This window comes from Nonomuraea sp. NPDC050733 (assembly GCF_040654215.1).
Taxonomy (GTDB): Bacteria; Actinomycetota; Actinomycetes; order Streptosporangiales; family Streptosporangiaceae; genus Nonomuraea.
Genome location: NZ_JBFAHO010000023.1, coordinates 1 through 55,973 on the forward strand (window position 1 = coordinate 1; position 55,973 = coordinate 55,973).

56 protein-coding genes (1 of these 56 running past the window's edge) are annotated in these 55,973 nt (G+C 72.5%); 30 read left to right on the top strand and 26 right to left on the bottom strand.

Translation table 11 applies throughout. The features are described 5' to 3' along the window. Positions 1-533 (top strand): hypothetical protein (locus tag AB0H64_RS28915; RefSeq protein WP_357630681.1); only part of this gene is annotated, 533 nt, incomplete at its 5' end. 171 nt (positions 534-704) lie between these two features. Here the strand turns inward: AB0H64_RS28915 and AB0H64_RS28920 are convergent. The 4 genes from AB0H64_RS28920 to AB0H64_RS28935 form a co-directional block, all read right to left on the bottom strand. Beyond that, positions 705-1,106, bottom strand: coding sequence for a spore-associated protein A (locus tag AB0H64_RS28920; RefSeq protein WP_357630684.1), 402 nt, complete (start codon positions 1,104-1,106; stop codon positions 705-707). A 141-nt stretch (positions 1,107-1,247) separates the two neighbouring features. Further along, on the bottom strand, positions 1,248-1,910 hold the full coding sequence (locus tag AB0H64_RS28925) for a rhomboid family intramembrane serine protease (RefSeq protein ID WP_357630687.1): 663 nt from the start codon (positions 1,908-1,910) through the stop codon (positions 1,248-1,250). Between the two features lie 71 nt (positions 1,911-1,981). Further along, complete coding sequence (locus AB0H64_RS28930; RefSeq protein ID WP_357630690.1) at positions 1,982-2,125, bottom strand: hypothetical protein; 144 nt, start codon at positions 2,123-2,125, stop codon at positions 1,982-1,984. Positions 2,126-2,348: 223 nt separating this feature from the next. Then, the gene (locus tag AB0H64_RS28935) at positions 2,349-3,437 is read right to left on the bottom strand and encodes a saccharopine dehydrogenase NADP-binding domain-containing protein (protein WP_357630692.1); all 1,089 of its coding nucleotides are present in this window, start codon (positions 3,435-3,437) and stop codon (positions 2,349-2,351) included. Between the two features lie 101 nt (positions 3,438-3,538). Here AB0H64_RS28935 and AB0H64_RS28940 point away from each other — a divergent pair, with 101 nt between their 5' ends. Together AB0H64_RS28940 and AB0H64_RS28945 are read left to right on the top strand one after the other, a co-directional pair. Then, positions 3,539-4,486, top strand: a complete 948-nt coding sequence (locus tag AB0H64_RS28940) for a helix-turn-helix domain-containing protein (RefSeq protein ID WP_357630694.1) — start codon at positions 3,539-3,541, stop codon at positions 4,484-4,486. A gap of 54 nt (positions 4,487-4,540) precedes the next feature. Further along, the gene (locus AB0H64_RS28945) at positions 4,541-4,750 is read left to right on the top strand and encodes a hypothetical protein (RefSeq protein WP_357630697.1); all 210 of its coding nucleotides are present in this window, start codon (positions 4,541-4,543) and stop codon (positions 4,748-4,750) included. On the opposite strand, the gene AB0H64_RS28950 is transcribed toward AB0H64_RS28945, so the two are convergent. From AB0H64_RS28950 to AB0H64_RS28970, 5 genes are all read right to left on the bottom strand, one after another. Next, positions 4,725-6,335, bottom strand: coding sequence for a hypothetical protein (locus AB0H64_RS28950; protein ID WP_357630699.1), 1,611 nt, complete (start codon positions 6,333-6,335; stop codon positions 4,725-4,727). The genes AB0H64_RS28945 and AB0H64_RS28950 overlap by 26 nt on opposite strands. Positions 6,336-6,492: 157 nt before the next feature. Further along, on the bottom strand, positions 6,493-6,777 hold the full coding sequence (locus AB0H64_RS28955) for an FCD domain-containing protein (RefSeq protein ID WP_357630701.1): 285 nt from the start codon (positions 6,775-6,777) through the stop codon (positions 6,493-6,495). 26 nt (positions 6,778-6,803) lie between these two features. Next, positions 6,804-7,442, bottom strand: a complete 639-nt coding sequence (locus tag AB0H64_RS28960) for an NAD(P)-binding oxidoreductase (protein ID WP_357630704.1) — start codon at positions 7,440-7,442, stop codon at positions 6,804-6,806. After that, positions 7,439-7,801, bottom strand: coding sequence for a nuclear transport factor 2 family protein (locus tag AB0H64_RS28965; RefSeq protein WP_357630706.1), 363 nt, complete (start codon positions 7,799-7,801; stop codon positions 7,439-7,441). The genes AB0H64_RS28960 and AB0H64_RS28965 overlap by 4 nt, the downstream gene beginning before the upstream one ends. Next, entirely contained in the window at positions 7,801-9,261 is a 1,461-nt protein-coding gene (locus AB0H64_RS28970; protein ID WP_357630708.1) for a multicopper oxidase family protein, read from the bottom strand. Before AB0H64_RS28970 ends, AB0H64_RS28965 begins: the two co-directional genes overlap by 1 nt. A gap of 363 nt (positions 9,262-9,624) precedes the next feature. Between AB0H64_RS28970 and AB0H64_RS28975 the strand changes: the two genes are divergently transcribed. Continuing rightward, positions 9,625-9,882: a DUF4235 domain-containing protein gene (locus AB0H64_RS28975; RefSeq protein ID WP_357630711.1), complete on the top strand. Its 258-nt coding sequence runs from the start codon at positions 9,625-9,627 to the stop codon at positions 9,880-9,882. A gap of 80 nt (positions 9,883-9,962) precedes the next feature. On the opposite strand, the gene AB0H64_RS28980 is transcribed toward AB0H64_RS28975, so the two are convergent. The 4 genes from AB0H64_RS28980 to AB0H64_RS28995 form a co-directional block, all read right to left on the bottom strand. Next, a complete protein-coding gene (locus tag AB0H64_RS28980) occupies positions 9,963-10,802 on the bottom strand; it encodes a hypothetical protein (RefSeq protein WP_357630713.1) in 840 nt (279 codons plus the stop codon). A gap of 312 nt (positions 10,803-11,114) precedes the next feature. Next, the gene (locus tag AB0H64_RS28985) at positions 11,115-12,311 is read right to left on the bottom strand and encodes a tetratricopeptide repeat protein (protein WP_357630716.1); all 1,197 of its coding nucleotides are present in this window, start codon (positions 12,309-12,311) and stop codon (positions 11,115-11,117) included. Next, positions 12,308-13,684 carry an ATP-binding protein gene (locus AB0H64_RS28990; protein ID WP_357630719.1) on the bottom strand — a complete coding sequence of 459 codons (1,377 nt, stop codon included), beginning with the start codon at positions 13,682-13,684 and terminating at the stop codon, positions 12,308-12,310. Before AB0H64_RS28990 ends, AB0H64_RS28985 begins: the two co-directional genes overlap by 4 nt. Positions 13,685-13,792: 108 nt before the next feature. Next, the gene (locus AB0H64_RS28995) at positions 13,793-14,683 is read right to left on the bottom strand and encodes a serine hydrolase (protein ID WP_357630722.1); all 891 of its coding nucleotides are present in this window, start codon (positions 14,681-14,683) and stop codon (positions 13,793-13,795) included. A 116-nt stretch (positions 14,684-14,799) separates the two neighbouring features. Here AB0H64_RS28995 and AB0H64_RS29000 point away from each other — a divergent pair, with 116 nt between their 5' ends. Continuing rightward, positions 14,800-14,991, top strand: a complete 192-nt coding sequence (locus AB0H64_RS29000) for a DUF1508 domain-containing protein (RefSeq protein WP_310717062.1) — start codon at positions 14,800-14,802, stop codon at positions 14,989-14,991. 101 nt (positions 14,992-15,092) lie between these two features. Here the strand turns inward: AB0H64_RS29000 and AB0H64_RS29005 are convergent, their stop codons facing one another. Continuing rightward, entirely contained in the window at positions 15,093-15,611 is a 519-nt protein-coding gene (locus AB0H64_RS29005; protein WP_357630725.1) for a VTT domain-containing protein, read from the bottom strand. A gap of 228 nt (positions 15,612-15,839) precedes the next feature. Between AB0H64_RS29005 and AB0H64_RS29010 the strand changes: the two genes are divergently transcribed. Next, complete coding sequence (locus AB0H64_RS29010) at positions 15,840-16,073, top strand: hypothetical protein (RefSeq protein WP_357630728.1); 234 nt, start codon at positions 15,840-15,842, stop codon at positions 16,071-16,073. A gap of 8 nt (positions 16,074-16,081) precedes the next feature. Here AB0H64_RS29010 and AB0H64_RS29015 read toward each other — a convergent pair whose 3' ends face one another. Genes AB0H64_RS29015 through AB0H64_RS29025 form a run of 3 tightly spaced genes read right to left on the bottom strand, consistent with a single transcriptional unit; the run spans position 16,082 to position 21,425 of the window. Continuing rightward, positions 16,082-19,444 (bottom strand): BTAD domain-containing putative transcriptional regulator, encoded by a 3,363-nt coding sequence (locus AB0H64_RS29015; protein ID WP_357630730.1) that lies wholly within the window; start codon positions 19,442-19,444, stop codon positions 16,082-16,084. 51 nt (positions 19,445-19,495) lie between these two features. Then, positions 19,496-20,557 carry a lysylphosphatidylglycerol synthase domain-containing protein gene (locus AB0H64_RS29020; protein WP_357630733.1) on the bottom strand — a complete coding sequence of 354 codons (1,062 nt, stop codon included), beginning with the start codon at positions 20,555-20,557 and terminating at the stop codon, positions 19,496-19,498. A 49-nt stretch (positions 20,558-20,606) separates the two neighbouring features. Beyond that, entirely contained in the window at positions 20,607-21,425 is an 819-nt protein-coding gene (locus AB0H64_RS29025; protein WP_357630736.1) for a PIG-L family deacetylase, read from the bottom strand. 38 nt (positions 21,426-21,463) lie between these two features. On the opposite strand from AB0H64_RS29025, the gene AB0H64_RS29030 reads away from it, so the two are divergent. Next, positions 21,464-22,612, top strand: a complete 1,149-nt coding sequence (locus AB0H64_RS29030) for a glycosyltransferase family 4 protein (RefSeq protein WP_357630739.1) — start codon at positions 21,464-21,466, stop codon at positions 22,610-22,612. On the opposite strand, the gene AB0H64_RS29035 is transcribed toward AB0H64_RS29030, so the two are convergent. Together AB0H64_RS29035 and AB0H64_RS29040 are read right to left on the bottom strand one after the other, a co-directional pair. Next, a complete protein-coding gene (locus tag AB0H64_RS29035) occupies positions 22,588-24,066 on the bottom strand; it encodes a DUF2079 domain-containing protein (RefSeq protein WP_357630742.1) in 1,479 nt (492 codons plus the stop codon). The genes AB0H64_RS29030 and AB0H64_RS29035 overlap by 25 nt on opposite strands. A gap of 116 nt (positions 24,067-24,182) precedes the next feature. Beyond that, positions 24,183-24,713: a hypothetical protein gene (locus tag AB0H64_RS29040; protein ID WP_357630745.1), complete on the bottom strand. Its 531-nt coding sequence runs from the start codon at positions 24,711-24,713 to the stop codon at positions 24,183-24,185. A 257-nt stretch (positions 24,714-24,970) separates the two neighbouring features. Here AB0H64_RS29040 and AB0H64_RS29045 point away from each other — a divergent pair, with 257 nt between their 5' ends. Then, positions 24,971-25,897 (top strand): anti-sigma factor RsbA family regulatory protein, encoded by a 927-nt coding sequence (locus AB0H64_RS29045; RefSeq protein WP_357630747.1) that lies wholly within the window; start codon positions 24,971-24,973, stop codon positions 25,895-25,897. Between the two features lie 190 nt (positions 25,898-26,087). Beyond that, positions 26,088-26,741: a DUF998 domain-containing protein gene (locus AB0H64_RS29050; RefSeq protein ID WP_357630750.1), complete on the top strand. Its 654-nt coding sequence runs from the start codon at positions 26,088-26,090 to the stop codon at positions 26,739-26,741. Here AB0H64_RS29050 and AB0H64_RS29055 read toward each other — a convergent pair. Continuing rightward, the gene (locus AB0H64_RS29055) at positions 26,702-27,067 is read right to left on the bottom strand and encodes a hypothetical protein (RefSeq protein ID WP_357630752.1); all 366 of its coding nucleotides are present in this window, start codon (positions 27,065-27,067) and stop codon (positions 26,702-26,704) included. The genes AB0H64_RS29050 and AB0H64_RS29055 overlap by 40 nt on opposite strands. 91 nt (positions 27,068-27,158) lie before the next feature. Here AB0H64_RS29055 and AB0H64_RS29060 point away from each other — a divergent pair, with 91 nt between their 5' ends. The 7 genes from AB0H64_RS29060 (at position 27,159) to AB0H64_RS29090 (ending at position 33,542) form a co-directional block, all read left to right on the top strand. Then, positions 27,159-27,617, top strand: coding sequence for a universal stress protein (locus AB0H64_RS29060; RefSeq protein WP_357630755.1), 459 nt, complete (start codon positions 27,159-27,161; stop codon positions 27,615-27,617). An 84-nt stretch (positions 27,618-27,701) separates the two neighbouring features. After that, positions 27,702-28,934 carry an APC family permease gene (locus tag AB0H64_RS29065; protein ID WP_357630757.1) on the top strand — a complete coding sequence of 411 codons (1,233 nt, stop codon included), beginning with the start codon at positions 27,702-27,704 and terminating at the stop codon, positions 28,932-28,934. Positions 28,935-29,120: 186 nt separating this feature from the next. After that, a complete protein-coding gene (gene metG, locus AB0H64_RS29070; protein WP_357630760.1) occupies positions 29,121-30,593 on the top strand; it encodes a methionine--tRNA ligase in 1,473 nt (490 codons plus the stop codon). Positions 30,594-30,670: 77 nt separating this feature from the next. Beyond that, on the top strand, positions 30,671-31,645 hold the full coding sequence (locus AB0H64_RS29075) for a phosphotriesterase-related protein (protein WP_357630763.1): 975 nt from the start codon (positions 30,671-30,673) through the stop codon (positions 31,643-31,645). A gap of 41 nt (positions 31,646-31,686) precedes the next feature. Further along, positions 31,687-32,073 carry an STAS domain-containing protein gene (locus AB0H64_RS29080; protein WP_310717030.1) on the top strand — a complete coding sequence of 129 codons (387 nt, stop codon included), beginning with the start codon at positions 31,687-31,689 and terminating at the stop codon, positions 32,071-32,073. A 10-nt stretch (positions 32,074-32,083) separates the two neighbouring features. Continuing rightward, entirely contained in the window at positions 32,084-32,992 is a 909-nt protein-coding gene (locus tag AB0H64_RS29085) for a sigma-70 family RNA polymerase sigma factor (protein ID WP_357630767.1), read from the top strand. 136 nt (positions 32,993-33,128) lie between these two features. After that, positions 33,129-33,542: a hypothetical protein gene (locus tag AB0H64_RS29090; protein WP_357630770.1), complete on the top strand. Its 414-nt coding sequence runs from the start codon at positions 33,129-33,131 to the stop codon at positions 33,540-33,542. 333 nt (positions 33,543-33,875) lie between these two features. Here the strand turns inward: AB0H64_RS29090 and AB0H64_RS29095 are convergent, their stop codons facing one another. Continuing rightward, positions 33,876-34,901, bottom strand: a complete 1,026-nt coding sequence (locus AB0H64_RS29095; protein ID WP_357630773.1) for a hypothetical protein — start codon at positions 34,899-34,901, stop codon at positions 33,876-33,878. Positions 34,902-35,191: 290 nt separating this feature from the next. Further along, complete coding sequence (locus AB0H64_RS29100) at positions 35,192-37,723, bottom strand: Tex family protein (RefSeq protein ID WP_357630776.1); 2,532 nt, start codon at positions 37,721-37,723, stop codon at positions 35,192-35,194. 178 nt (positions 37,724-37,901) lie between these two features. Between AB0H64_RS29100 and AB0H64_RS29105 the strand changes: the two genes are divergently transcribed. The 8 genes from AB0H64_RS29105 (at position 37,902) to AB0H64_RS29140 (ending at position 46,363) form a co-directional block, all read left to right on the top strand. Next, positions 37,902-38,336 (top strand): RpiB/LacA/LacB family sugar-phosphate isomerase, encoded by a 435-nt coding sequence (locus AB0H64_RS29105; protein ID WP_357630779.1) that lies wholly within the window; start codon positions 37,902-37,904, stop codon positions 38,334-38,336. 69 nt (positions 38,337-38,405) lie between these two features. Then, entirely contained in the window at positions 38,406-39,593 is a 1,188-nt protein-coding gene (locus AB0H64_RS29110; protein ID WP_357630782.1) for a DUF917 domain-containing protein, read from the top strand. Beyond that, positions 39,586-41,154, top strand: coding sequence for a hydantoinase/oxoprolinase family protein (locus AB0H64_RS29115; RefSeq protein ID WP_357630785.1), 1,569 nt, complete (start codon positions 39,586-39,588; stop codon positions 41,152-41,154). The genes AB0H64_RS29110 and AB0H64_RS29115 overlap by 8 nt, the downstream gene beginning before the upstream one ends. Before the next feature lie 24 nt (positions 41,155-41,178). After that, the gene (locus AB0H64_RS29120) at positions 41,179-42,813 is read left to right on the top strand and encodes an ABC transporter substrate-binding protein (protein WP_357630787.1); all 1,635 of its coding nucleotides are present in this window, start codon (positions 41,179-41,181) and stop codon (positions 42,811-42,813) included. A 4-nt stretch (positions 42,814-42,817) separates the two neighbouring features. Then, entirely contained in the window at positions 42,818-43,834 is a 1,017-nt protein-coding gene (locus AB0H64_RS29125) for an ABC transporter permease (RefSeq protein ID WP_357630790.1), read from the top strand. Further along, positions 43,831-44,760: an ABC transporter permease gene (locus AB0H64_RS29130; RefSeq protein WP_357630792.1), complete on the top strand. Its 930-nt coding sequence runs from the start codon at positions 43,831-43,833 to the stop codon at positions 44,758-44,760. Before AB0H64_RS29125 ends, AB0H64_RS29130 begins: the two co-directional genes overlap by 4 nt. Next, positions 44,757-45,494: an ABC transporter ATP-binding protein gene (locus tag AB0H64_RS29135; RefSeq protein ID WP_357630795.1), complete on the top strand. Its 738-nt coding sequence runs from the start codon at positions 44,757-44,759 to the stop codon at positions 45,492-45,494. The genes AB0H64_RS29130 and AB0H64_RS29135 overlap by 4 nt, the downstream gene beginning before the upstream one ends. Then, a complete protein-coding gene (locus AB0H64_RS29140) occupies positions 45,491-46,363 on the top strand; it encodes an ABC transporter ATP-binding protein (protein WP_357630798.1) in 873 nt (290 codons plus the stop codon). The genes AB0H64_RS29135 and AB0H64_RS29140 overlap by 4 nt, the downstream gene beginning before the upstream one ends. Before the next feature lie 13 nt (positions 46,364-46,376). Here the strand turns inward: AB0H64_RS29140 and AB0H64_RS29145 are convergent, their stop codons facing one another. After that, positions 46,377-46,850 carry a MarR family transcriptional regulator gene (locus AB0H64_RS29145; protein WP_357630801.1) on the bottom strand — a complete coding sequence of 158 codons (474 nt, stop codon included), beginning with the start codon at positions 46,848-46,850 and terminating at the stop codon, positions 46,377-46,379. Positions 46,851-46,920: 70 nt separating this feature from the next. Between AB0H64_RS29145 and AB0H64_RS29150 the strand changes: the two genes are divergently transcribed. Beyond that, positions 46,921-48,324: an MFS transporter gene (locus AB0H64_RS29150; RefSeq protein ID WP_357630803.1), complete on the top strand. Its 1,404-nt coding sequence runs from the start codon at positions 46,921-46,923 to the stop codon at positions 48,322-48,324. Here AB0H64_RS29150 and AB0H64_RS29155 read toward each other — a convergent pair. Next, positions 48,302-48,658 (bottom strand): DUF742 domain-containing protein, encoded by a 357-nt coding sequence (locus AB0H64_RS29155; RefSeq protein ID WP_357630806.1) that lies wholly within the window; start codon positions 48,656-48,658, stop codon positions 48,302-48,304. The two genes, AB0H64_RS29150 and AB0H64_RS29155, sit on opposite strands and share 23 nt — an antisense overlap. Continuing rightward, entirely contained in the window at positions 48,651-50,579 is a 1,929-nt protein-coding gene (locus tag AB0H64_RS29160) for a nitrate- and nitrite sensing domain-containing protein (protein WP_357630809.1), read from the bottom strand. The genes AB0H64_RS29155 and AB0H64_RS29160 overlap by 8 nt, the downstream gene beginning before the upstream one ends. Positions 50,580-50,741: 162 nt before the next feature. Between AB0H64_RS29160 and AB0H64_RS29165 the strand changes: the two genes are divergently transcribed. Beyond that, the gene (locus AB0H64_RS29165; protein WP_357630811.1) at positions 50,742-52,310 is read left to right on the top strand and encodes an ABC transporter substrate-binding protein; all 1,569 of its coding nucleotides are present in this window, start codon (positions 50,742-50,744) and stop codon (positions 52,308-52,310) included. 4 nt (positions 52,311-52,314) lie between these two features. Here AB0H64_RS29165 and AB0H64_RS29170 read toward each other — a convergent pair whose 3' ends face one another. Then, positions 52,315-52,485, bottom strand: coding sequence for a hypothetical protein (locus AB0H64_RS29170; RefSeq protein WP_357631126.1), 171 nt, complete (start codon positions 52,483-52,485; stop codon positions 52,315-52,317). 20 nt (positions 52,486-52,505) lie between these two features. Here AB0H64_RS29170 and AB0H64_RS29175 point away from each other — a divergent pair, with 20 nt between their 5' ends. From AB0H64_RS29175 to AB0H64_RS29190, 4 genes are all read left to right on the top strand, one after another. Next, entirely contained in the window at positions 52,506-53,147 is a 642-nt protein-coding gene (locus tag AB0H64_RS29175; RefSeq protein WP_357631121.1) for a hypothetical protein, read from the top strand. 108 nt (positions 53,148-53,255) lie between these two features. Further along, the gene (locus AB0H64_RS29180) at positions 53,256-54,578 is read left to right on the top strand and encodes an AlkA N-terminal domain-containing protein (protein ID WP_357630814.1); all 1,323 of its coding nucleotides are present in this window, start codon (positions 53,256-53,258) and stop codon (positions 54,576-54,578) included. After that, a complete protein-coding gene (locus AB0H64_RS29185; RefSeq protein ID WP_357631123.1) occupies positions 54,578-55,741 on the top strand; it encodes an MFS transporter in 1,164 nt (387 codons plus the stop codon). Before AB0H64_RS29180 ends, AB0H64_RS29185 begins: the two co-directional genes overlap by 1 nt. A 108-nt stretch (positions 55,742-55,849) precedes the next feature. After that, a protein-coding gene (locus AB0H64_RS29190) for a hypothetical protein (protein WP_357630817.1) crosses the window boundary here: on the top strand, positions 55,850-55,973 show its 5' portion. Its footprint extends 113 nt past the window's final position; the window shows 124 of its 237 coding nt (coding positions 1-124); it begins with the start codon at positions 55,850-55,852; its stop codon lies off the right edge, out of view.

A 55,973-nucleotide genomic window follows, 5' to 3' on the forward strand; every position in this document is an offset into this window, starting at 1 on the left:
TCGACCTGGTCATCCCCGACTCCCAAGGGCGCGTGACCGTCACCAACCGCGGTCCGGGCACCACCCACGTCCAGGTGTCGATGCGCGGCTACTTCATCGACCCCCCCATGCCCGCCGAATACGAAGACGCCACGGAACTGTCCACCACGGAGACCAGTCCCGAAGAAGACGAGGCAGCCACCACAGGGGCACCAGGCCGCAGATTCAACGCAAAGGCGCGATTGGGATTCGACCGACTCACACTGCCTGGCTCCTTCGCGGGCAAGGTGTGGTGGCATGGAAGAGCGCCTTACGAGCTCTACATCGACGCCGAGGTCTACGACAACCGGGCCGACGGGCGCTGCATCGGCGCGCTCGTCCGGATGGACGGCAAGGTCTACAGCAGCTGGAAGGATTGGGTGGCCTGCGGCAACCAGAAGAAAAGAAGAATCAAGGGCTGGTTCCAGAGGACGGCCACCCGGATCGACTTCAAGGCCTGTCAGGTCCATCCGAAGACGCGGCGCTACACCTGGTGCACCACCGAATGGAAATAAGGACATCGCCGGTGGCGCGTTCGGTGCCGATGTCATGCCGTTGATCTGCGGTATCGCTTCCTGACACAGCAACAAGAGATAAGAGCCCCCGGCCGGCGGCCAGGGGCTCTTCCATTCCCGTTCCCGGCGCGGGTCGCCGCGTCGAGAAGATCAGCCGGGGTGGCGTGCGGCTCAGCCGCAGTTCGTGCGGTACTTGGCGTTGTACGCGGTGCCGACCTTGCCCGCCCAGTCCACGCACGTGTCGATCGCCAGCAGGTAGATCGGGCCCGCGAAGTGCGTGTAGCTGCCCTCGTCCTTCTTGGTCCAACTCTCGACCGAGGACTTCTTGAGGTAGGCACCCATGGTCATGGCGCTACCCTTCCTGTTCCGGATCACCACCAGGCAGTTGTAGCCGTTGTTGTGGGTGAGGAACATGGTGGCGTTGCTGCCGACCGGCGCGCTGTTGACCACCGAGTAACCGGAGCCGCACTGGCCACCGTACGAGGCGGCGGACGCTGGCATGGCCGTGATCAGCGAACCGGCCACCGTCGCGGTGGCGATCGTTCCTACCATGGCCAGCCTGGAGAGCTTCATAAGTGAATTCCTTGTTTTTGGACTGTTCACAATGCGCCTTGCGCCGAGCAAGCTATCCGAAATCGACTACTTGATCAAGGTGGGGGCTGCGCATGTCCGTCCGTGACGGGCGACCGACGCCGCGTCCGGTTGTAGCTCTCGTCAGAGGCCGAGGTCGTCCAGTTCCTTCAGCAGCGCCGCCCTGGGGTTCTGTTGCGGGGAGGCCGCAGCCGGCCGGGGACGGCTGCCCCGGTCGCGGAACAACCAACCGCCCAGCACACCGGCGAGGAAGCCGAAAAGGTGAGCCTGCCAGCCGATGCCCTCCTGGGGAAGCAGCCCGGTGAATTGATAGGCGAAGCACAGGGCCATGACGACGCCTGTCACGATGTCGATCAGATGCCGGTCGAATGCGCCGCGCACCAGTACGTAGCCGAAGTAGCCGAAGAGAACGCCGCTCGCGCCCACCCCGATCCCGGCCGGGTCGGAGGTGAACCAGGCGCCGAGGCCGCTGACCAGGATGATGAGCCCCGTCACGCCGAAGAACTTGGCGACGCCCCGATAGGCGGACAGGAAGCCGAAGATGAACAGCGGGCCCGAGTTGGCCTCGATGTGCTCCCAGCTCCAGTGCAGGAACGGTGACGACACTATGTCCGGCAGGCTCCCGGGGTTCCATGCCTGCACGCCGTGGTCGCGGCTCAGCGCGTAGCCCGATGCCCAGTTGGCGATCTGCAGGATCCAGATGACAGCCAGGAACCCGACCATCACCCAGAACGCCTTGCGGGCCTCAGCGATCATGATCTCGGCCGTACGATCCTTGGCCTCCACCCGGTTCCTCCCTGGCTGTCTGCGCCGTGCGAGCCGGACCAGTATGGGTGCGAAAGATCACGAATCCAGCATCAGTGGTCGCGGCTCAGCGCGTAGCCCGATGCCCAGTTGGCGATCTGCAGGATCCAGATGACAGCCAGGAACCCGACCATCACCCAGAACGCCTTGCGGGCCTCAGCGATCATGATCTCGGCCGTACGATCCTTGGCCTCCACCCGGTTCCTCCCTGGCTGTCTGCGCCGTGCGAGCCGGACCAGTATGGGTGCGAAAGATCACGAATCCAGCATCAGAGGTGTCCGCCGCGGCGATTTCAGGTCTTCTCCCGGACCGGTGCGAGGCTCACGACCAGGCACGTCACCGCAGGTGGCCGAAGGCGTCCCGGATGGCCGCGCGCATCTCGGCGTGGCCGGACGTGGAACGGGTGCATCTGACGACCTGTCAGCCGTCCGAGGCGCGGATGGTGTTGTGGGTCTGGAAGGCGGGCGTGCGCACGAGCGCGGGCTCGGCATGAAGCGAGAGGTGCGAGGACAGGGCGCGGAGGAAGTCCGGGGCGTCGAAGGCCGCGCCGGCGGAGGCGACGCCGGTGGTCCTGGTCCGGCCGGTGAGGACGCGGTCGACGGCCTCCACCGCGAGCGGCGCGCTGATGGCGTAGATGTCCTGACCGGCGGCGGACACGCGGCGTTCCTGGCCGCCGGAGCGGACGAGGACGTCGACGACGAAGGTCTGCGAGGAGCGGCCGCGCTCGTCGACGGCGGTGGGTGCCGAGGCGTCGGGAGCGGACAGGTCCGCGGCCGCCTTGGCGGTCATGTACGTGCGCACCTCCGGGACGGCCAGGTGGCTCGGAACGGTGACGACGTCGACCATGGTGAACTCTCCTATGACGCTCTGGGGGCCGAGCGGAGCCGGGAAGGGCCACTCCAGGGTCGGCAGGGCGTCGTCGTGGTACTCCAGCCGTCCTCCGGTGTAGCGGACACGGCGCCCGCCCCGTCGCCGCCCCGAGACCGTGCCCGAAGCGAGCGTTCCGGCCGTGGGGTGCCAACTGCTCAGGCCGTAGGCGATGTGCGCCTCCTCCGCCGCCGTCCAGTCGCCCATCGCGGTGGTGACCAGCAGGTCGCCGAGGCCGCCGTAGAAGGCCATCGCCGGGACCACCAGCGTGCCCGCGGCGCGGGCGCGCTCGGCGAAGTGCGCGAACGTGTCAAGGTTCGCCTCGATCTCGGCCGCCACGTCGACATACGGAATGCCGGCGCGCAGCGCCGCCTCGACCAGCGGCGCGGCGGTCGTGGCGAAGGGCCCGGCGCAGTTGATCACGGCCGCCGCGCCGTTCAGCGCGCGGTCGAGCGAGGCCGGGTCGTCGGCCGACGCCCGCCGCGCCTCGATCCCCGGCCAGGCCTGCGCCAGCGCCAGCAGCTTGTCCTCGTCCCGGCCGAGGAGCAGCGGGACGTATCCGCGCTCCCGCAACTCCGCGACCACGAATTGCCCGGTGTGCCCGTAGGCGCCGAACACCGCCACGTTCCGATCCGATCCCATGCCTGCTCCTCGCGTGCTCGAAGTCTCACTGGGGAAATCCTGTCCCCGTCGACCCCTCGCGGCCCAGCGTCTGAAACGACACGACCCGTACAATTTCCGACATGAGCTCTTTCCCGCGCTCCGTCGCGGTCGCCGCCACCGACGGGATGCTGCACTTCGAGCTGGCCCTGGCCTACGAGGTCTTCGGCTCCGCCCCGGACGCCCTGCCAGGGCCCTGGTACGACGTCAAGGTGTGCGGCACGCACGCCGTCCGGGTCGGCCGGTTCCTGCTGGAGCCGGACTGCGGGCTCGACCGGCTGACGCGCGCGGGCACCGTGATCGTCCCCGCTCTGGCGGACGTCGACGAGGAGCCGCCGGCCGACCTGGTCGAGGCGGTGCGGGCGGCCCACGAGTCAGGCGCTCGGGTCGTGTCCCTGTGCACAGGCGCGTTCGTGCTGGCCGCCGCCGGCCTGCTGGACGGGCTGCGCGCGACCACGCACTGGGCCCACACCGAGGAGCTGGCCGCGCGCCATCCCCGGGTGCAGGTCGACCCGGACGTGCTCTACGTCGACAACGGCAGCGTGCTCACCTCCGCGGGCAAGGCCGCGGCGATGGACCTGTGCCTGCATCTGGTCCGCCGCGACCACGGCTCGGCGATCGCCAACGTGGTCGCCCGCCGCCTGGTCGTGCCGCCCCACCGGGCCGGCGGCCAGGCCCAGTTCGTCACCACACCGGTGCCCGCCCAGGACGGCCATCCCCTGGCCGAGCTGCTTCCCTGGGTGATGCGGCGGCTGGACCAGCCGTTCACCGTGGAGGACCTGGCCCGCCAGGCGAACATGAGCTCGCGCCACCTGGCCCGCCACTTCCGCTCGGTAACCGGCACCACCCCGCTGCAGTGGCTGCTGACGCAGCGGATCCGCCGCGCGCAGGAGCTGCTGGAGACCACCGACGACAGCGTCGACACCATCGCCTCGGCCGCGGGCATGGGCACGGCGACGACACTGCGCCGCCACTTCCACCGCACGATCGGCGTACCACCGGACACCTACCGCCGGACGTTCCGGGCGTGAGGCCGCCGTCCTTGCCCTGACACCGCTGGCGGGGAGCGGACGCGCCGCGCACGGGTGCTCTTCGACGGCGGCTGGGAGGCGGTGTTCTCCACGCGCGAGGCCGGGCTGGTGACCAGCCACCGCCTCGGTCAAGCGGTCATCCACACCGTCACCGACCTCGGCGGCGCCCTCCTCAACGACCACTCCCACGGCCCGGCCGCCTGGGAGGACCCGCTGCCGGCTGTGGGGAGAGGCGGCGTCAGTCCCGGACCAGGACCCTGGTGATGCCCGCGACGACCGACACGGTGAGCAGCCAGCCGACCAGGGTGAGCGCGTAGGAGACGAGCTGGTCGGGGCCGTGAGGGTTCCATGCCTTGGCCTGGCCGAGGTCGATCACCGGGATGATCAGGTCGAGGCAGTAGGCCAGGGCGTTGAAGTCGGGGTGCTCGCCGGCCTTGAGCGGCGGCGGAGGAGATCCGAGGAAGTAGGCCGTGCCCGCCGCCAGGAACGCGACCAGCCAGAGGGCCGCCAGCCAGGAGCGGTAGCCGTACCCGGCGGTGATGTCGTGGACGAACCCGGCCGCGCGCTCGAACCAGGGCAATGTCCTGCGGCGGTCGCGCTGCTTGGCCAGGAGGACCGCACGGGCGTCCCTCTCGTGCCCGATCCGCCGGTACATGGCGGCGAGCTGTTCGTACGACTGCGGCTGGTAGCCCGAAGGATTCCGGCGTAACCAGTCGATCTGCTTCGAGGCCGGGTGCACCGGGTCGATGGAGTCATAGGTGAGACCGCCGATGGACACCCAGGCCGGCCACGGGGGGCGCACGCCCTTCAGGACGCCGACCCGGGCATTCGTCAGGTCGAGCGGCCCGGTCATGCGGCGCGGCAGCTCCAGTACCCCCGCCTGGACCTCCTGGCACAGCAGGGCCGCCCCGTCGGTGAGCTCCAGGAGTTCGAGGTCGATCCGGCCGACCGCGCTCGCCCCCGTCAGCGTGAGCGCGCCGTCACATCGTGCGTGGGCGGCCACGAACAGGTCGGTCCCGAACCGCGCGCGAGAGGCCGCGAGCCCGCCCAGCGTGGCTTCCTCGATGTGGACCCGCCCGTCGACGGCCGCGTAGTTCAGCGCGACCTCACCCGCGACGGTGAGCGTGGGTCCCAGCCAGAGATGGCCCTTGATCTGTGCGGTGCCGGCGTTCAGAGAGGTGTCCGGCCCGGTCAGCTCCGCATCCGACAGGGCGAGGTCTCCGCCGATGACGGCGCCCGGCATGCACACCCGTCCGGCGGCTCGGAACCCCTCGCGCAGGAAGACGTCGTTGGAGACGGCCAGCCCGTCCGCCTGTACGGCGACCCCGTCGACGCCCTCGATCCTCGACCCGCTGAGCGCGAGAATTCCATCCACCCGCGCGCCGAGCAGAGCGAGCTTGGAGACCACGCATCTGGCGAGCACCAGGTTCCCGTCGATCCTCGCCATCTCGGCGTTCAACGCCGGCAGCCGGCACCCGTCCAGGACGATCGTGCGGGTGCGTGCGTCGTTGAGCAGCAGGTCCTGCTCCAGCACGCAGTCGATCAACTGCAACCGGCAGGCGACCTCGGCGCCGTCAAGGTCGAGCCTGCCCACGATGAGCGCCCCGGCCAGGAACAGCTGAGGGACCTGCCCCGGCTCGGCGTCCACCTTCCCGAGCAGCAAGGAGGCGATGACGTCGGCGGCGACGACCCTGACCGGTGACCATGTGCCAGGGTCATGGTCGTCGGCGCCCGTTCGGTCGCCGACGCGCAGATCAAGGAGGTCACCTGCGGCGAAGGCGTCACGAAGCCGCTTCTCGGTCTCGGCACTCGGCTGAACGGCGCCGCCCTTGGTCGATCTCACCGCCATGCGGTCATCATGCCCTACAGGATCGGACACCGGCCGCGAGATGACCCACCCTGCGCGATCCCGGGCCGCCCCTGGTGCCGCGGTCGAGGGCCGGCCGGTCCATCGGCGGCAACGTTGCGTCCAGCGCTTGTTCCTGAAGACGAGTCAACGCACCGGTTCACGGAAGTGCGGCGAGCATGCGCTCCCGTGCCGACCGCAGGGGGGTGGTCATCGCGTCCGCCGCGGCCGGGCCGTCGCCTGCCACCACCGCCCGCACGATGGATTCGTGCTCGTCCCGCGTGAGGTCGGCGGCGCCTTCGCGGGCGTAGAAGATGCGAAAGGCGCGGGAGCGGACGAACAGCCGCTCCAGCGTCTCGGTCACGACCAGGTTTCCGGACATCTGCGCGAGCTTGCCGTGCAGGAGCTCGTCGGCCTTGGCCAGCAGGGGCTCCGCCGAGGGCACACGGACCAACCACCTCGCCCCGCTCCTCACCTGAGTGCGGCCCGCCGGGCTTGCGAGCCGCAGACGTTGACGGCGGCGCGGCTCAGGCCAGGGTCCTGCGCGATGTCCAGCAGGGTCGTGGCCACGTCCGCCCGGGTCAGCGCTCGCGGCCTGGCGAGCAGGCCGTGGCTGACCAGCACGGAGCCGGTGGCGGGCCCGTCGGTGAGCCTGGTCAGCCGGGCGATCGTCCAGTCCAGGTCGCTCGCGGCGACCGCCCGTTCGAGGGCGCGGGCGTCGGCGTAGGGAGTGGCCAGCAGGCGGCGCAGCAGCCACATGACCAGGTACGGCCGGCGCGCGACGGTCGGGTAGGGAGTGGTGACGACCAGCCGCCGTGTCCCCGTCCCGGCCATGGCCCGGATGACGGTCCGGGTGGCCTGGGCCGCCCGGTGCGGGTCACGCCTGTCGCCGCCGTTGATGATGGAGATCACCGCCTCGACGCCGCCCACGGCCGCGCGGATCTTGTCCGGGTCGCGCCCGTCGCCTTCGACGACGGCGTGCGGCTCCGGGCTCCCCGTAATCCCGGCGGCGTCACGGGTGAAGGCGGTGACCTGATGGCCCCGCCGGAGCGCCTCGGCCAGGACGTGCCGGCCGGTGCGCCCGGTGGAGCCGATGATCGCGAGTCTCACGGCTGCACCGTCCTGGTGACGGAGTCGACGCGTCGTACCCGGCCGTCGGGGGCGAGCCGAGCGAACAGGTAGACCTCGATCCGCAGGGTTCTGTCCTTCCGGGTCAGGACGGTCATGGTGTAGCGGGCGGCGGCCCGGTCGCCGTCGAGCATCAGGTCGTGGACCTGGACGTCCACCTCACGGGTGTTCTTGCGGGCCGGTCCGGTGTGGTCGATCAGCCGCCGGCCGTCCATGGTGACGCCGTCGCTGACGTAGACGATGTCCGGGGTGTAGTAGCGGTCCACGACCGCCGCCGGATCCTCGTGACCGAGGGCGAGTTCGTGCGGCAGGCGGGTCAGGAAGGCGTGGAAGTCGGGCATCAGACCACCTCGAAGGTGCTCATCATGGCCATGTCCTCGTGTTCGAGATTGTGGCAGTGCAGGACGTAACGGCCGCGGTAGCCGGTGAAGCGGGTGATGATCTCCACGGTCTGCGCCTCCCTCAGCTCGACGGTGTCCTTCCACTCGGGCGGCCCGCCGGGGCGCTCACCGCCGGCGGAGAGCACCTGGAAGGGCGACAGGTGCAGGTGGACGGGGTGGGAGACGTCGCTGGTGAGCCGCCAGATCTCGGTCTGGCCGAGCTTGGGGCGGGCGTCGACGCGGCGGGCGTCGAAGGGCTTGCCGTTGATCAGCCAGCCGGTGCCGCCGTGCATGCTGCCGCTGTTGAACGTGAAGTCGCGGGTCACCGCGGCCCTGGCCGGGTCGAGCGGCTCGACGCGCGACAGCGTCTTCGGGACGGCCGAGTCGTCGCGGGCGTCCCGTTCGACGGTGAAGCGCATCACGCGCGACTGCGGGCCCTCTTCCAGGACGTTGCGCAGCTCGACGTGGTCGCCGACGCGGTGGGCGGCGAAGTCGACGACCACGTCCGCCCGCTCCCCGGGCGCCAGCCGTACGCGCCGCAGAGAGCGGGGCGCGGCGAGCAGCCCCCCGTCGCTGCCGATCTGGGTCAGCGTGCCGCCCGGCGACAGCGCCAGCTCGTACGTGCGGGCGTTGGAGCCGTTGAGCAGCCGCAGCCGGTACCGGGCACGGTCCACCCCGAGCCGCGGCCAGGGCGCGCCGTTGACCAGGATGACCTCGCCGAGCACGCCGCCCATGAACGCCTCCCGGGCGCCGGGCGCGTCGCCGTGGGCGGGGTAGGGCATGGTGCCGTCGGCGGCGAAGGAGCGGTCGCAGATCATCAGGGGCAGGTCCCGCTCCCCTGAGGGCAGCGGCAGCGCCGCCTCCTCCGCGTCGCCCACCAGGAAGAACCCGGCCAGCCCGCGCCAGACCTGCGGCCCGGTGTAATCCATGCGGTGGTCGTGGTACCAGAGCGTGGCGGCCCGCTGCTCCAGCGGGAAGGTGTGGTCGCGGTGGGCGCCCGGCTGGTTCAGGTCGGTGGGATACCCGTCGGACTCCGGCGGGGTGTGGCCGCCGTGCAGGTGGGTGACGGTCGGGACGCCGAGTCTGTTGGTGACGCGCACGACGGTCCGGCGTCCGCTGCGCGCCCGGATGGTGGGTCCGGGGAACTGCCCGTCGTACCCCCAGATCGGGGTGCGCAGGCCGGGCAGGATCTCCACCTCGGCCGGCCGCTGGACGAGCTCGTAGTAGTCGGCGGTCGCGTCGGTCCTGTGCGGCCTGGCCACCGCGGGCAGCGGCAACGGCACCGTGTACGGCTCGGGCAGCGGCGCGCCGCCGACCAGCAGCCTGGGCGACGGCGTACTGCCCAGCAGCGAGCAGCCGGGGACGGTCAGCGCCGCGCCCAGGCCGAGCAGCCGCAGCGCCTGCCGGCGGGTCATCGTCATGCGGGCGCCGTCCCGGCACGGCGGGAGACGACGGCGAGCAGCCCGGTGGCCGGCCACGCGGCCCCGTGGACATGTCGGAATGGAGGAGTTCCCATGACCCGACATCGTCGTCCGGCCATCGGCCGGGGGCATCCCACAGCGGGGTCTTCTCCCGCTACCGCACAGGGATCATCCCGCGGCCCTGGCTACGACGCCGGGAGTAGTTCCGCGTACGGCACTTGAAGGGGAATTTCGTCATTAGTCGTTGTTGTCGCGCTGCGTATCACTCGGCCTGACATTCGCCGATCCTGTCCGGCAGGCGGGAGTACGCGCGTTTAGGACCGTGACACAGGGCACAGGCAGACACCGTCGGGAGGAGATGACATGAAACCTGTGGAGAAAGCCACATCGCTCGGGATGGGCATGCTCAGCGGAGCCCTGGCCGCCGGGCTGTTCAAGCGCGTGTGGAAGATGGCGTCGGGTCAGGACGACGCACCGGACGCGGGCGACCTGTCCCGCGGCTGGACGGAGGTGCTCGCCGCCGCCGCGATTCAGGGCGCCATCTTCGGCCTGGTCAAGGCCGCCGTGCACCGCGCCGGCGCGCAGACCTTCCGGCAGAGGGCGGTCGAGGGGAAGGGCTGACCGCCCGGTGGACGAGCCGGTCGGGCGACGGCCGCGCCCCCGTTCTCGGGGGCGCGGCCGCCTGGTCGTCGTGAAGCCGTTTACTTGTCCGACAGGACGTGGCCGTGGAACTTGGGCTTGTCGGTCTCCCAGTACCGCCAGCCCTCCACGCGGGACGGGATGTCGGCGATTCCGCTGGTGACGTTGAGGACCTTGCAGCTGTCGAGCCGGGCGCGGACGCCGAAGTGGACGCGGTAACCGAAGACGCGGTACCACATGTTGCCGTACTTGCCCTTGCTGATCTCCTGCGTGTAGTCGTGGCCGGTGAAGACCATGTGCCGCTTCTCGAGGTGCGGTGAGACGGTTCTCGCGAGCTCCCGGACGACCGTGTCCGGCGTGATCGTCCTGCTGAAGGACCTGAGCTTGGTGAAGTCCGCCTGGACGAACGCGAGCACTTCGTGCTCCCGGTGGACGCTCACCGTCATCGAGCCGCCGGGCCCGTCGACGAAGCGGGTGCGCGGGACGTAGAAGTGCCTCGGCTCCAGGGAGTGGATCTTGAAGAAGGTTCCCCGGTTGCAGTCGTCCCCGGCCCCGGCGAGGTGGAAGTGGCGCTTGAGGTGCCGCCGGGGAGTCGTGGTGGTCGTGGTCGACGTGTCGTCGGCGTCGTCGTCGTCGTCGTCATCGTCGTCCGTGTCGAACGTGATGACGTTGGGGTCCGAGCCGTCCGAGCCCACCGTGTCGGTGGTCCCGTGCTTGCTGTGCTGATGCGACGAGACAGCGTGCCTGACGGCCTTCTTGAGCTTGTCCTTCGGCGGAGACGCCAGCGCCGGGACGGACATGCCGGCGGCGAGCACCACGGACAGGCTTCCGGCCGTGGCGAGCATCAACAGCGCCTTGACCGGCCGGTTGGCGGTCTCGGTGGTTCGGGAACTGGTGAACATCAGAGGTACCGTTCCTCTCGGAACGCGGCAGGTGGCCGCGGACAATCCATTGGCCGGAAAGGCCCACTTACGCACGCTGAGACATCCCTGCGTGATGGTAAAGATGCTTACAGTTGCCGCGAGCCATCACATGCCGCCACGCCGAACTGGAATTCCCCGTACAGGGAAAGTAAAGGTGAAAAAGCGTCAAGGAGCGGCGCATCCCGTCATTGCCGGTATTGCGTGGCAGGCAATGCCCGATTGACGGCATTCGTGGTGCACCCTTTTGCGGGCCCGAAAAACGGAATAAAGGGTGAAGGGTGTAATTTCCCGTCAGGTGCCGAGAAAGCGTCGCACTCCGGCCGCGATCCAGATCGTCGCCAGGCCCGCGTACGCCGTCAGCAGCGCCATCGGGGCCGACGACAGCGGCACGGACGCGGCGACGGCCACGGCGAGCAGCGTCGTCCAGCCGTACAGGACCTTGCGGGCGCGCCGTGAGCCGGTGTGCCCGGCCTCCTGGACCGGGGTCACCAGCGCCATGACCGCGCCGCCCGCCGTCGCCACCGCCTCCAGGCCCGTCGTCGCCCCGAGCGTAAGCACCACCGCGCCGGCGACCGGCAGGCCGCAGCACAGCGCCGCCAGCCGCGCGTCGCCGCTCGCGAACAGCAGCCTCGTCGTCCTGCCTCGCGCCAGGCGCAACGTGGTGAACGCCTCGGCCACCCACGCCCCCCAGTGCAGCAGCGCGATGAGGACGAACGCGGCGATGAGTCCCGGCATCGCGGGGAGCAGCAGCACCAGCCATCCCCGGCCGAAGAACCTCTCCCGCAGCCGCGACAGGACCCGGTACACGGGGTTGCGCTGCTTGAGCGCGGTCAGCAGCAGCCCGCGGGCGGTGTCGAAGCCCGGGTCCAGGCGGAGCACCTCCCGGAAGGCCGAGGCCGCCTCGCCCGCGTCGCCGGCCGCCAGCGCGGCCTGCCCGTACGCCAGGTGGGCGAGCGGGCTCTCGGGGCTCAGCGCCACGGCCCGCGAGGCGGTCTCCCGCGCTTGGGCGGCGTCGCCGAGCGAGCTGAGGGCCAGCGCCAGCAGGCTCGCGAGATCGGACTCCTCGGGGGCGACGGCCAGCCCGCGCCCGGCCGCCTCGGCCGCCTCCCGCCACTGGCCGGCCTGCAGGTGCGCCCGCGCCAGCACCTCCCAGGTCAGCGCCTCCTCGGGGGAGAGGGCCAGGGACGCCCGCGCCGCCGCGACCGCCTCGGGCAGCCGGTTCGCGCCCCTGAGCACCTGGGCGGCGATGTAGTGCGTGAACCAGTGCTCCGGCGCCAGCCGCACGGCCTCGTGCGCCTCCGCGACCGCCTCGACCCCCCTGTTCTGCGCGTCGAGCGCGACGGCGAGGTAGGCGTGCGCGGTCGCGTGCTCCGGGGCCTCGGCCAGCACGCCGCGCAGCTCCCGCTCGGCGTCCGCGGGGCGGGACAGCTCCAGCAGCGCCCGGGCCCGCTGGATCGCGCCGGCGACGGGCGCGGACGGCATGGTCATCGGACCTGCTTGATCCACGGCATCAGCTCGTCCCAGGCGCCCGAGTCGTTGGCGTGCATCACGTAGTTGCGGGCGGTGCCCAGCCACTCGCGCACGGCCGCCGGCCTGACCGCCTGCGCGGCGGCCAGCAGGTCGGGGGTGGACAGCGGGATGGGCCGGCCCGCGCTGATCGACTGGTGCAGCTTGGCCTCCACCGCCCGGTCCACCACACCCTTGAGGTCGGCGCCGGCGAACAGGTCCGTGACCCGCGCCACCGCCTCGAAGTCCATCTCCGCCAGCGGCTTGTCGCGGCACAGGATCCGCAGGATCGCGGCACGGGCGGCCAGGTCCGGCGGCGGCACGAACACGAGCTGGTCGAAACGGCCGGGGCGGCGGAAGGCCACGTCGATGTACCAGGGCGCGTTCGTCGCGGCCAGCACGAGGACGCCCTCGTTGGCGTGCTGGTCCACGCCGTCGAGCTCGGCCAGGAACTGGTTGACGAGCTGCCGGGTGTGCGCCTGCCGCATGTCGGAGCGGCGCGCCGCCAGCGCGTCGACCTCGTCGAAGAACAGCACGCACGGCCGGTGGCGGCGGGCCAGGTCGAACATGCCGCGCAGGTTGCGCTCGCTGGAGCCGATGTACATGTCGAGGATGTCGGACAGGCCGACGTTCACGAACGCCGCGCCGAGCTCGCCGGCGGCGGCCCGCGCCAGGTGGGTCTTGCCGGCGCCGGGCGGGCCGTACAGCAGCACGCCGCCGCCGGCCCGCTTGCCGAACGCCTTGAACAGCTCGGGCTGCTGGATCGGCAGCAGCAGCTTGACGCGCAGCGCCTCCTTGACGGCCTCCATGCCGGCCACGTCGGCGAAGGAGATCGCGGACCGCTCGACCTGCGCGCCGTCCGGCTCCTCCACGGGCTGCTGCGGGTGCTGCACGGGCTGGTGCGCGGGACCGGCAGAGGGGCCGCCCCACGACGTCCCTGCCGGGCCGGCCGGCTGGGGCGTCAGCCGGGCCGCGAGGTCGGCGTCGGCCAGCGAGGCGTCACGGGAGACGGCCTCGTGGTAGCGGCGGGCCGCGCCGTGCGCGTCGCCCTCGCCGAGCAGCGCCCTGGCCGCGAGCACGCCCAGCCGGGGCGCGTGGCCGGGCGTCGCGAGAAACGGCTCCAGCACGGCCAGCGCCGGCCCGTGCGCGCTCTGCCGGACGAACGCCTCGGCCAGCCCGGCTGCGATCTCCGGGTCCCCGGGCGCCAGCACCAGGGCCGCGCGGTACTCGGCCTCGGCCTCCGCGAGGTACCCCTTGCCCAGGAGCTGGTCGGCGAGGTGCCGTCGCAGAGGAAGGTTGTCCGGCGAGAGGCGCGCCGCTTCGCGGAGCGCCTGGAGTCCGGCGTCGTCGAGCACGCGCGCGGTCCCTTCTGTCGATCGGCCTGCGTTCGGGATGCCTTGAGCACGTTAGGCTACCGAACCCTCCGATCACCGGACCACGTGGGACGAATCAGCGGTGGCCGGTCAGCCGCCGGCGATCTGCTCGCCCGCGTAGTCGAGCAGTTGCTCCGCCGTGGTGAAGCGGCGGGCGTTCTGGTCGCCGAGCAGCACGCCGACCACCTCGCGGCCGCTGCGCTCCCCGGCGAACAGCAGGCAGAATCCCGCGGCGTCCGTGTAGCCGGTCTTGACGCCGAGCACGCCGTCGGCCCGCTGGAGCAGCTTGTTGGTGTTGCGCCAGATGTGTGCCCGGTGCACGGCGGACTTGGCCACCCGGTGCACCTCGCTGCCCACGACCGTCCGGAACGTGGGGTCGTCGAGCGCCGTCTCCGCGAGCTTCACCTGGTCCACGGCCGTGGAATAGCCGCCCTTCGACGGGGTGGGCAGGCCGTCGGGGTTGGTGTAGCGGGTGTTCTGGAGGCCGAGCTTCTTGGCCTCGGCGTTCATCTTGGCGACGAACGCGGTCGTGCCCGGACCGTACCTGCGCGCCAGCGCGTTGGCCGCGTCCGCCCCCGACGGCAGCATCAGCCCGTACAGCAGGTCGCGGACCGTCAGCCGCTCGCCCTTCTTCAGCGCGGCCGTGGTGGCGCCGTTGCTCGTGGCGTGGCGCACGTCGGTCGCGGTGATCGCGATCGTGTCGGTCAGCTGCGCCTCGCGCAGCACCACGTACGCCGTCATGACCTTGACCAGGCTGGCCACCGGGACCCGGCTGGTCTGACGCTTACCGAAGTGCACCGTTCCGGCTGAATCGACCACGTACGCCGTCTTCGCCCCGACCTTCGGCACGGACACGGCCACGGTCCGGACCATGGCCGCGGGCTGGACCGCGGACGTCGGCAGGGCGCCCGCGGGCGCGGGAGAAATGGCCCCCAGGGCGAGAACGAGAGCGGCAGAGCCGATGAAACCCCCAATACGCATGGCGACATGGTCCCAGGTGATCAATGCTCCGTTTGCCGAACCAGGTCTCAAAGACGCGACAACAAGGACCAGTGACGGGTAAACCGCCGTTACGGACGATGGCGAACGGGGGCGTCATGGCGGGCAGGTATGTCATCAGCAGGGACGAGACGGGCGGATTCCGCTTCGCGCTGGTCGCGGGGAACGGGCAGACGGTCGCGGTCGGGGAGGGGTTCGCGACGAAGGCCGCCTGCGTGAACGGGATCGAGTCGGTCCGCCGGATCGCCCCGGACGCCACGGTCGAGGATCGCACCCACGCCCCCGCCTGACGCAGAGCCCCGGCGACGAGCGGCTCATGACATGTGCGGCTCAGGGGGAGCGCGGTTCAGGACACGAGCGCCCAGACGCGGGCGCCCAGGACGCGGGCGGTTCAGGACACGAGGGCCTTGGCGGCGCGCTTCCTGCGACGCCGGAGCGTGAAGGCGACGACGCCCGCCACCGCCAGCACGGCCACCACCACGGCCGTCACCGGCGACGCGGCGGCCAGCCGCAGCCATCCCCACACCAGCGCTGTCAGCCCGAACCACCACATCGGCGCCCATGTCAGGCATCCCAGTGCGCTCGCCACCACGTACCACGGATACGACACGCGCAGCGCCCCGGCCACCCACGGCAGCGTGTGCCGCAGCATCGGCACCCAGAAGCAGCCGAACACGGCAAGCGCGCCCCACCGCTCGACGATCCGCTCGACCTTCGCGATGCGCTCGCGGCCCACCCGCACGCCGATCCGCGAGTCGTACAGCCGCTCGCCGAGCCTGCGTCCGACCCAGTAGTAGACCTGGAACGCCCCGAAGAGAGCCGCGATCAGGATGGCCCCCACCAGCCAGTACGGCAGGCCGAGCCAGAACGGCTCAGTGGGGGAGGGGACGGCCAGCGCCGGACGCGACATAGCGGAACATCACCACCCCAGATCGTACAAAGGTCAGGCTAACCTTAGTTCACGCTCCGCCTTGCCCGCCACAGGCGGTCCCGGCCGCCACCCTCCCGACCCTGCCACATCGGCCTGCCCGTCGCGCGCCCACGGCCACTCCGGCCGTGCAAAAGGTGCAAGCCATCGGCAACCACTCCTCAATCGCTCTCGCGTACACCTGTAGGTGTGCGACGAGGAGTCACGATCATGAGGAAGACGAGTGCCGCGGTCCTGCTCAGCGGGGCGGCGCACACGGCCAAGCTGTTCGTGGCGACCCTCGCCTTCACCGCCGCGTACGTGGGCTTCGCGGCCCACGACACCCCGAGCACCGCCGCCCGGGGCGAGCAGACCGTGACCCTGTCGGCCCGCGCGATACCGATCACCGGGCCGATCGACGAGCGGGCGAGTGGCGGGATCACGCCGGCGCCGCCGGCCCGTTGACGGGCCGGTCAGACGCCCGAGCCGTCGACCGACCGGCGGGCCGCCTCGACCCAGCGCCGCACGCCGACCCGCTCCGCGACCTCCAGCGCCTTGACGTAGTGGCCGCGCGCCGCCTCCGGCTGCCCCAGCCGCAGCGCCAGGTCGCCGAGCGTCAGCGCGACCGGCCACAGCGCCACCACCCCGGTGCCCGCCCCGGCGATCCGGTCGGCGAACGGCACGAGCTTGTCGTAGCAGTCGACCATCCGCTCCCGGTCGTCGAGCAGCATCCCGGCCAGCGCCCGCCACGTCATCGCCAGCTCGTACAGGAAGTCGGGCCGGACCGGCGGCCGGACGGCGGCCACCGCCTTGGCGTCGGCCTGGTGCCCGGCGGAGGCGAGCGCCAGCGCGTACGCGTCGAGCGTCCACTTGGCGCCCCGCTGGTGCGCCTCGGACAGCAGCTCGACGGTCTCGGCCGCGCGGCCGTCGACCAGGTGCAGGCAGAACGTGGTGATCAGCGGCAGGTCCTGGCGGCCCTCCAGCATGCCGGCGCGCGCCGTCATCCGGGCCGCCTCGCGGTAGGTCCGCTCGGCCCCCGCGTAGTCGCCGGCGATCATCATCCGCTGCCCGGAGTACCAGGCGCACACCGCGGCGGGCGCCGACAGGTCGTACTGCCGGGCCAGCCGGTCGGCGGCGGCGGCGTGCTCGTCGGCCACGGCGAACTCGCCGCGCGCCGCCGCGCACTCCAGCAGGACCAGGTGGGCGAGCGCCTGCGTGGCCATCTGGCCGGAGCGCTGGGCCACCTCCAGCAGCTCCCTGCCGATGCTCTCGCGGGTGTCGACCGCCGGGATGTCGTACGACTGACGCAGCCGCCCGCTCAGCGCGGCGGCCAGCAGCACCGGGTCTCCGCTCTGGCGGGCCAGCTCCAGCGCCTCCAGCGACGCCTGCCGCCCGCGCTCGGGCGAGGAGGAGCCCTCCAGCTCCAGCGCGAGGGTCGTGAGCAGGCTGGCGCGCAGGGTCTGCTCACCCTCGGGCAGCTCCATGAGCGCCTTCTCGGTGACGTCCACGATCTCCCACGCGGTGCGCGTGAAGTCGCGCGCCATGCCCTTGTGGGGGACGGCCAGCGAGGCCGCCACCCGGGCGGTGATCTCCAGGTCGCCCAGCGGCAGCGCGGCGTCCATGGCCTCGCGGCGCAGCAGCCGGGCCGCGGTCATGTCGCCGCACAGCGCCAGCGCCTTGATCCGGTGCAGCATGAGCAGCAGCCGGTCGCGCGTGTCACCGCCGGTGCGGTTGAACGCGGCGATGGCCTGCTCCCACAGCGCCGCCGCCTCCCGGTGGGCGAAGCGGCGCTCGGCCTGCTCGGCGGCCAGCCCGGCGTAGTGCACGGCCTTCTCCGAGGCGTCGGCCAGGAAGTAGTGGTGGGCGAGCGCGGCCACGTCGGACGGCGCCCGCCGCTCGATGACGGCCGCGACCGCCGCGTGCAGCCGGGTGCGACGCAGCCGCGACGCGTCGGAGTAGATCGTGTCGCGTACGAGGTCGTGGTCGAACCGCAGCAGCCCGGGGCCCGGCTCGGTGACCAGCCCGGCGAGCAACGCCGCCTCGACGGCCTCCACGACGGCATCCTCATCGCCCGCCACGTCGACAAGCACGTCCACATCGACGTCCCGGCCGATCACCGCGGCCTGGAGCAGGATCTGCTGAGCCCCGGCGGGCAGGCGCGAGATGCGCCGCCGCAGCACGTCGCGCACGCCGGACGGCACGCGCGACAGCACCTCGGCCGCGCTGGCCCGGTCGGCGGCGGCCTCGGAGTCGAGCAGCCGGACGGTCTCGCGCACGAAGAAGGGGTTGCCGGCGGTGCGCTCCACGATCGACTCGACCGCGTCCTCGTCGATCTCGCGTACGCACGTCGCCCTGACCAGCTCGGCCACGGCCTTCGGGTCGAGCCCCGAGAGCTGCACGCGCAGCGGGCCCAGCCGGGCCAGCGAGGCCAGCACGTCGGACTGCCCGTCGTCGAGCTCGCTCTCCCGGCACGTCACGACCAGCATCACCCGGCTGGTGGCCAGCAGGCTGGGCAGCGCGCGCAGCAGGGCGAGCGTCTGGTCGTCGGCCCAGTGCAGGTCCTCCACCGTCAGCAGCATCGGCGCGCGCCGCGCCACCCCGGCCAGGTAGCCGCCGACCGCCCGGTGCAGGCGGAAGCCGCCGGACACCTCGTCGTCGTCGGGATCGGGCGCGGCGTCGTCGAGCAGCGGGGCGAGGAGCTGGGAGTACTCGCCCGCGCCGGTGCGGCCGACCAGCGAGCGCAGGATCTCCACCCACGCCCAGCCGGGCGGCGTCGCGCTGGAGTCGGGGCAGGCGCCCGAGGCCGTCATCCAGCCGTCGCCGGCGAGCCGGCTCTCCAGCTGGCGCAGCAGCGTCGTCTTGCCCGCCCCCGCGACGCCGGTGACGATGGCCACCTGGAACCGGCCCGTACGGCCGGCGGCGGCGGTCAGCCGGGCCAGCTCGGCGTCGCGGCCGACGAACGGCTCGGGCTCCAACGGCGGAGGCTCGACCGCGGCGGCGGGCCGGGGCGGCCAGGTGTCGCCGACCGGCACGGGCCGCGGCGGCCGGGCCACCGTGGCGAGCTCCAGCTCGGGGGACTGGGCGAGGATGTCGGACTCCAGCTTGCGCAGCGCCGGCCCCGGGTCGATGCCCAGCTCGTCGGCCAGGATGCCGCGGGCCCGGCGCAGCGCCGCGAGCGCGTCGCCCTGCCGGCCGCAGCGGTAGAGACCGAGGGCGAGCAGCCGCCAGCCCTCCTCGCGCAGCGGGTGCTCGGTGGTGAGCGCCTCCAGGTCGGGCACGGTCTCGGCGTGCAGGCCGAGGCGCAGGCCGGTGTCGGCGTGCCGCTCACGGGCCACCAGGCGCAGCTCGGTCAGCCGGTGGACCTCGGCCTCGGCCCACGGCTGGTCGGCGAAGTCGGAGTAGGGGGTGCCGCGCCACAGCCCGAGGGCCTTGTGCAGCCGGCCGCGCGCCGACTGCGGGTCGGCCTCCTCCAGGTGCTCGCCGGCGGCGCGGACGAGCTGCTCGAACGTGAGCGCGTCCACCTGGTCGGGCGCCACCCGCAGCGCGTAGCCGGAGGCGACGGTCACCAGCAGCCGGTTGGGTCCGCCACGGGGACGGCCCGGCTCCAGCACACGGCGCAGCCGCGAGATGTAAACCTGGAGCCCCGACTGGGCCCCCTTGGCCGTGTCGTCATCCCAGAGGTCGTACAGCAACGTGTCGACGGGGACGACCTGACCTCTGGCCACGAGAAGCCGGGCGAGGACGGCCCGCTGCCGCAACCCGCCGAGGTCGAGTTCGTCGTCTTCGTACGCCTCGACTGGCCCCAGAACCCGGAACGCCACCATGTCAGCCGCCACGCTATGCAAGCTTCCGAATCACGCACAAGGTCTTTGTTTCGTTTCGGATGGTCACGGGGAGGCCTTCGAGATCGTGGACGGGGGCTCCGTGGCGGTGCCTCGGCCGTCACGCCTGCGCAGCAGCGCCCACGCGCCCAGGGCGAGACCGCCGAACGGGATCTCGATAGTGTAAGTCCAGAAGCCGAACAGCAGTGCGGTCGCGGTGGCCGGAGCCGCCTCCACCCCGAAGGCACTGGTGAGCAGGAGCACCACGCCACCCTCCATGATGCCCGCCCCGCTGGGGGTGATCAGGGCGCTGGTGAGCACGCGCGACAGGGCGAAGACGGCGATCGACTGGGCCAGGCCGGGGTAGGCGCCGGTGGCCAGCATGCACACGGCCATGATCGCCCACTGGAACCCGAGGAAGAACACCATGCCCACCGACAGGCCGAGCCAGCGGGTGCGCACGATGTCCGCGGTGTCGGCGCGCAGCCGATGCAGCGCCTCGGAGGCGTGGAAGCGCAGCCGCAGCAGGCGGACCAGCGCGTCCAGGCCGCGCCCCAGCAGGTCGGCGGCGCGGTCCCAGTAGAGGGCCGCCGCCACGACCGCGCACAGCACCAGGATCGACACCGCGCCCACCCAGCCGGCCCGCGCCACGGTGTGGTTGGGCACCTCGCCCGCCATGAGCAGCGCGATGATGCCGACCGCCGGCAGGATGAACCTGAACAAGGTGTTCCAGATGCCGCTGACCAGCGTCATCACCACGATCGGGCGGTTGGCGAACCCCCAGCCGCGGGTCATCGCGAAGGTCAGCGCCACCCCGGCGGCGCCGCCGAACGGCAGCAGATTGCTCACCGCGCTCCCGGCCGCGTTGAGCGTGAGCGCCCGCGTGTGGCCGAGGCCGGGCAGCGAGCCGGTCAGCACGAACGTGTACGCGAGCAGGCTCAGCAGCCACAACGCGGTCATCAGCGCGATCATGCCGGGACCGAGCGTGGCGAACACCGCGCCGATCGCGTGCCAGGACACCGGCTTGCCGGTCAGCGCGCGGACGATCTGTGGGAGGTACACGACGAGCACCACGGCCAGCGCCAGCGAGAGCGCGGACAGGGTGATCTGGAGCCACTTGTTCTTCATCGCACCCCAGTCTGCCGGTAGGGGACGCGACGCGGATCATCCGCAGGTGTCAACTCGGCCACGGGTCCAGAGGGTGACGCAGGCGGGCGCCGGGCGGGACGTCGCGGCGGACGAACCACTCCGTGCCGAACACGAGGCGGTAGAGCGGGCCGGGGACCTTCAGCAGCACGGCCAGGGTGCGGTCGCCGTCGCCGCCGCTCGCCTGGGAGGCGTGCGCGGCCATGGCCGCCCGCTTCTGTCTCGTGTACTTCCGGACGTTGACCCGGTGGGTGATGGCCTCGCCGGGTGAGTACGCGCTCTCGAACGTGCGCACGTCGAACTCCGGCGGGAACCGGTAGACCTTGCCCGCCAGGCGCAGCAGCCTGACCAGCGGGTCGCGGTTGACCGTCGCCTCCAGCACGATCCGCGTGCCCGCGATCTCCGCGGCGCGCCGCCCCACCCGGTGGACCTGGACGTGGTCGGGATGGCCGTAGCCGCCCGCCGGATCGTAGATCGACAGCAGCTCGGCCTCCTCCTCCCGGAGGATGGCGGCGAGCTTGCCGGCGGCCTCCTCGGAGTCGGCGTCGATGAAGGCGTTGTCGGGCCGCTCGTCGGCCACGCCGCCCTTGGGGCTGAGGCCCGAGTCGCCGTAGCCCAGGCACTCCACGCGGGCGCACCCGAGCAGCGCCGCCGACTCGTACAGCTCCTCCATCCGGGTGCGGCCCAGCTCGTCGCCCGGCTCCATCTCGGCCAGGCCGCGCTCGCCGGCGGTCGCCACCACGAGCACGACGCGGTGCCCCTCGGCCGCGAGCATCGCCATCGTGCCCGCCGTCAGCAGGGCCTCGTCGTCGGGATGGGCGTGGAAGAACACAGCGGTACGTGGAGGCACAGGCCCAGATTAGTCTGGGAGGGGTGCGGATCTTTCACGTGAGTGACTGTTACCTGCCGCGGCTCGGGGGGATCGAGGTTCAGGTCGCCGATCTGGTGCGGATGCAGCGGCGGGCCGGCCACGAGGTCGAGGTGGCCACCGCCACCAGGGGCGAGGAGCTGCCCGGCGTCCACCGGATCGTCGCCCCGATGCCCTTCGACCTGCCCGTGCACCCGGCGGGGGTGAGGCATCTCACGCGGCGCATGACGTCCTCACGGCCGGACGTGGTGCACGTCCACACGGGGGCGGTCTCGCCGTTCGCCTGGATGGGCGTGCGCGCGGCCGTGCGCGCCGGGCTGCCGTGCGTGGTCACCGTGCACAGCATGTGGGACCCGCTCACGCGGGCCGCGTACCGCCTGCTGCGTCTGGCGTACGGCTGGCAGCGCTGGGGCCTGGTGGCCACGACGGTGAGCAACGCCGCGGCGGCGCCGATCCGCGCGGTCGCGGGCGGTCGCGTGCCCGTGCACGTCGTCTCCAACGGCCTCGACCTGTCGGCGTGGCGGCCCGGCACGGCCGGAGGCCGGCCCGTCGAGCGGGACGCGGACCTCGGCGAGGCGGGCGCGGACTTCGAGAAACCCGGTGAGGTGCACATCGTCGCGGTGGGCCGGCTGGCGCCACGCAAGCAGCCGGTGCGGCTGCTGCGGCTGCTCGACCGCGTGCGCGCCCTGGTCCCGGCGGCCGTCCCGCTGCGCGCCACCGTGATCGGCGACGGGCCGGCGCGCGGCTCCATGGAGCGTTACCTCGCCCGGCACGGCATGACCGGCTGGGTGTCGCTGCCCGGCCGGCACACGCGCGAGCAGATCGCCAAGGTGCTGGAGTCGGCCGACGTGTTCGTGGCGCCGGCGCCACGCGAGTCGTTCGGCATCGCCGCGCTGGAGGCCCGCGCCGCCGGTCTGCCGGTGGTGGCGCGGGCGCAGAGCGGGGTGGCCGACTTCGTCCGGCACGGCACGGAGGGCCTGCTCGGCCGCGACCTCGGCGAGATGGCGGCGGCGGTGGCCCGCCTGTGCGCCGACGCGGGCCTGCGCGACCGGATCACCGCGCACAACCGCGTCACCCCGCCGACGGCGGGCACCTGGCCGGCCGTCCTGGAGGGGTTCGACCGCGCGTACGCGGAGGCCGGCGCTCAGGGACGGTTCAGCACCACGTAGCCGTCGCGCTCGAACACCCTCCGGTAGCCCTCGGCCTCCAGCCGCCCCACCTGCGCCGCCTGCTCCTCGGCCGAGCCGAACGGGAACTCCCAGCGGGCCGTGTCCGCCACCACCCACGGGGCGCCGTGCGGCTGCCCGGTCCACAGCAGGACGGTGGTGCGGGAGCTGAGCGCAGGCCCGACCGAGTTGGTGGCCTCCACGACGACGCCGGCCGGTACCTTCGACACCGCCTCCCGGGCCGCGGCCACCTTGACCTGGTCGCCCCGGTAGAAGTCGGGATGGTAGAGCTGGTCCAGCGCGAAGCGGGGCACCAGCGTCACGGCGATCACGCAGGCGCCGAACGCCCAGGCCAGCCGCAGCGGCCGGTCGTCGGGCCGCCGGAGCCGGCGCAGCAGCCTGGCCAGCCCGTCCACGCCCGCGCAGAGCAGGATGACCACGGTGAACGCGTTGTACTGGAAGTCCGCCTGCCACCACAGGGCCCGGTCCGCAAGCATGCGTTCGAGCACGTGCGGCAGCGCGACCAGCGACAGGGGCGACAGCAGGCACAGCAGGAGCGTCGGCCAGGCCATCAGGAAGAGCGTGTCCACCTTGGCCTCGTCGCTGAACGGCAGCAGGATCGCGGCGACGGGGTCCCGCAGCAGCATCAGCAGGGCGCCCGGCACGTCCGGGCCGAGGTGGCCGTACGCCCAGAAGTCGTCGGCGCTGCCGCCCAGCATGGGGATGAGCGCCCCGCGCGTGATGAGCACGCCGCCGACGCCGATCGCCGCGCAGCACACCCCGCGGAAGCGGTCGCCGGTGACGAACAGGTAGAGGGCGAACCCGATCACCATCAGGCCCATGTCCTCCTTGACCAGGAGGAGCCCGCCCATCGCCGCGAACGCCGGCAGCGACCGGCCCGCGTGGTAGCGCTCGATCATGATCGAGGTGAGCAGCGGGACGAACATCACCTCGTGCACGTCGAACGCGATCGCCTGCGCCACGGGCCAGGACAGCGCGTACGCGACGGCGACGAGGTAGGCCGGGCCGGTGCCGAGCACCCGGCGGGTGAACAGCCAGACGAACGGGATCGCCGCGGCGAACAGCAGCGCCTGCGCGACGACGAGCGACTCCGGCCCGTCGTGGACCCAGTAGAACGGTGCGAGCAGCGCGTACGCGGGGGAGAAGTGGTCGGCCAGTTGCAGGTAGTCGAGCCCCCGGCCGTGGATGGCGCCGACCGCCGGCGCGTACGGGGGCCGGAAGTTCGAGTAGTTGCGCACCGTCTGATCGAAGATGACGAGGTCGAAGACGGAGGCGCGGAAGGTGGCCAGCTTGACCAGGCCGACGGCCGCGTAGGCGGTGGCGGACAGTAGGGCGATCAGGCCCACGCCGAGCCGGTGATCGCTCAGCCACAGCTTCCAGAGGGAGGGGGTGGCGGGGGTCGTCTCGGTCTCGCCCGCCGGCGTGTCGCCCGTCACGGGCAGCAAGAGTAGACGGATTTTTCGGGACATGCGCGGGACCAGCCCGCCGCAAGAACGGCCGGCCGCCGCGATCGCACTGCCCCCCGCAGGCGTCGCGACGGCCGGAGGCGGGATCAGCCGCAGGCGCTCTGGATCTTCGTCTGCGCCGACGAGATCTTCGACATGCTCGCCGTCACACCGGACGGATTGTCCATCTTGATGCCGTCGAAGACGGCCGCCATGTCGTTGATCGCGCCGGCGAGGTCGCCGTCGTAGTTGCCGGCGAGCGTCTTGAGCTTGCCGGCGGCCTCCTGGCTGGCCTTCTCGAATGCCTTGGGGTCGGTGCCGGCGCTCGCCAGGGAGCCCTGGAGCTCAGTGGTGATCTTGGTGATCTCCTGGCCGACTTGGTTGCAGTCGACCGCGTTGCCGATCGCGCCACAGGCGGTGGTGAGGCCGGCGAGGGTGAGCGTCGCGATCACGACGGCGATGCGACGACGAGGGGTGTTCATTTCAGGCCCTTCTTTGCTTTTGCGGATGAAGGGAAAGTATGGGGCCTTCCTTGACCACCACTTGCACACCACTGTCAACGCCGGCATCCCGCCGTCCCCGTGCATGGCGTCGTCGCGTCCGGCGCCGACGTGTCGCGCTCGGCGGAGTTGTTCCACCAGGTCAAACGAGCAGGGCTTCGAGGCGTGCGAGCGCGCCGGTGGGTGAACGAGCGCCCGCGCGGGTGACGCGCGGGCTTGTCACGGACATGACGGCGGCCTCAGAACGGCAGCCTCCGGCCGGACGGAGTGCGCAGGTCGAGGGGCGCCGGCTGCTGTGCCGGCCGGGGGCGTTGCACGATCTGGACTCTCTTCACAACCGAGGGATACCCATCGGATTGCCTTGAACTCCTCATGAGCGGGTACCGTGACAGGTGATGCTGGCAGAACCATTCGTGCACCCGGCGCTCTACTACCGAGGCGACCGGGAGTACGTCGCTGCTACCACGGCCTTCATCCGCGCCGGTCTGGCCGCGGACGAGCCGGTGGCCGTCTCGGTGCCGGCCGCCAATCTCAAGCTCATCGAGGGTGGCCTCGGCTCCGACGCGGCTCACGTGCTGCTCCTCGACATGGAGCAGGAAGGCCGCAACCCCGGCCGCATCATCCCCTCGGTCCTGCGGGCCTTCGCCGACCGCCACACCGACAGGCACGTGCGCATCATCGGCGAGCCGATCTGGGCCGGCCGCAGCGCCACCGAGTACCCCGCCTGCGCGCAGCACGAGGCACTGATCAATCACGCCTTCAGCGGGCGGAACGTCACGATCCTGTGCCCCTATGACGCCGAGCGGCTCGACCCCCTGGTCCTGCGCGAGGCGGAGCTGACCCACCCGGTGCTCCAGGACAGCGAGGGTGAGCGGGCCAGCGCCGCCTACGACCCCGACCACGTCGTGCGCGAGCACAACCGGCCCTTGGACGAGCCCGCCGACTTCGCCGCCCTCCGCTTCGACCGCGGCAACTTCGCCGCGGCCCGCACCCTCGCCGCGGGCCGCGCGGCCGAGCTGGGCTTCGACGGCACCCGCCTGGACGACATCCGCCTGGTCGTCGCCGAGCTCGGCGCCAACAGCCTCGACCACGGCGGCGGCGCGGGCGACATCCGCGTCTGGGCCGAGGACGACCGGCTGGTGTGCGAGGTCAGCGACACCGGGCACATCACCGACCCGCTGGCAGGCCGCCGGCCGGTCGATCCGCGCGTCGCGGGCTCGCGTGGGCTGCTCATCGTCAACCTGCTGAGCGATCTCGTACGGGTCCACACACGGGCCGGCGGCACCACGATCCGCGCCTACTTCCAGATCCCCGCCCGCTGACCCGCGGTAGGGCGCCCGGGTGGGGCCCGCCCTACCGACCCTGAGGCGGCCCTCCCCATCGGGGTGACGTCCGCCCAGGTCACCGGCCTCCTCCCAGGGACGCCCCGACCAAGGTATTAGGGGGACGTTCAGGGCCGGTTCGGGCCGATCTCCGATATTCCGCAAGGCCGTGTTCCACGAGCTTTGAAGCATGAAGGCATTGCTTGTGAGCGGACTCTCCACCATCGCCACCGGGTCGGGCGCCATGCTGGCCCTGCACGCGCGAACCGGGCTCGACCCGATGCACACCGTGATCAGCTCGTACGCCTTCGCCCCGGGAGGCTGGCTGCTGCCCACGTCGCTGACGCTGTTCGCCGTGGGCGCCGCGCTCACCGCCGAAGGGCTGCGCCGGGCCGGGGCGAACGGCGGCGTCGTCGTGCTGGTGGTGGCGTGGGCGGTCAGCATGTTCCTCATCGGGGCGTTCCCGACGGACCGGCCGGGCGTGCCGCTGTCGCTGTCGGGCGGCATCCACCGCTACGCCGCCTTCGCCGCGTTCCTCGCCATGCCGGCGGCCGGGATGCTGTGGGCCAGGACCCGCGCCCGGTACGCGGTGGCGGTGCGGGTGCTGAGCGCGATCGCGCTCGGCGCGCTCCTGCTCGTCGTGATCCCCTACGTGGTGCGGATGTGCGGCATCCCGCTGGCCGACGACGAGGTCCCGGCCGGGCTGACCCAGCGCGTGGTGGTCGTCTCCGAGGTGGGAGTGCTCGCCCTGGCCGGTCTGTCGATGCTGCGGTCCCTTCCCCGGAAGCCGGCCCAGCAGGCGGTTCAGCGGTCCCAGGGCGGGGTGTCGCCCATCTTGGCGTAGTAATTGGCGAGGTGCGCCTTGACCCGGGGCACCTCCTCCTCGGGCAGGCGGACCCCGCCCCTGGCGCCGTCCACGACCCCGGCCGCGGAGATGACGGCCCGCGGCACCACCTTCAGCTCACCCCCGACGACGTCGGCGATCGGCAGCTTGTAGGCGCCGAACTCGTCGGCGTCGTCGCCGTCGTACCAGACGTGCGCCTGCCGGTACTTGTCGGTCGGCGCGTCCTCCGCGCCCGCCCACTTCCGCACCCGCTTCTCGGCCGCGGCGGCGTCCCACGCGCGGTCGCGGTCGGCCAGCGGCAGATCCTGGAACCTCGTCACCGTCATGACAAGCAGCTACCCGCCCGGCAGGCGTGAAACGGCCGCCCAGCGGTAGGAGCACGGTCCGACCGAACGGATCTGATGAGGAGATGTCGAGATGAGCGTGCTGATCGCCTATGACGGGTCCGAGGACGCCAAGGCCGCGATCGCTTTCGCCGGGACGTTGCTGAAGGGACAGCCGGCCGTGGTGCTGACCGTGTGGGAGCGGGCGGCGATGACGTCGGCGCGCGCGTCGGCGGGTCTCGTGGTCGCGGTGGGAGACACGAGCGCGGAGGACGACGCGATCGAGCAGTCCATGACGGACTTGGCGGCCGAGGGGGCCAGGCTCGCGCGGGAGGCGGGACTGGAGGCCACGCACCGGGTGGCGACCGACGCGCTGTCCGTGTGGTCGGCGATCGTGGACGTGGCCGAGGACATCGGCGCCACGCTCATCGTGACGGGCACGCGGGGCATGGGCGGGATCCGGTCGCTGCTGCTGGGCAGCACGTCGGACCGCGTGCTGCACCACGCCACCAGGCCCGTCCTGGTGGTCCCGTCCCCGCACACGGACTCCTGACCCGCCGCCGCCGGTCCGGTTCTGTGCCGATGCGAGAATGTCGGCGGCGTGGGGCAGAGCGGCTCCCGTGGAGGGAGGGGCGACGTGGCGGAGGGACTGGCGCGGCGGCTCGGCACCGGGGACGCGGTCGTCGTCGGGCTGAGCGCCATGATCGGCGCGGGCGTGTTCGCCGCGTTCGCCCCGGCGGCGGCCGCCGCCGGGCCGTGGCTGCTCGCCGCGCTGGCCCTGGCGGCCGTCGTCGCCTACTGCAACGCCACGTCGTCGGCCCGCCTGGCCGCCCTCCACCCCGAGTCGGGCGGCACCTACGTCTACGGTCGGCGCCGGCTCGGCCCGCTGTGGGGCTACCTGGCCGGCTGGGGTTTCACGGTCGGCAAGACGGCCTCCTGCGCCGCGATGGCGCTGACCTTCGGCGCCTACGTGGCGCCGGGCCTGGCCAGGCCGCTCGCCGTCGCCGCCGTGGTGGCGGTCACCGTGCTCAACCTGTACGGCGTGCAACGATCCGCCGTGGCGGCGCGGGTGATGGTGGCGTTCGTGCTGGCCGTCCTCGCGGCGGTCATCGCCACCGGCCTGCTCGCCGCCCCACCTGCCCCGGGCGGGCAGAACCCCACGGCTCCCGGCATGTGGGGGGTGCTCCAGGGGGCCGGGCTGCTGTTCTTCGCGTTCGCCGGGTACGCCCGGATCGCCACCCTGGGCGAGGAGGTACGCGACCCGGGCCGGACCATCCCCCGCGCGATCGGGATCGCCCTCGGCATCACGCTCGCCGTCTACACCCTGGTTGCCCTGGCAGCCCTCCACGTCCTGGGCCACGCGCGGCTGGCGGCCTCCGGCGCCCCGCTGGCCGAGGTGGTGACGGCGGCGGGCTTCGGCGGGCTGCGGCCCGTGGTGACGGCCGGCGCGGCGGTGGCGGCGCTCGGCGCGCTGCTCGCCCTCGTGCTCGGCGTCTCCCGCACGGTGCTCGCCATGGCGCGCGAGCGCGACCTGCCGCACGTCCTGTCCGCGGTCGACCCGGTACGGCGGGTGCCCCGGCGCGCCGAGCTCGCCGTGGGCGTCGCGGTGGTCCTGCTGGTGATGGTGGCGGACCTGCGCGGGGCGATCGGGTTCTCCTCGTTCGGGGTGCTGGTGTACTACGCGATCGCCAACGCCGCCGCCCTGACCCTGTCGCGGGAGGAGGGCGCCCCGCCCAGGATCGTCCCCGTGGCGGGGCTCGTCCTGTGCCTGCTGCTCGCCGCCACCCTGCCGCCGGCCTCCGTGGCGGCGGGCCTGGCGGTCTTCGTCGTGGGGGTCGGCGTCCGGGCGCTCGTCCACCGCCGCACGTGACCCGGGAGCCGTACGACGTACGTAGGCCGGAAAAAGGGCGAGCCGGGGCGGTGGGCGGCGCGTTAGGATCGGCGGCATGACGCTGCGCACGGTGATGACCGCCCCCTAGGGGGTTCATCGTCCACGTCCTGTCGAGGCCCCGCTGACCGGGGCCTTCGTCATGTCCGGCCCCATGGGAGGTTCCGGATGTACGTCACGACCACGATTCCCTACGTCAACGCCCGCCCGCACCTGGGGTTCGCCCTGGAGATCGTGCAGGCGGACGTGCTCGCCCGCCACCGTCGCGGCCGGGGCGAGCCCGTACGGTTCCAGACCGGCACCGACGACAACTCGCTCAAGAACGTCCTGGCCGCCGAGGCCGAGGGGGTGCCGGTGCGGGAGCTGGTGGACCGCAACGCGGCGGCCTTCGAGGCGCTGCGCGAGCCGCTGGAGCTGTCGTTCGACGCCTTCGTCAGGACGAGCCGCCATCCCGGGCACCGGGCGGGCGTCGAGCGCCTCTGGAAGGCCGTGTCCCACGACCTCTACCGGCGCTCGTACGAGGGCCTCTACTGCGTGGGCTGCGAGCAGTTCTACCCGGAAGAGCCCTGCCCGGAGGGGCACGAGGCGCCGTTGCAGCGGGTGGCGGAGGAGAACTGGTTCTTCCGCCTGTCCCGGTACGGGGAGCGGCTGATCGACCTCGTCGAGAGCGGGCGGCTTCGGGTCGAGCCGGCCGCGCGGCGCAACGAGGTGCTGGCGTTCCTGCGGAGCGGCCTGGAGGATCTCAGCGTCTCGCGCTCCGCCGCCCGCGCCCGCGGCTGGGGCATCCCCGTGCCGGACGACCCCGGTCAGGTGGTGTACGTGTGGTGGGACGCCCTGGCCAACTACGTCACCGCGCTGGAGGACGACTACGACCGCTGGTGGGTGCGGGAACCCCGCAGGGTCCACCTGGTGGGCAAGGGCGTGATCCGGTTCCACGCGGTGTACTGGCCGGCGATGCTGCTGTCGGCGGGGCTGCCGCTGCCGAGCGACATCGTCGTGCACGACTACCTGACGGCCGGCGGGCGCAAGATCAGCAAGTCGTCCGGCGTCACCGTGGACCCGGTGGCGCTCGTGCGGGCCTACGGCGTCGACGCCGTGCGGTGGTGGCTGCTGCGGGAGGTGCCGCGCGTGGGTGACGCCGACTTCACCGAGGAACGACTGGTCGCCCGCGCGGACGAGGACCTGGCCAACGGCGTCGGCAACCTGGTGAACCGGGTCGTCACGATGGTCCATCGCTTCCAGGACGGCCACGTGACCGATCGGGGAGATCGGGCGGGTCAGGCCGGGGAGGCGGAGCGGGCGCTCGCGGAGGCCGGGGAGCGGACGGGCGCGCTGGTGGACGAGGCGCTGGAGGACTTCGACTTCCGGCGGGCCGCCGCGGCGGTGCAGGGGATCGTGGCGGCGGCGAACGCGTACGTCGAGCGGGTCAGGCCGTGGCGGCAGGAGCCGGCCGGCCGGGAGGCGTCGCTGGCCGCGCTGGTGGCCGCCTGCCGGACGCTGGCCGTACGACTGGAGCCCTTCCTGCCCTCGGCGGCGGCGCGCGTGGCGGCGGCCGTGGGCGGCGAGCGGCTGCCCGCGCCCCGCCCGCTGTTCCCCCGCCTCGCCGGCTCGGGCGTTGACCGGCCCGCGGGACGCGCCTAGGTTGGCGCCTGCATGGCCTGGACGGTGTGGGCGGCGCTCGGGTGAGCGCGTACCGTCCGGCCGGCATGGAGGTGACCATGCCCGTCCCCACCGTGCGGGGTCCCGTCGAGGTCGCCGATCTCGGGCAGACGCTGATGCACGAGCACGTGTTCGTCGTCTCGCCCGAGCACCTGGAGAACTACGGCCGGGGCGCCTGGTGGGACGAGGAGTTCCGCGTGGCCGACGCGATCCGCAAGCTCAACGCGCTGGCCGCGAAGGGCGTGCGGACCATCGTCGACCCGACCGTGTGGGGGCTCGGCCGCTACATCCCGCGCATCCAGCGCGTCGCCGCCGGGGTGCCGGACCTGCACATCATCGTGGCCACCGGCCTCTACTGCTTCGAGGAGCTGCCGCACCAGTACGAGCACCGCGGCCCCGGCCTGCTCCTGGACGGACCGGACCCGATGGTGGACGACTTCGTGCGCGACCTGACCGAGGGCATCGCCGACACCGGGGTGCGGGCGGCGTTCCTCAAGTGCGTGGTCGAGGAGAAGGGGCTGACACCGGGCGTCGAGCGGATCTGCCGGGCCGTCGCCCGGGCGCACCTGCGCACGGGCGCGCCGATCACCGTGCACACGAACGCCGGGGCGCGCACCGGGACGATCGCGCTCGGCCTGTTCGCCGAGGAGGGCGTGGACCTGACGAAGGTGGTCGTGGGCCACGCCGGCGACTCCAACGACCTCGACCACCTCATGGGCCTGGCCGACACGGGAGCCACGCTCGGCATGGACCGGTTCGGCCTGGACCTGTACAACTCGACCGAGCGGCGCGTGGCCACGATCGCGGAGCTGTGCCGTCGCGGGTACGCCGACCGGATGGTGCTCAGCCACGACACGGCGTGCTTCATGGACTACTTCGGCGCGGCCTGGGACGACGATCTTGCCATCATCGCCCCGAACTGGCGATACGATCACATTCACGATCAAGTCTTGGCAATGTTGCTGGAATCGGGCGTGGCGCAGCGGCATATTGACCAAATGCTGGTGTATAACCCGAGAAGCTACTTTGCGTAAAGTAGTGGGATCGGTAACGCAACGCGGGTAGGTGGAGCTGGGTGACTTCGGAGCAAGCCTTGTCGATCAGCTTGGGGCTCCAGGGCCCATGCGTCATCGCGAGGCTCACAGGAGACTTCGATTTCGCCTCAGCCGCCGAAGTGCGCGATCGCGTGACCAAGGCGCTCGATCTCACGCAGCCGCCGATGCTGGTCATCGACATGCAGGGCGTCGAGGTGTGCGACTCCTCCGGCCTGTCGGTGCTCGTCTACGTTCACAAGGCCGTCACCGCGTCCGGCGGCCGGCTGCTGCTGGCCGGGCTGAACGGCAGGTGCAAGCACCTGTTCGCGATCACCGCGCTGGACAAGTTCTTCGACATCCGCAGCACGGCGGAGCTGGCCATCGCCGAACTCAGCGAACCGGGGAATTCACCGCCGTTCACGGGGTAGTCGCGATGGCATGCCGGCCCACGAGCCCGACCTTTTGGGTGTCTACCTGGAGCAGATCGGCGGCATCCCGCTGCTGACCGCCGCCGACGAGGTCGAGCTCGCGCGGCGCGTCGAGGCCGGCCTGTACGCCGGCCACCTGATCACCCTGGGAGGCGGGCACGAGACGGTGAGCCTCGCCGAGCTGTGCGAGATCCGGGACGAGGGGCTGCGCGCCAAGGACGTGCTCATCAGGTCCAACCTGCGGCTCGTGGTGGCGGCCGCCCGGCGTTACGCCCAGCGCGGGCTGCCCCTCCTCGACGTCATCCAGGAGGGCAACCTCGGGCTGATGCGGGCCGTGGAGAAGTTCGACTACAGGCGCGGCTACAAGTTCTCGACGTACGGGATGTGGTGGATCCGGCAGGCGATCGAGCGCGGCATCCACGACAAGGGTCGCACCGTCCGGCTGCCCACGCACGTCGGCGAGGAGCTGTCGCGCCTGACCAGGCTGGACCGGCGGCTCGCCGTCGAGCTGGGCCGCGAGCCGCGCGACGCCGAGCTGGCCGAGGCCGCCGGGCGCACGGCGGCCGAGGTCACCACGCTGCGCCACCTGGCCCGGGACACCGTCAGCCTCGACCTGCCGGTCGGCGAGAACGGCGAGAGCAGCCTCGGCGACATGATCGTCGACGAGAACGGCCAGCAGGTGCAGGAGCTCACCGAGCAACGGGCGCTCAGCGCGGAGCTGCGCGCGCTCGTCACCGCGCTTCCGCCGCGTGAGGCGTTCGTCATCCGGCAGCGGTACGGCCTGGCGGGCAGCGAGGCCGCCACGTACGGGACGATCGCGGACCACCTGGGGCTGACCCGCGAGCGTGTCCGCCAGCTGGAGCGGCAGGCACTGAAGCGGCTCAGGCGGGGGAGTCCGGTGACGGCGTGGGCGTCGTGAGTCGGCTCAGCCGGGGAGTCCGGTGACGGCGTGGGCGTCGTGAGGCGTTGACCCGGTGGAGATCGTGACGGTTAATCGAAGTGCCTGAGGTCGCTTCTGACGGGGGAAGCGAGGGCTCGTCGCCTCTGGGGGCACCATGCGCAACCGTCTCTCGGCCACGCTCTTATCCGCCACGCTGCTGTCCACCGCGCTCTTGTCCGCCACACCGGTCCCGGCCGCGGCCGCGGACACGGGTGCCGGCGCGCACCTGATCCGCTACAAGATCGTCTTCGGCAGGTGCAAGGACACGTGCCGCATCAAGGTCAAGATCACCAACATCTCGCGCAAGACCCTGTACGACGTCTCGCTCAACGCCCGGCTCAAGGTCAACAAGACCAAGGTCGGCTCGTGCTTCGACTACGTGGGCACCATCCGCGCCAAGCGCGAGCGCTGGGCGGGCTGCACCGTGCGCTCCGCCAAGCTGACGTCGATGTGGAACCGGTGGCTCGACGGCGAGATCCGCTGGGACACCCGCGCCGGCACGGTCGTCCACTACGAGTACTACCGCTGAGGCCGACCGGCCGCATCGCCGGCCTGGTCCGCGGACCAGGCGGGAAAGCCAGGGGTCCGAGCCCGGCTCGGCCCCTGGCCGTCAGGAGGTGACGAGCAGGGCCAGGCCGATCAGCACCACGATCGGCACCACCCAGACCACGGCCTCGGCAGCGAACTCCTTGTACATCGCGCGGATCTCCCTCATCACGCCCCGGGGGGGCGGCGTACACGTCACTGCGCAGCATAGCCGCCCACGCCCGCCACTCCGTCCAGCACCGCTCCCACGCCTGCCCCAGGGGAGGGGACGGGGATCAGGCCGACGAACGCGCGGGACCGGACTACAGGGCGGGGGTCAGCCCTCGTCCCCATCACGCAGACGGCTCAGGGCCAGGCGCTTGCCCAGTCCCGCCAGGGACTCGTCGGCCATCAGCGCCGCCAGACGAGGGGCGTCGGCGTCCACCTGGCGCAGGACCTCCGGATCCGCGCCGGCGAAGCGGCTCCAGGCGCGCACCACGTCCGGCATGGCGGCGATCGCGTCAGGCGACAGGATCGCCTCCCGGGGCAGCCACGACGCGAGGAACTGCGACACTCTCCCCGGACTCCACCACAGGGGACGATCCCCGATGAACTCCACCAGCTTCGCGAACGCCTCCTCGGCTCCCGGCACGGGCGGCAGGTCGTGGAAGCGGGAGAGCGTGTCGTCGGGAGCCGGCCGTACCGGATCGGGGACAGAGCGGGCGCGGGCCAGCGCGAACGGCCGCATGCCCGGGAACGTGTCGGCGACCGCCGCCCCCATGACGCGGTCCGTGAGCTCCACCGCGTCCAGGACCCGCCCGGCCACGGCGCGGGGCTCGGCCGGTTGGAGGCTCAGGTCGTCGAGGAACTTGGGCTCCTCCACCAGCGCGTCCACCGCCAGGCCGCCGTTGACCTGGTCGACGGCGACGACGAGCAGGTGCGGCTCCTTGCCGGGGCGGTAGCGGAAGGACAGGGCGGCGAGCGTCTGCAGGCCGTGGCGATCCGCCTTGCCGTACCAGGCTCCGTCGCACTCGACCTGCCCCATTCGCGCCACCCAGCCGGGCAACGCGTCCCTGGCCTCGGCGCCGTGCGCGGCGTACAGATCGGCGAGGGGCGTCTCGCCGGGCGCGGCGTCCGCCTGCGGGTCCACGGTGTCGGGGGTCGCGACGGCGGCGAGGGCGGCCAGCGCGAGGCGGGCCTCCGGAGTGCCGGCCTCCACCAGCTCCCGCACGAGCTCGCGCGCGTCAGCGGGGTCCAGCCCGCCCATGAGCCGTGACGCCCACAGCTCGGTACGCAGGGGAGAACGCCACCTGAGCAGATCACGCGCCTGGGTGACCGCCGTCGTAAACGCTGGAGTGCTCACCCTCCGACCGTAGTCCACGGATCTCCATGGCCGACGCGGGGCAGGCCCACTGCCAGGCCGAGCGCCGCCCGAGGTCCGCCAGCGCCGCGCGACGGTCTCGGCCGCCCGCTCGTACGGACGTACGGCCGGGGATGGTCGGACCCATCCCGGGGCTGGGGCCGGAAGGGGGTCGGACCCGCGCGGCCGTACGTCAGCGGTGGTCGCCCGTCGGGACGTACGGCCGGGGGCGGTCCGACCCACCCCGGGGCTGGGGCCGGGCGGGGGTGGTCGGACCTGCCCCCGCCCGTACATCAGCGGTTGTCGCCCGAGAGGCCGGCCTTGCGGAGGGCCTCGGCCATGGCACCCGAGGGGGCGGGGCGGTCCTGGCGCTGGCCGCCGCGGCCACGCTGGCCACCGTCGCGGCCCCGAGCGCCGCCATCACGCCCGTCACGACCCTGGCCGCCGTCACGACCCTGGCCGCCGTCACGGCCCTGGCCGCCGTCACGGCCCTGCGCGCCGGCGCCGTCACGGCCGCCCGCGCCACGGCCGCCGTTCCGGCCGTTCCCGCCGCGACCGCCGGCACCCCGGCCACCGCCCTCACCACCGGCGCCCTGACCACCGGCGCCCTGACCACGGGCGCCGTCACCGCGAGCCCCCTCGCCGCGGCCACGAGGGCCGCGGGACTCGCCGCCGGAGGCGGTCGTCTCGTCCTCCAGCCGGAGCGTGAGGGAGATGCGCTTGCGCGGGATGTCCACCTCCAGCACCTTGACCCGGACGATGTCGCCCGGCTTGACCACGTCGCGCGGGTCCTTGACGAACGTGCGGGACATGGCAGAGACGTGGACCAGGCCGTCCTGGTGGACGCCGACGTCGACGAACGCGCCGAACGCCGCCACGTTGGTGACCACGCCTTCCAGGATCATCCCCGGCTGGAGGTCGGAGATCTTCTCGACGCCCTCCTTGAACGTGGCGGTCTTGAAGGCCGGTCGCGGGTCACGGCCGGGCTTCTCCAGCTCGCGCAGGATGTCGGTGACCGTCGGCAGGCCGAACGTGTCGTCGGTGAACTCCTGCGGCTTGATGGAGCGCAGCGCCGCGGTGTTGCCGATCAGCGACTTGAGGTCGGTCTGGACCGAGCCGAGGATGCGCCGCACCACGGGGTAGGCCTCGGGGTGGACGCTGGAGGCGTCGAGCGGGTCGTCGCCGCCGGGGATCCGCAGGAAGCCCGCGCACTGCTCGAACGCCTTGGGCCCGAGGCGGGCGACGTCCTTCAGCGCCGTGCGGGAGCGGAACGGGCCGTTGGTGTCGCGGTGGCGCACGATGCTCTCGGCCAGCGTGGACCCGATGCCGGACACGCGGGTGAGCAGCGGCGCGGAGGCGGTGTTGACGTCGACGCCCACGGCGTTGACGCAGTCCTCGACCACCGCGTCGAGCGAGCGGGACAGCTTGGTCTCGGCCAGGTCGTGCTGGTACTGGCCGACGCCGATCGACTTCGGGTCGATCTTGACCAGCTCGGCCAGCGGGTCCTGGAGGCGGCGGGCGATCGACACGGCGCCGCGCAGCGAGACGTCGAGGTCGGGCAGCTCCTGCGAGGCGTAGGCGGAGGCCGAGTAGACCGACGCGCCGGCCTCCGACACCACGATCTTGGTGACCGACGGCATGTGCTTGACCAGCTCGCCGGCCAGCTTGTCGGTCTCGCGGGAGGCCGTGCCGTTGCCGATGGCGATCAGCTCGACGCCGTGCCGCTGCACCAGCGCGCCGAGCACCGCGAGCGACTGGTCCCACTGCCGCTTGGGCTCGTGCGGGTAGATGGTGGCGGTCTCGACGACCTTGCCGGTGGCGTCGACCACGGCCACCTTGACGCCGGTGCGCAGGCCCGGGTCGAGGCCCATCGTGGTGCGCGTGCCGGCGGGGGCGGCGAGCAGCAGGTCGCGCAGGTTGGCGGCGAACACCCGGACCGCCTCGTCCTCGGCGGCCTGCCAGAGCCGCATCCGCAGGTCGAGGCCGAGGTGGACGAGGATGCGGGTGCGCCAGGCCCAGCGGACGGTCTCGTTCAGCCAGCGGTCGGCGGGCCGGCCCTGGTCGGAGACGCCGAAGCGGGTGGCGATGCGGCCCTCGTAGTCAGGGCTGTCGTCAGGCTCCAGCGTGACGCTGAGCACCTCCTCCTTCTCGCCCCGGAACATCGCCAGGATGCGGTGGGAGGGCAGCTTGGTGAGCGGCTCGCCGAACTCGAAGTAGTCGGAGAACTTGGCCCCCGCCTCCTCCTTGCCCTCGCGGACCTTGGACACCAGCCGGCCGCGGGTCCAGAGCTGCTCGCGCAGGGACCCGATGAGGTCGGCGTCCTCGGCGAAGCGCTCGATCAGGATGGCCCGCGCGCCCTCCAGCGCCGCACCGGCGTCGGCCACGCCCTCCGTGACGAACCCCTCGGCCTCGGCCGCCGGGTCGAGCGACGGGTCGGCGAGCAGCCGGTCGGCCAGCGGCTCCAGGCCCAGCTCGCGGGCGATCTGCGCCTTGGTGCGCCGCTTGGGCTTGTACGGGAGGTAGATGTCCTCCAGCCGGGCCTTGGTCTCGGCCGCCATGATCTGGGCGCGCAGCTCGTCGTCGAGCTTGCCCTGGGACTCGACGGACTCCAGGATGGCCGTCCGCCGCTCCTCCAGCTCGCGCAGGTAGCGCAGCCGCTCCTCCAGGGTGCGCAGCTGCGCGTCGTCGAGGGCGCCGGTGACCTCCTTGCGGTATCGGGCGATGAACGGCACCGTGGCGCCGCCGTCGAGCAGCTCGACGGCCGCGAGCACCTGCCCGTCGCGCACGCCGAGCTCAGCCGCGATCCGCTGGTGAATAGAGAGCACTTGCCTGCCTTTCGATGGTCCCGCCGGTCAATTGTGCAGGAACGGGCCGTCCCCCGGGACCGCGCGGGCCGCCAGGGCGCGCCGGTCGTCGTCCAGCACCCTAGAGGCAGGCACCGACGATTTCCCGCGGATCAGCGGCGAGCCGAATCAAACGGGCCTCCGGTGGTAGACCTGGGGCATGCGGATCTCGGTGGCGGCCGACAGCCTGGACGGCGTGGCGGAGCGGGTGGTGGAGGAGCTGCGCGGGCGCGGGCACGAGGTGATCGTGCACGGGGCACTCGACCCGGGCGGGCGCGACGACTGGGCGTGGGCGTCGGAGGCGGCGGCGCGCGACGTCGGCGAGGGCCGCGCCGACCAGGCCGTGGTGTGCTGCTGGACCGGCACGGGCGCGTCCATCGCGGCCAACAAGGTGCCGGGCGTGCGGGCGGCGCTGTGCGCCGACGCGTACACCGCGGACGGTGCCCGCAGGTGGAACGACGCGAACGTGCTGGCCCTCAGCCTGCGCCTGACCTCGGAGGTGGTGCTCGACGAGATCCTGGAGGCCTGGTTCGCGGGCGTGCCCAGCACGGACGACGCCGACCGCGCGAATGTCTCGCACCTCGACGAAATCTGACCTATCCCCGCGTACAGGGCGTTTCGGACTGGCGGCAACGTGGTGCCATGTGCTTGGTTTTGACGCCTCATGAAGATTCAACTGACTGACGTCCCGGCTCTCGCCCGCGGCTGCGCCGTGCTCGGCACCGGTGGCGGCGGAGACGTGCGCACGGGGGCACTGGCGGCGCGGCGGGCGATCCAGGAGTACGGCGACGTGCCGCTCGTCGGGCTGGCGGACTTACCCGATGACGCCCTGGTGGTGCCGCTGTCCGGCATCGGCGCGCCCACGGTCAGCCACGAGATGATCCACGGCGAGGACGAGCCCCGGCGGATCGCCCAGGAGATCGAGCGGATCTTCGGCCGGCCGCCGTCCGCGGTCATGTCGTCGGAGATCGGCGGGGCCAACGGGGTCGCGCCCGTCGCCTGGGCGGCGCAGCTCGGCCTGCCGCTGCTGGACGCCGACGGCATGGGCCGGGCGTTCCCCGAGGTGCAGATGGTCTCCATGTACGTGGCGGGGCTGCCGGCCGACCTGGTGATCATGGCGGACATCGTGGGCAACGTCGTCACGATCAGGCCGGTGGACGGCCTGTGGTCCGAGCGGCTGGCCCGCGCGGTGTGCGTGGCGGCCGGGTCGCACGCGCTCATGGCCGACTACGTGCTCACCGCCGAGGGGGCGCGGGGCGCCGTCATCGAGGGCACGGTCACGCGGGCCCTGGCCGTCGGCCGGGCCACCGAGGGGACGGGCGACCCGCTGGCGGCGCTGCGGAGCGAGCTGGGGGCGTACGAGCTGATCACCGGCAAGCTGGCGGACGTGGAGCGGCGCACCACGGGCGGGTTCGTGCGGGGCACGGCGACGGTCGAGGGCACCGGAGCCGACCGCGGCCGGGCCTTGACCTTGGAGCTGCAGAACGAGAACCTCGTCGCCATGGCCGGCGGCCGGATCATGGCCATGGTGCCCGACCTCATCACGGTGGTCGACACCGAGACGGCCGCCGCCATCCAGACCGAGTCGCTCCGGTACGGCCAGCGCGTCACGGTGCTGGCCTGGCCGTGCGACCCGCTCTGGCGCACCCCGAGGGGCCTGGAGACGGCCGGTCCCCGGGCCTTCGGCTACGACCTCGACTACCTCCCGGTCGAAGACCTGGCGAAGGACCTGGCGAAGGACCTGGCGAAGGACCTGGCGAAGGACCTGGCGAAGGACCTGGCGAAGGACCTGGCGAAGGACCTGGCGAAGGACCCGGCGGAGGAGCCGGTGAAGGAGGGGCCGCGTGACTGACGGGGGAGCCCTGCGCGTCGGGATCGACGTCGGCGGGACGAACACCGACGCGGTGGTGCTCGACGCCGCCGACCAGGTGATCGCCAAGGCCAAGCGGCCGACCACGCCCGACGTGACGAGCGGCCTGCGGGCGGCGCTCGGCGCGGTCCTGGCCGAGCTGGACCACCACGCGGAGGGCCGCGTGACCCGCGTCATGCTGGGGACCACACACGCCACGAACGCCATCCTGGAGCGCCGCGGTCTCGGCCGCGTGGCGGTGGTGCGGCTGGGCGCGCCCGCCACGACGTCCGTGCCACCGCTGTCCGACTGGCCCGCCGCCCTGCGCGCCGCCGTCTCCGCCGGCGAGGCCGTGCTGCCCGGCGGTCACTACGTGGACGGCCGCGAGATCGGCCCGCTCGACCGCGACGCGATCCGCCGGTTCCTCGACGGGCTCCGGCAGGGCGGGGCCACGGTGGACGCGGTGGCGGTGACGGGCGTGTTCAGCCCGGCCACGGCCGACCACGAGCGGGCGGTCGCGGAGCTGGTGGCGGCCGAGTACGGGCTGCCCGTTTCGGTCAGCCACGAGATCGGCTCGCTGGGCCTGCTGGAGCGCGAGAACGCGACCGTGCTCAACGCCGCCCTGTACGGCGTGGCCGGGCACGTCACCGGCGCGCTGGCCGGGGCCCTGGCCGAGCGCGGGCTGACCGCCACGCCGTACCTCGCGCAGAACGACGGCACGCTGATGACCACGGAGCACGCGGCGCGGCTGCCGGTGTCGACCATCGGCTCCGGCCCGGCCAACTCGCTGCGCGGCGCCGCGTTCCTGTCGGGCGTGGCCGAGGCGGTCGTGGCCGACGTAGGCGGGACCTCCACGGACCTCGGCGTGCTGACCGGCGGGTTCCCGAGGGAGTCGGCGGCGGCCGTGGAGATCGGCGGGGTGCTCACCAACTTCCGCATGCCGGACATCCTGGCCATCGCGCTGGGCGGCGGGACCGTGATCCGGGGCCAGGAGGTCGGGCCCGACTCGGTGGGATACCGCATCACCGAGGAGGCGCTGGTCTTCGGCGGCTCCACGGTCACCATGACCGACGCGGCGGTGGCCGCCGGCCGTACCCCGCCGGGAGCGGACGACTGGCGCGCCAGGCTGGACGGCAGGGTGCGAGGGGACAGCCTGGAAAGAGCCGTGGCGGTCGCCGACGCGATGGTGGCCGACGCCGTGGACCGGATGTCGCTCGGGCGGGCCGACCGGCCGCTGGTGGCGGTGGGGGGCGGCGCGTTCCTGCTGCCGCCGCGCGTCGCCGGGGTGAGCGGCGTGCTGCGGCCCCGCCACGCCGAGGTGGCCAACGCCGTGGGTGCCGCGATCGCGCTGGCGAGCGGCAGAGTGGATACGATCTTGCCTGCGGGCGAAAGCCGATCGAAAGCGATCGAAAGAGTCAAGGAGGAGGCGGCCGCGCGCGCCGTCGCCGCGGGCGCGGACTCCTCGCGGGTCGAGATCGTGGACCTGCTGGAGGTGCCCCTGAGCTACCTCTCCGAGCCCGCCGTGCGCGTACACGTGAAAGCCGCCGGACCTCTCGCCCGGTGACGTAACCGAAAGGATTCCCCCACCATGCGCTGGCACAAGCGTCTGCTCGTCGCCGGAGTAGCCGGAGTCGTCGCCATGACCGCGTCCGCGTGCGCGGGCGGACAGGTGCGCGGCGCAGGCCGCACGCCCGAGCCGGCCACGAGCACGGGCGCGAGCAGCGGCCCGAGCACCGGCCGGCCGGTCGGGCAGACCAACGACGCCACGTTCGTCTACGCCCCCAACCTCGACGTGGTCACCGACTGGGACCCGGCCAGCTCGTACTCCAACGAGATCATCGCCATGTCGAACATCTACGAGGGCCTCACCCGGTACGACGCCGACGCGCGCAAGCCGGTGCCGCGCCTGGCCACGGAGTGGACGTCGGCGGCCGGCGGCAAGGAGTGGACCTTCAAGCTGCGGCAGGGCGTGAAGTTCCACACCGGCGCGCCCCTCGACGCCGAGGCGGCCAAGAAGGCCATCGAGCGCACCATGAAGATCAACTCCGGTGCGGCGTACATCTGGGGCGCGGTCAAGACGATCGACGCGGTCGACGCCTCGACGCTGAAGTTCACCCTGAAGTACGCGGCCCCGCTCGACCTCGTGGCCTCCTCCGGCTACGCCGCCTACATCTACGACACGGCCGCCGCCGACCGGCTCAAGGACGGCAGGACGGACGCCGGCACCGGCCCGTACACCATCGACACCTGGCAGAAGGGCAAGGAGACCGAGCTCACGCTCAAGGCGTTCGAGGGCTACTGGGGCGGCTGGAAGCCGGAGCAGTACAAGAAGGTGGCCTTCCGCGTCACCCCGGAGATCACCACGGCCTGGCAGCTCCTGCAGAAGGGCGAGGTGAGCTTCGTCCCGCGGCTCAACCCGCAGCTGTTCGCGCGGGCCGGCATGACCGAGGGTGTGCAGTCCTCGCAGAAGCCGTCCTTCCAGAACCTGCTCGTGCTCTTCAACACCGCGACCGGCCCGACCAAGGACGTCAAGGTCCGGCAGGCGCTCCAGCTCGCGATCGACTACGACGGCCTGGTCGCCGCCCTCAAGGGCGCGGGCACCAAGGCGTCGGGCCTGGTGCCGGACGGGCTGCTCGGCCACGTCAACGGCATGGAGCCCAAGCAGGACCTGGCCCGTGCGCAGGAGCTGCTCAACGCGGCCGGCTACGGGCCCGACCTGGAGGAGCTCAAGCTGACGATGACCTACGCGCAGGGCGACGAGGACCAGAAGCTGCTGGTCACGCTGCTCAGCTCGACGCTCAAGCGGCTCAACGTCACCCTCCAGGCCAAGCCGATGGCCTGGAACGCCCAGTGGGACCTCGGCAAGAAGAAGGGCCAGGACCTGTTCGTCATGTACTGGTACCCGGACTACCCCGACGCGTACTCGTGGTTCCTCAACGTGTTCAAGAGCGCCGACCAGCCGCAGTTCAACCTGTCGTACCTGAAGAACGCGCAGATCGACAAGGCCGTCGACGCGCTGCCGCAGCTCTCGGCCACGGACGCGCTCGCCGCGGACCAGGCGTACGCCGACCTCCAGAAGAAGATCATCCAGGACGAGGCCGCGGTGGCCGTGCCGTACGTGCAGACCTACCAGCGCGCGCTGTCGGCCACGGTCCAGGGCTACGCCGACAACCCGGCCTACCCGAACGTGGTCTTCTTCTACGACCTCAAGCCCGCCGGCTGACCCTGTGCCGCGCTACGTGGCCCGCCGGCTCGGCCAGGCGATCCTGGTCGTGGCCGGCGTGGTGGTGCTGACGTTCGTGGTGATGCGGCTGGTGCCCGGCGACCCGGCGGTGGCGTTCGCCGGGCCGAAGGCCACGCCGCAGCAGCTCGCCGAGGCGCGGGCGCGCTTCGGCCTCGACGACCCGCTGCCCGCGCAGCTCTGGAACTACGTCAGGGACCTGGCGACCGGCGACTGGGGGACCAGCCTGCGGACCCGCCGGCCCGTCCTGTCCGACCTGTACGTGGCGTTCCCGGCCTCGCTGGAGCTGGTCGGCGCGGCGCTGCTGACGGCCGTCCTCGTGGGCGTCCCGGCGGGCGTGCTCGCCGCCCGCCAGCGGAGCCGGCTCCCCGATCTCGGGGTGCGGGTGGGCGGCATGCTGTCGGTCTCGGTGCCGGTGTTCTGGCTCGCGCTGGCGCTGCAGACGGTCTTCGCCAGCAACCTGGACTGGTTCCCGGTCGCGGGCGAGTACGACTCCGCGCTCGACACCACCAGCCCGCTCACGCTCTGGACGAACATCACGGTCGTGGACGCGCTCATCACCGGCAACTGGCCCATCCTCACCAGCACCCTCGAACACATGGTGCTGCCCGCGATCGTGGTGGCCGCCTACCCGACGGGGGTGATCGCGCAGATGACCCGGGCCGCGCTGATCGAGGAGGCCGGCCAGGATCACACACGGCTGGAGCGGGCCCTCGGCTTCGGCGAGACGTCCATCCTGGTCCGGTTCGCCCTGCGGCCGGCGCTCAACCCGGTCCTGTCGCTCATCGCCCTGGTGTTCGCGTACGCGATCGTCAACGGGTTCCTGGTCGAGGCGGTGTTCAACTGGCCGGGGCTCGGCCGTTACGCGGTCGACGCGATCCGCAGCCTGGACACGCCCGCGATCGCCGGGGTCACGCTGCTGGTGGCGCTGGTGTACGTGCTGGCCAACCTGGTCGTGGACCTGCTCCAGGGCGTGGTGGACCCGAGGGCGAGGCTCCGGTGACCGCCGTCTCCGCCGTCACCGTCGCCTCCGTCAAGGGCCGCGGGGGCGTGGACCGGCTGGCCGTCCTGGGGGCCGCGGTCGTCGTGGTGGTCGTGCTGTCGGCGGTGCTCGCGCCGTGGCTGGCGCCGTACCCGGAGAACACGCCCGACCCCGTGCACAGCCTCCAGCCGCCGGGCGGCGCGCACTGGTTCGGCACCGACGGCGCGGGCCGCGACGTGCTGACGCAGGTGCTGTACGGCGGGCGCACGTCGCTGACCATCGTCGTCGCCGTGCTGGCCGTCTCGGCGGTGGTCGGCGTGACGCTGGGCGTCGTGGCCGGGTACGCGGGCGGCTGGGTGCGGGACGTGATCATGCGGGTCACGGACGTGTTCCTGGCCTTCCCGGCGCTGCTGCTGTCGCTGGCCCTCGCGGTGGTGCTCCAGCCGAGCGTCACCACGGTCATCGTGGCCATCGCGGCCACGTGGTGGCCCTGGTACGCACGGCTCGCGGCCTCCGTCGCCGCCTCGATCGCCACCCGGCCGTACGTGGACGCCGCCCGGTGCCTGGGCGTGCCCGCGCCGCTCATCGTGCTCCGGCACGTCCTGCCGAACTCGCTCACCCCCGTCCTCGTCCAGGTCTCGCTCGACGCGGGCGGCGTCATCCTCACCGGCGCCGCCCTGTCCTACCTGGGACTGGGCGCGCAGGAGCCGGTGGCCGAGTGGGGGCTGATGGTGCAGCAGAGCCAGACGTACTTCACCACCGACTGGTGGGCCGTCACCTTCCCCGGCCTGGCGATCCTGGTGACGGCCTTCGCCTTCAACCTGCTGGGGGAGGGGCTGCGCGCGGCCCTCGATCCGCGGAGCGGAGGAGCTCGGCAGGAGAGAGCGACGAAGGAGCCAACGAGTGCCGAAGCGGCCGCGACCATGAGCGCGAGGGTCGTCCGATGATCGAGGTGCGGGATCTGCGGGTCAGGTACGGGACGCGGACGGTCGCGCACGTGCCCGAGCTGGACGTGGGCGCGGGGGAGTGCGTGGCCGTCGTGGGGGAGAGCGGGTCCGGCAAGTCCACCACGCTGCTGTCGCTGCTCGGGCTGACCGAGGGCGCCGAGGTGTCCGGGCGGGTACGGGTCTGCGGCGTGGACGTGCTGACCGCCCCGCCGCGCCGGCTCCGGGAGATCCGCGGCGCCCGGGTGGCGCTGGTCATGCAGTCGCCGCAGGCCGCGCTCAGCCCGGCCACCCGCCTGGGGGTCCTCATGCGGCGCGCGCTGCGGCTGCACGGCGTGGCGGCGACGGACCAGGCCATGGCGGCGGCCGTGGAGGCGGTGCTGCTGGACCCCGCGATCCTGCGCCGCTACCCGCACGAGGTCTCGGGCGGGCAGGCGCAGCGGTTCGCCATCGCGCTGGCCATCGCGCTCGGCGCGGAGGTCGTCCTGGCCGACGAGCCGACCAGCGCGCTCGACGTGACCGTGCAGGCCGAGGTGGTCGGCGTGCTGCGCCGGCTGCGCGAGGAGCGGGGGCTGGCGCTGCTGCTCGTCTCGCACGACCTCGCCCTGGTCTCCACGATCGCCGACCGGGTGCTGGTCATGAAGGACGGCGAGGTCGTGGAGAGCGGCCCGGCCGGCCGGGTGCTGTCCGCGCCGTCCCACCCGTACACGCGCGAGCTGCTGGAGGCGCTGCCATGACCGTGCTGAGGGCGGAGGCCGTCACCCTCGGGTACGGCCGCACGGCCGTCGTCCACGACGTCAGCCTGGACGTCACCGAGGGCGGGGTGGGGCTGATCGGGGAGAGCGGGTCGGGCAAGACCACGCTGGCGCGCGCGTTCCTGGGCCTCCTGACCCCCATGTCCGGGCACATCTGGTACGGCACCCAGAACCTGAAAAAAGCTGACATGAGGCGCTTCCGCAGGGACGTCCAGCCGGTCTTCCAGGCCGAGGCCCTCGACCCCCGCATGCGCGTCGGCGCCTCGGTCGCCGAGGCGCTGCCCCGCAAGGAGCGGGACCGCGTCCCCGCCCTGCTGGAGAAGGTGGGTCTGCCCGCCGACGTGGCCGAGCGCAGGCCGCACCAGCTCTCCGGCGGTCAGCGCCAGCGCGTGGTCATCGCCCGCGCGCTCGCCGTCTCGCCCCGCCTGCTCATCCTCGACGAGCCCACCAGCGCCCTCGACGTGACCGTGCAGGCCAGGATTCTCGACCTGCTCGCCGGGCTCGGCACCGAGCGGCTGCTCATCACCCACAACCTGGCCGTGGTGGGCCGGCTCTGCCGGACGGCGCATGTGCTGTTCGCCGGGAGAGTCGTCGAGTCGGGACCCACGGCCGAGCTGCTGGAGCGCCCGGCCCACCCGTACACGCTGGCCCTGCGCGACGCCGTGCCCAAGCTGGGCGGCGAGCCGCCCAGGGCGCGCGGGCGCACCGAGGCGAGGCCGGCCGCGACCGGGTGCCCGTTCCGGCTGCGCTGCCCCATGGCCGTGCCCGCCTGTGAGCGGGCGCCTGAGCTCAGGGACGTGGGGGAGGGCCGCCGGGCGGCCTGCCACCGCGCCGAGGAGCTGCTCGGCTGACGGGCGGGAGCGCCTACTTGGCGGCCAGGCGGTTGACCAGGCGCTCGCTCACGTCGTCAGAGAGCCGGGAGATCAGCCGCGCCAGCTCGGCGCGGTCGTCCTCCGGCCAGTCGGCGAGCGCGACGGAGAACCAGTCCATCGTGACCTGGCGGCAGCTCTCCGCGGCCTTGGCCCCGGCGGGCGTGAGCGCGATGCGCCAGGCGCGCCCGTCCTCGGGGTCGCGCACCCGCTCCAGCAGCTCGCGCTTCTCCAGCGCGGACACGTGCCGGGTCACGTGCGGGCTCTCCACCTGGAGCCCTTCGGCGATGGCCCCGATCCGGCGCGGCTCACCCGCGTCGAGCAGGTAGACGAGGATCTGCACGTCCGGCCTGTCCAGCCGGACGCCGGCGGCCTCGGTCAGCCGCTCGTGCGTCTTGACGCGGTTGAGCGTGGTCACGAGCCGCCGGAACGACGCCACGGTCGTCAGCAGATCTGCGTCCTTCGACATTTACTTACCTAACTTACGTATGTATGCTCGCTCCTTGGTTACTTACCCAAGTTATCCAAAGGAGTCCCTCATGGCGACAGTCGTCGCACCCCCGTCCCGCGCGAAGGCCACGCGCAACCCGTGGCCCGCCGTGGTCGCGCTGGCCTTCGCGGCGTCCATCGCGGCCCTGCAGAACACCGCCGTCGTCCCGCTGCTGCCCGTGCTCCAGCGCGAGCTGCACGCCTCACTGGCGGCCGTGAGCTGGACCTTGACGATCAGCCTGCTGGTGAGCGCGGTGGCCACCCCGCTGCTGTCCAGATTCGGCGACATGTACGGCCGGCGGCCCATGATCCTCGGCGCGATCGGCCTGCTGGTGGCCGGATCGGTCCTGGGAGCGCTGGCCACCTCGTTGACCTGGCTGATCGTGGCCAGGATCCTGCAGGGGTTCGTGACCGCGCTGGTGCCGCTGTCGATCGGAGTGGTCCGCGAGACGTTGCCGAGGAGGCAGCTGGCCACCGGCATCGGCGTCCTGAGCGCCACCATGGGCTTCGGCAGCGGCGGCGGCATGATCCTGGCCGGGCTCGTGGCCGGCGACTACCACGTGCTGTTCTGGGTGACCGGGGCGATCGCCGTGGTGGCCGGCACGCTGGTGGCGATCCTGGTGCGGGACACCGCGCCCTCCGGTGGTGGACGCCCCGACCTGCTCGGTGCCGCGCTGCTGACCGTGTGGCTCGTCGCGCTGCTGCTCGGCATCAGCGAGGGCGGCTCGTGGGGCTGGACCTCGCCCGGCGTGCTCGGCCTGTTCGCCGTCGCGCTGGTGACCCTGGTGACCTGGGTGGTCGTCGAGCGCCGCGTGAGCGAGCCGCTGGTCGACATGGCGATGCTGGCCCAGCGCACCACGGTCGGCGCGACGGTCGCCTCCATGCTGCTCGGGTTCGCGTTCTTCACGTGCATGACCGGCATCTCGGGGTTCACCCAGGCCCCCGGGGTCGGCTTCGGCGCCTCGACCCTCCAGGTCGGTCTCTACCTGCTGCCCAGCACCGTGATCATGCTGGTGATCTCGCTGTTCGCCGGCCGGTTCATGCGCCGCTTCTCCGCGTCCTCGATGGTCGCGGCCGGCTCGGCGGCCGTCGGCCTGGCGGGCCTGTGGCTGGTCGTCAAGCACAGCGCGCCCGTGGACGTCTACGTGGCCACCTCGCTGCTCGGCGTAGGCCTCGGCATCGGCTATGCCGCGCTCGGCACGATGGCCGTGGAGCACGTGGAGCCGGCCAGGACGGCCGCCGCGGCGGGCGTGAACGCGCTGGTGCGGATCGTCGGCGGGAGCACGGCCGGCGCGGTCATCGCCGCGATCCTGGCCGCGCTGCCCGGCGAGCACGGCTACCAGTGGGTGTTCGCGACGGCCGCCGCGGGGAGCCTGGTGGCGGCGGTCTTCGCGGCCGTGTTCGGGCTGCTGAACCGCCGGGCCTCCCTGGTCACAGCGCCCGCAGGCCGTTGATCACCTCCAGCAGCACGCTGGCGTCCGGCGCGGGCGGCGGGTGCTCGACCTGCACGAGCTGCTGCGCGTGCAGGTCGCCCACCAGCACGCGGACCACGCCGATGGGCAGGCCCAGCTCGGCCGCCACGTCCACGAGGCGGGTGGGCGTCGTGCACTTCTGCATGATGATCAGATGCTCCGGCCCGAGCCCGGCGGGCGGGGCCAGGCCACCGGCCGTGATGATCACCGCGATGAGGTCGATGGCCTCGCTCGCGGGCACCGTACGGCCCTTGGTCAGCAGGTAGGCCGGGACGATCGGACCGGCGTCCTCGTCCAGCCAGCGCTCGTCAGTCACTCTGCACCACCCGGATCGAACGAGCGCCTTCCCTGGCGGGCTCCGTGGCGGGTTCCTTCTCCGTGGCGCGCTCCTCCGGCTCGGCCGGCGGGTCGCTCACGTGTTCTGCCGGGATCAGCACGATGGCGGTGGTCCCTCCATATGGTGAACCGCGCAACGTCACGCGGATGTCATGCCTGGCGGCCAGGCGGGAAACGACGAAGAGGCCGAGCTGGTCACTGTCGGCCAGGTCGAACTCGGGCGGGCTGGCCAGCCTCGCGTTGAGCTCGGCCATGTCCTCCGGGCTCATGCCGAGACCGCGGTCCTCCACCTCCAGGGCGAAGCCGCGGGCCGCCACCTCACCGCGTACCTGGACCGGCGTGTGCGGCGGCGAGTAGACGGTGGCGTTCTCGATGAGCTCGGCGATCAGGTGCATCACGTCACCGACGACCGGTCCCGCCAGGCGCTGGCCGGGCATCGGCTCGACGATGACCCGCTGGTAGTCCTCGACCTCCGCCGCGGCGCCGCGCACCACGTCGAGCAGCGGCACGGGCTTGCTCCACCCGCGGCCCGGCGTCGCGCCGGACAGGATGATCAGACCCTCCGCGTGGCGGCGCATGCGGGTGGTCAGGTGGTCGAGGCGGAACAGGTCGTCCAGGGCCTCCGGCTCGGTGGCCCGGTGCTGCATGTCCGCCAGCTGGATGCGCTGGCGGTGCAGCAGGGTCTGGCTGCGGCGGGCCAGGTTGCGGAAGACGTGGCCGACGCCGTCGCGAAGCTGCGCCTGGCCCACGGCGGCCTCCACGGCCGTCTGCTGGACCGTGGAGAACGCCTCGCCCACGTCGCCGATCTCGGTCGTGGTGCTGGTGACCGAGAGCGCGGGCACCTCGACCGTCTCGCCCCGGCGCAGCTTCTCCACGACCTGCGGCAGCCGCTCCCGCGAGACCTCCAGCGCGGCCTGCCGCAGCGCGGCCAGCTCCCGCGACAGCCGGTTGCCCATCCGCAGGGAGAACCCGATCGACACGATCACCAGCACGAAGCAGGTGCCCGCCAGCAGGAACGCCCGCTGCAGCACCGAGTCGGCGACCGGCTCGGCCCGCTCGGACAGCAGGCTGCTGGCCTGCATCTGGGCGTCCTGGAAGGACTTGTTGAGCGACTCGGTGGTGCTCAGCCAGCCCGCCGGCGCGTCGCCCGCGATGATCTGGTCCTCCATGATCCGCATCCGCTGGTACGCCGGAGAGGTGATCAGCGAGACCTGCGTGTCGCGCAGGCCCGCGTCCAGCTCCCCGAGCGCCTGGTCCAGCAGGAAGCGGCGGTTGCCGACGATCTGGGTGAACAGCCGCCGCTCGGCGGCCGTCGTCGGACCGGCGGCCAGGGCCTGCTCCCTGGTCAGCAGCTCGCGGGCGTAGCCGATGTCCACGACGACCCGGGACTGCTCGTAGATCGGGATGTCGTCGACGAAGGCGACGTTGCGGTGCAGGCCGAACAGGGCGTCGGTGATCCCGTTGTACGTCTCCACCATGTGCAGCCGGGCGGTCAGACCGGCGTCGATCTCGCCTCTGATCGGCTCCAGCCGGTTGAGCTGCGCGAGGACCGCCTCGACCTGGGCGTGGATCCGGTCAGAGGTGTTCATGGGCGCGCTGGAGAGCTGCTTGAACCGCTCCCTGGCCGCGTCGGTGCGCGAGCGCTGCGCGACCACGTCCGACTCGTTGGAGTTGGTCTTGAGGCGTAGCAGCCGCGCCGAGGCCAGGCGCTCCCGCTGGAGCTCGGTGGTGAGCTGGTAGGCCGGGAGGCGCAGATTGGTCCAGAGCGTCTTGTACTGCCGCAGCTCCAGGCTCTCGGTGGCGGTCACAGCGGTGATGACTCCCCACAGCACCACCATCGAGGCGAGCGGAACCAGCAGCAGGCCGATGATCTTCAGGCGGATCGTGCGTCTGCGACCCATGGCACCTCTTCCGGTCGGTCCCCTGCTGGTGAACCCCGGACGGGACAACGCATGAGAATAGCAATTCGATCTCTCGAAGTCCTAATTTTTCGGGACTTTTGGACAGTCTATGATGATCTTGCAGTAGGTTTCGCCGTAGACCGGGTCACAGAGGGAGATGCGTTGCGCCGTCGTCTCGCAGCGGCCACCGCCCTGCTGCTGTCCATCGCGGCGTGCTCGACCTCCGCCGAGGTCGCCGTCCGGCAGACGCCGCGTGGGGACTCCGCCTTCGTGCACGTGCAGAACCTCGACGTGGTCACCGAGTGGGACCCCGCCAGCTCGTACTCCAACGAGATCATCGCCTTCCAGAACGTGTACGAGACCCTCACGCTGTGGAACCCGGTGACCGCCAAGGCCGCCCCCCGCCTGGCCACCTCCTGGGTCTCGTCCGTGGACGGCCGCTCGTGGACGTTCAAGCTGCGCCCCGGCGTGACCTTCCACACCGGCAGGCCCGTCGACGCGCAGGCGGTCAAGGCGTCGATCGACCGGACCATGAAGCTCGGCGAGGGCGCCTCCTACATCTGGGACGCCGTCGAGGCCATCAAGGCCGACGACGCGCTGACCGTCACCTTCAGCCTCAAGTACCCCGTGCCGCTCGACCTCGTCGCCTCCTCCGGCTACGCCGCCTACGTCTACGACACCGAGGCCGCGACCGACCTGCGCGCCTGGCTGCGCGGCGGCAAGGACGCCGGCTCCGGCCCGTACACCGTGAAGACGTGGCAGAAGGGCAAGGAGGAGGAGCTCACGCTCACCGCGTACGACGGCTACTGGGGAGGCTGGACGGGCCCGCACTACCGCACGGTCAAGTACCGCGTCGTGCCCGACCCCGAGCGGGCCTGGCGGATGCTGCTGCGCGGCGAGGCCAGCTTCGTCGAGCGGCTCGACCCCCGCCTGTACGCCCGCGCCAGGACCACCCCGGGCGTGCGGACCTCGCGCAGCCCGTCGTTCCAGACGATGATGCTGCTCTTCAACACCGCCCAGGGGCCGATGGCCGACGTGCGCGTACGGCGGGCCGTGCAGAAGGCCGTCGACTACCGGGGCATCATCAGGGCGCTCAAGGGCGCCGGCTCACCCATGAGCGGCATCGTCCCCAAGGGACTGCCCGGCCACGTACCCGGCCGCGAGCCCCGCCAGGACCTGCCGGCTGCGACCGAGCTGCTGCGGCGGGCCGGTTACGGCCCCGGCGGCCGGCCGCTGCGGCTCTCGCTCACCTACGCCGAGGGCGACGCCGACGAGGAGTTGCTCGTCACCCGGCTCGCGGACACGCTCAGGCCGCTCAACGTGACGGTCGACGCCAGGGCCATGCAGTGGAACGCCCAGTGGGACCTCGGCAAGAAACGCGGTCAGGACATCCTGGTCATGTACTGGTGGCCCGACTACGCCGACGGCTACTCGTGGTTCGGCAACGTCTTCCACAGCGAGAACCCCACGGTGTTCAACCTCACCTACCTCAACGACCCGCAGACCGACGCGCTGCTCGACACGCTGCCGCGGCTCACCGTCACGAACCGGGCGGGCGCCCAGCGCGCCTTCCGGCAGGCCACCTCCCGCATCCTCGACCGGCACGCCGCCGCCGCGCTGCCGTGGGTCGTCACCTACCAGCGCGCCTACCTCGGCGGCATCCAGGGCTACGACGACAACCCCGCCTACCCGGACGTGGCCTTCGTCCACGGCCTGCGGCCCTCCGGCTGACGGCTCAGGCCTCGCCGGCCTCTGCGCGCTCGCCTTCTTCGATGCGCTCGCGCAGCCGTTGCCTGATCTCCTCCGGGGTGTAGGCGCGGCGCCGCCGCTCCGCCCGCGTGATCGCCACCCCCGTGGCCGCGACCCCCGCGACCCCGGCCAGCCCGAGTATCTTCCACCAGCGCATGTGCCTAGGCTAGCGATGTGCTGACTCTCGACGAGGCCGTCGACCTCACCAGGACGGGCGATCTGTGGGTCTTCCGCGGCCGGTCGGTGCCCGACCGCGCCATCCAGACCATGACCAACAGCCCCGTCAACCACGTCGGCATGGCGATCGTCGTGGAGGACATGCCGCCGATGATGTGGCACGCCGAGCTCGGCAGGTCCCTGCCCGACCTGTGGTCGGGCACCCACCAGCGCGGGGTGCAGCTCCACGACCTGCGCGCCGCCGTCACGGTCTGGGCCGACCGGTACGGCCAGCGCCCCTGGCTGCGCCAGCTCGAACCCGAGGCGACACCCGAGATGGAGGACGCGGCGCTGCGCACGGTGGCCCGGCTCGACGGCACGCCGTTCCCCAGCACCGCCCGGCTCGCCGGCCGCTGGGCCCGCGGCCGGCTCCCGCGCCTGCCGCGCCTCCTGCGGGATCGGGTCCGGCGGGAGCGGGCACTGGAGAGCGCGTACTGCGCCGAGGTCGTGGCCGTGACGTACCAGGAGATGGGGCTGCTGCCCGCCGGGCGGCGGCCGAACTGGTACGACCCGGGCAGGTTCTGGAGCGGCGACGACCTCGGCCTGCTGGGCGGCCACCGGCTGGGCAGGGAGATCACGGTCGGCGTCGAGCGCTCGCGCTGAGCCTGCTTTCCGAGGCCGCTTTCGCGGTGCTGTCGATGACCTCCTGAGGCAATGTCGGTGACCGATGCCCGCCAGACTCCGCGCGCCCGCTCCGCCACAGTGAGGGGAATGTCCGACCCCGACCACCTCCACGCGCTGCTCACGAGCCGCGACCGGCGCTTCGACGGACGGTTCGTCGTCGCCGTGACCACCACGCGCGTCTACTGCCGGCCGAGCTGCCCGGCCCCCATGCCCAAACCCGCGCACCTGCGCGGCTTCCCCTCGCCGGCGGCCGCGCAGCAGGACGGATACCGCGCCTGTAGGCGGTGCCGTCCCGACGCCGCCCCCGGCTCCCCGGACGCGAACGTCCGCGCGGACGTGGCTGGACGTGCCATGCGCCTCATCTCCGACGGGCTGGTGGACCGCGAGGGCGTGGCGGGCCTCGCCGCCCGCCTCGGCTACGGCGAGCGGCAGCTCCACCGCCACCTCGTCGCCGAGCTCGGCGCCGGGCCGCAGGCGCTGGCCCGCGCGCGGCGCGCCCAGACGGCCCGGGACCTGCTGGAGTCCACGGACATGGCCGCCGCCGACGTCGCCTTCGCCGCCGGGTTCGCCAGCGTCCGGCAGTTCAACGAGACCGTCCGCCGGCTCTACGGGACGACCCCGACCGCGCTGCGCGGCGCCCGCAGGAGCCGCTCCGCGACCGGGGCCGCGGTCGAGCTGCGCCTGGCCTACCGGCCGCCGTTCGACGCGGCCGCGCTGTTCGGCTACCTCGCCGCGCGGGCGCTGCCCGGCGTCGAGGAGGGCGGTCCCGGGTTCCACCGCAGGTCGCTGCGCCTGCCGTACGGGATGGGCGTGGCGACGCTGCGGGACGGCGGCGGGCACGTGCGCTGCGAGCTGCTGCTCGACGACATGCGTGACCTCGCGGCGGCGGTGAACCGGTGCCGGGTGCTGCTCGACCTCGACGCCGACCCCCGCGAGATCGGCGAGACGCTCGGCGCGGACCCGGTGCTCGCCCCGCTGGTCGCCGCCCGCCCGGGCCTGCGCGTGCCCGGCCACCCCGATCCCGGGGAACTGGCCCTGCGCCTGGTGGCGCGTTCACCGGAACGGCTGGTCGAGCGTTTCGGCAGGCCGCTGCGCGAGCCGGTCGGGACGGTCACCCACGCGTTCCCGTCGCCGGAGGCGCTGGCGGAGGCCGACACCGAGGTGACCCTGCTCGCCCGGGCGCTCGCCTCCGTGTGGGTGGTCCTGGACCCGGGCGTGGACCGGGACGAGGCCGAGCGGCGGCTGGCGGCCGTACCAGGGGTGGACGCCTGGACGGCGCGCTACGTCCGGATGCGCGCCCTCGCCGACCCGGACGTCTGGCCGTCCGGGGAGATGTGCGACAGGTGGCGTCCGTGGCGTTCCTACGCCCTGCACCACCTGTGGGCCGGGCGCCGGCAGGCGGTGGCGTGATGCTCGCCGTGCTGGCCGCGCGGGACTTCCGCAGGCTGTGGATCGGGTCGTCGCTGTCGCTCGCCGGTGACGGCATGACCCTGGTGGCGCTCACCTGGCTGGTGCTCCAGGAGGGGGACACGGGACGGCTCAGCCTCCTGGCCGCCTGCTACACCGCGCCCGTCGTGATCGGCGGACTGGCGGTGGGGCCGCTGCTGGACCGGTTCGACAAGCGGCACGTGCTGGCGGCCGACAGCGTGGTGCGCGGGGCCGCCGTGGCCAGCGTTCCGGTGGCCGAGGCACTGGGAGGCGTGCCGGAGTGGCTGCCCTTCGTGGTGGCGGCGGTCTACGGGCTGCTGAAGATGGTGCCCATGGCCGGGGTGCCGGCGGCCATCCCCGACCTGGTGGAGCCCGGCCGGCTCGACGGGGCCAACGCGCTGGAGTCCCTGGCGTACTCGGTGTCGGGGATCGTCGGGTATGCCCTGGCGGGGGTGCTCGTGGACGCCCTCGGCGCGCCCGCCGTGCTGGCCGTCGACGCGGTGAGTTACCTGTGCTTCGCCGTGGCAGCGCTGGCGGTGCGCACGCCGCTGCGGCCCCATCCGTCGCCCGAGCCGGGGAGCCCGCGCCTGGGCCGGCTGGTCCGCGATTCGGTGCTGGTGCGCACCACCCTGGCGTTCATGGCGTTCAACGTGGCCGAGGGCGCCCTGGTGCTGGTCGCCGGCCCGTGGCTGGCCGGGGAGCGGTTGCCCGGCGGGGCCGGGACGCTGGCGTTGCTGCTGAGCGCGCTGTCGGCGGGGGAGCTGGCCGGAGGGTTCCTGGCGGGGGTGTGGCGGCCGCGCGTGGACCGGCTCCGGGCTCTGCGCGGGGCTCAGGTCGTGGCGGCGGCCGGGTTCCTGGGGCTGCTGGCCGTACCGGACCGGTGGACGCTCGCGGCGGGATTCCTGCTGGTCGGGCTGGCCGGGGCGGTGATGACGGTGTGGGCCCAGTCGCTGCGGATGGAGATCGTGCCGGCGGCGCTGCGCGGGCGGGCGTTCGGCCTGCTGCGGACGCTCATGCAGGCGACGCCCCCCATCGGGGCCGCCGCCGTGGCGCCCCTCCTCGAGAGCGGCGACGTGACGCTTCTGGCCGTGGCGCTGACCGCGGTGGCCGCGGTGCCCGCGCTCCTGATCCGGGCGCGTCATTAACCCGGATAATTATTTACTTCCCAGAGCGCATTAACTGAGTATTGTGGTGGCCACATGTGCGGGGGATATCTTCTGGGACTTTTCCTGAACGCCGAGAGGGGCCGCTGCATGGACACTTCCGACGGCCGTGTCGTCCTCTTATTGATCATCATGGCATTGGCCCTGTTCGTCGCGGGCCGCCGCTTCCAGTCGATGGTCTCCGCACGTCAGGCGTGGCGCCACTCGATGCGGG

Coding starts and splice junctions, on each gene's coding strand:
- AB0H64_RS28920 (WP_357630684.1), bottom strand. CDS start 1,106: ATGAAGCTCTCCAGGCTGGCCATGGTAGGAACGATCGCCACCGCGACG.
- AB0H64_RS28935 (WP_357630692.1), bottom strand. CDS start 3,437: ATGGGATCGGATCGGAACGTGGCGGTGTTCGGCGCCTACGGGCACACC.
- AB0H64_RS28940 (WP_357630694.1), top strand. CDS start 3,539: ATGAGCTCTTTCCCGCGCTCCGTCGCGGTCGCCGCCACCGACGGGATG.
- AB0H64_RS28950 (WP_357630699.1), bottom strand. CDS start 6,335: ATGGCGGTGAGATCGACCAAGGGCGGCGCCGTTCAGCCGAGTGCCGAG.
- AB0H64_RS28965 (WP_357630706.1), bottom strand. CDS start 7,801: ATGCCCGACTTCCACGCCTTCCTGACCCGCCTGCCGCACGAACTCGCC.
- AB0H64_RS28970 (WP_357630708.1), bottom strand. CDS start 9,261: ATGACGATGACCCGCCGGCAGGCGCTGCGGCTGCTCGGCCTGGGCGCG.
- AB0H64_RS28975 (WP_357630711.1), top strand. CDS start 9,625: ATGAAACCTGTGGAGAAAGCCACATCGCTCGGGATGGGCATGCTCAGC.
- AB0H64_RS28980 (WP_357630713.1), bottom strand. CDS start 10,802: ATGTTCACCAGTTCCCGAACCACCGAGACCGCCAACCGGCCGGTCAAG.
- AB0H64_RS28985 (WP_357630716.1), bottom strand. CDS start 12,311: ATGACCATGCCGTCCGCGCCCGTCGCCGGCGCGATCCAGCGGGCCCGG.
- AB0H64_RS28995 (WP_357630722.1), bottom strand. CDS start 14,683: ATGCGTATTGGGGGTTTCATCGGCTCTGCCGCTCTCGTTCTCGCCCTG.
- AB0H64_RS29000 (WP_310717062.1), top strand. CDS start 14,800: ATGGCGGGCAGGTATGTCATCAGCAGGGACGAGACGGGCGGATTCCGC.
- AB0H64_RS29005 (WP_357630725.1), bottom strand. CDS start 15,611: ATGTCGCGTCCGGCGCTGGCCGTCCCCTCCCCCACTGAGCCGTTCTGG.
- AB0H64_RS29010 (WP_357630728.1), top strand. CDS start 15,840: ATGAGGAAGACGAGTGCCGCGGTCCTGCTCAGCGGGGCGGCGCACACG.
- AB0H64_RS29020 (WP_357630733.1), bottom strand. CDS start 20,557: ATGAAGAACAAGTGGCTCCAGATCACCCTGTCCGCGCTCTCGCTGGCG.
- AB0H64_RS29045 (WP_357630747.1), top strand. CDS start 24,971: ATGCTGGCAGAACCATTCGTGCACCCGGCGCTCTACTACCGAGGCGAC.
- AB0H64_RS29050 (WP_357630750.1), top strand. CDS start 26,088: ATGAAGGCATTGCTTGTGAGCGGACTCTCCACCATCGCCACCGGGTCG.
- AB0H64_RS29055 (WP_357630752.1), bottom strand. CDS start 27,067: ATGACGGTGACGAGGTTCCAGGATCTGCCGCTGGCCGACCGCGACCGC.
- AB0H64_RS29060 (WP_357630755.1), top strand. CDS start 27,159: ATGAGCGTGCTGATCGCCTATGACGGGTCCGAGGACGCCAAGGCCGCG.
- metG (WP_357630760.1), top strand. CDS start 29,121: ATGTACGTCACGACCACGATTCCCTACGTCAACGCCCGCCCGCACCTG.
- AB0H64_RS29075 (WP_357630763.1), top strand. CDS start 30,671: ATGCCCGTCCCCACCGTGCGGGGTCCCGTCGAGGTCGCCGATCTCGGG.
- AB0H64_RS29085 (WP_357630767.1), top strand. CDS start 32,084: ATGCCGGCCCACGAGCCCGACCTTTTGGGTGTCTACCTGGAGCAGATC.
- AB0H64_RS29090 (WP_357630770.1), top strand. CDS start 33,129: ATGCGCAACCGTCTCTCGGCCACGCTCTTATCCGCCACGCTGCTGTCC.
- AB0H64_RS29105 (WP_357630779.1), top strand. CDS start 37,902: ATGCGGATCTCGGTGGCGGCCGACAGCCTGGACGGCGTGGCGGAGCGG.
- AB0H64_RS29110 (WP_357630782.1), top strand. CDS start 38,406: ATGAAGATTCAACTGACTGACGTCCCGGCTCTCGCCCGCGGCTGCGCC.
- AB0H64_RS29120 (WP_357630787.1), top strand. CDS start 41,179: ATGCGCTGGCACAAGCGTCTGCTCGTCGCCGGAGTAGCCGGAGTCGTC.
- AB0H64_RS29135 (WP_357630795.1), top strand. CDS start 44,757: ATGATCGAGGTGCGGGATCTGCGGGTCAGGTACGGGACGCGGACGGTC.
- AB0H64_RS29140 (WP_357630798.1), top strand. CDS start 45,491: ATGACCGTGCTGAGGGCGGAGGCCGTCACCCTCGGGTACGGCCGCACG.
- AB0H64_RS29145 (WP_357630801.1), bottom strand. CDS start 46,850: ATGTCGAAGGACGCAGATCTGCTGACGACCGTGGCGTCGTTCCGGCGG.
- AB0H64_RS29150 (WP_357630803.1), top strand. CDS start 46,921: ATGGCGACAGTCGTCGCACCCCCGTCCCGCGCGAAGGCCACGCGCAAC.
- AB0H64_RS29160 (WP_357630809.1), bottom strand. CDS start 50,579: ATGGGTCGCAGACGCACGATCCGCCTGAAGATCATCGGCCTGCTGCTG.
- AB0H64_RS29170 (WP_357631126.1), bottom strand. CDS start 52,485: ATGCGCTGGTGGAAGATACTCGGGCTGGCCGGGGTCGCGGGGGTCGCG.
- AB0H64_RS29180 (WP_357630814.1), top strand. CDS start 53,256: ATGTCCGACCCCGACCACCTCCACGCGCTGCTCACGAGCCGCGACCGG.
- AB0H64_RS29185 (WP_357631123.1), top strand. CDS start 54,578: ATGCTCGCCGTGCTGGCCGCGCGGGACTTCCGCAGGCTGTGGATCGGG.